This window comes from Vibrio sp. RW, assembly GCF_027587105.1.
In the GTDB taxonomy this organism is placed as follows: domain Bacteria; phylum Pseudomonadota; class Gammaproteobacteria; order Enterobacterales; family Vibrionaceae; genus Vibrio; species Vibrio toranzoniae.
The window spans coordinates 1-45,965 of the sequence record NZ_JAPPTM010000028.1 but is presented as its reverse complement, the minus strand read 5'-3'; the positions used below and the strand labels follow the sequence as shown (position 1 = coordinate 45,965).

Sequence of the window (45,965 nt, the reverse complement as noted above, 5' to 3'; positions counted from 1 at the left end):
GAAAGCCCGCTGAGAAATCAGCGGGCTTTTTTCGTTTTGAATTTGGTAAAAGAAAGCTCAAATACTATTAGATACGTCGTTAACTTATTCTGTTTCTGTAGAGTTTAGGTATTAAAAAGCAGAGCGCTCAGGCTCTGCTTTAATATTTTTAGCTGTATGTCTTTGCGACTAGTAAGGCCTATTTGGCTACGTTACCTGCCACGTTCAGCGCATCCCATGTGCGGGAGAATGGTGGTGCGTAGCAGAAGTCCATGTAACCAAGTTGCTGTGTGGTCATCTTTGCAGTGATGGCAACAGCTAGCGCGTTAATACGACCTACTGCTCCTTTCTTACCTACGATTTCACCACCTAAAAGAACGTTAGTCTCTGGGTTATAAACCAGTTTAACCTTGATGTCTTCTTGGCCTGGGTAGTAATCGGTTTGGTTCTTATCTGAAATGGTTGATACTTTTACATCTAAGCTGTGTTCTTTAGCAAGCCGTTCAGATACGCCAGTACACGCCAGTTCGTAGTCGAGCACTTTCAAACAAGACGAACCTAAGAAGCCTGACATATAGGTATCTTTACCTGCTAACTTGTCTGCCATCATGCGCGCTTGTTTGTTGGCTGTGGTTGCTAGAGGGACATAAATTGGTTTGCCTAATGCCATATGATGGACAACGGCACAGTCACCGACGGCATGGATATAAGCGTCTTCAGTAGCGCCATATTCATTTACCAATAACGCACCGTTTGCAGCTTTTGGCAGTTCGAATGCTTCAGTATTTGGTTTGAAACCGAGTGACAGGATCACGACATCGGCTTCTACGTTGCCGTTATCGGTTTCTACTATGTAACCACCTTGCTCCGCATCGCGAATTGCAGACACGCTACAACCTGTTTTAAGGTCAGCACCGGATTCTCGAATTGCTCCTTCGACCACTTCAATTATCTCTGGGCTGAACTGACGGCTCATGATGTGCTGTTCACGTTCGATGATCGTCACGTGTTTGTTTAAGCCGTGTGCAGCGTCGAATACTTCCAGACCGATAAAGCCTGCCCCAATAACACACACACGCTGCTTGTTACTATCCTTTAGCGCCTCTTTAACCGCCAAGCCGTCTTCCATGCTTGTTAGTGTGTATATGTGTTCTGGATTGAATTCACCGAATGATGGAACGATTGGTCGCGCACCTGTCGCAATGACCAACATATCGTAATCGATGACGCTTTCTTCATTTTGGTGACGTACCGTAATTTGCTTTTCAATGCGGTCGAACGACACCATTTCTGTTTCTACACGCACATCTAAGCCTGACTTAATGGCTTGTTCTGGCGTGCGAGAAATCATTCGCTCGGTGTCATCAAACATGCCGCCTGCAAAGTAGGGTAGACCACATGCTCCAAAAGAGATGTAACTACGCTTATCTAGAACGATGACTTCGTCTGATGGCTGATTACGTTTGTATTTTGCTGCGAAACTCATACCAGCGGCACTACCGCCTATAACAACAACTTTCATATTTACTACCTAAATAACCTGAACTCAGGAAAAACAGAAGAGCACTCACGTGGAGTGCTCTTAATTAAGTTTGAGAATTATACTGCTGCTTCTTTTGATACTGTCGCTGTAACGTCAGCGTCGTATTGTTCTGTGTTTAGCGAACCGTTTTTCTTAGCGGTTAGAACACCAGACAACATAGAGCCTGAAATGTTTAGCGCTGTACGAGCCATGTCAATCAGAGCTTCGATAGACACCAGAATTGCTACTACTGTGATGTCTAGGCCCATGATGGTTAGTACTGCTACTGCTGCGAACGTTGCACCGCCACCCACACCAGCGATACCGAATGAAGCAATCGCGATAACTACAATCAGCTGTAAGATGAAGCTTAAGTCTACAGGCATACCCATTACTTGTGCTGCCATGATTGCTAGCATTGCAGGGTAGATGCCCGCACAGCCGTTCTGACCGATACTGGTACCGAACGTCGCTGACATGTTTGCTGTTTCTTCGTCTACACCTAGGCGTTGAGTTTGTGTTTCAACGTTTAGAGGGATAGCCGCCATGCTCGAGCGAGAACCAAAACCAAACACTAATACTGGCCAGATTTTCTTCATGAACTTAGTAGGAGACAGGCCAAACATTGACACCATCACGAAGTGGATGCCGAACATAACGCCAATTGCAACGTAGCTTGCTAGAAGGAAATGGCCCATTTCAGCTAGTGCGAATAGGTCATTCGTCATCATGAACGTGGTCATCAGAGCGAATACACCGTAAGGCGTTAGCTTCAGGATTTCACGTACCATTGAAAGCACCACTTCTTTTGCAGAGTTGATGAAATCAACGAAGTTTTGCACTTTCTCAGGCTTACGATTCTTCACTTGAAGGATACAGTAACCAAGGAACATACCGAACAATACTGTCGATAGCGTAGAAGTACGTTGAGAGCCCGTTAGCATGTCGAAGATGTTGGTTGGAATGATAGACAGAGCCATACCAGACAGACCACTGCTCGCCATTGCATCTTGTGTTGCTACCAGTGAATCACCGCGAGATTCAATAGCGCTGTTTGTGCCAATTGTGCTTACTAGTGCGTTCGCATCGATATCAAATAGGTAAATACTTGCGATACCAACGGCTGCTGAGATTGCACAAGTGAAAAGTAGAATACCGATGATTTTGGGTGCGATACGAGATAGCGCGCCGCCGCCTTCAACGTTCATGATCGAAGATATCATCGCCACGAATACGAGCGGGATAACGATCATTTGTAGAAGTTTGATATAGCCTTTACCGAACACGGAAATTAGTTCAGCAAAGCCAGATGTCGCAACGTTACCGACACCGAAAACAAGTTGAATCGCGCCACCGAACAGTAAGCCAGCAGCAAGCGCACTTAGTACGCGGAAGTTAAAACTTTTCTTTTGCTTTTTGAAGTTCGACAGCAGTGCGTAGAACCCAAAGAACAGTATGCTTAATCCAATAAATGAAACGCTCATGAGAATCTCCTATGATACCCATTAATAACTAAGTCGGTTATTTTTTGTATGCGATGGCTTCAACTTCAACCAATGCGTCTTTTGGTAATCTTGCTGCTTCAATACAAGAACGAGCAGGTGCGTTCTCTGTACCAAACACTTCTGTGTACACTTCGTTAAAGGCTACGAAGTTCTCCATGTCTGATAGGAAGCAGGTTGTCTTAAGCACTGTGTCCAGTCCAGCATTACTCGCTTCTAATACAGCTTTTAAGTTTTCTAGAGACTGACGAGCCTGTTCTTTGATGCCGCCCTCAACAAACTGCATGGTTTCTGGAACGAGAGGTAATTGACCTGATGTATAAACCATGTCGCCGTAAGACGTACCTTGTGAGTAAGGGCCGATAGCTGCAGGTGCTTGTTCAGTGGCAATGATCTGTTTCACGATGTAACTCCTAAATTATTGGTTTTATTCTGATTTAAATTCACGAATAAACTTGTAAACCGCCTGACGGCTGATCCCAAGTTGCTCTGATACTTGTGTCGTCGTCTCTTTTAGCTCAAATACTCCGTTATCAAATAAGCAACGGATGATCGCTTTATTGCGACCTTTGGAAGAAATCGTCTCGTCTTGGTTAACTTCTTTGATGGCTGAACTCAATGCTTGCTGAATGACGTCATTCGCATTGTTGCTAAATGTCTCGCTGACAATGGTTTGAGGTACATTGCACTGCGGCATCAGCGTCTTGACGATTTCTGGAAATGGGAAAGATAAGTTCATGTTGATACACAGCATGCCGATCGGTTTTTGCTGTGGGCCAGCCAACACACAGGTGGTCGATTTCAGTAGGGAACCGTCTGCTGCGTTGGTGAAATAGCTCTTTGGAGAAACTTCGCCAGTCTTCTCGAATGCACTCCACATGCGTAAACCTAAATCGGTGATCGGCGAGCCGATTTCGCGACCTGTGTGATGACCATTGACGATCTTCACGACAGAATTTTCTAAGCTTTCAAATGAGTGAATAACTACCTCACAGTAGGGACCAATCAAGTCAGCAATTGTGTCCGCCAAGCGGAAGTAATTGCTTAAACATTCTCTGTCTTCATCGGTGAATCGAACTTGTTTTACATTCATGATTTCGGTTTACATTTTTGAACTCAATGACTGAAATCTACTCCTTTGGTGGTATTTGAACAAGATGCAGTTAACTTCTGTAAACCATAAAAGACGTTCAAAACATCAACAAATAACGAAAATTTAACTTAAATTAAGAGCGTAATTTGAACACGATCACCAAACCATCTTCGATATGGTTTAATTTCTTAAACTTCATCAAAGTTTACATATTTAAAACCAAAGGTTGCGTTTTTGAATACTTTAATGATCTAGGACAAGTTCTAAGGGGGGGGATAAAAATTGGCTCGACGGATGTTTCTTATTTGCGGAAATCTAGCTAGTAATTGTTAGACTGAAATGATTGTCGGTCGGCATTCTTTTTGGGTGGGGATTAAGGTTCACTTAAGAGGCTCTATTTACAAAAGATAGTCATTTGAAGGGAGGGATATCAGAACTTAGATAACAAAAAGCAGCCTGAGTGGCTGCTTTTTGCTCCTTCCTATTTACTAGCTGACTAGCTTAGCCTCGACTTGTCCAAGCGCGCGTTGGTACATAAACCATGCACAGGTTCCTGCAAGTACATTACCTACCATGGCGCCCCAGAATAGGCCTTCAATTCCAGCAACTTGGGAGCCAATCCATAAACAAGGCAAGAAGAAAGCAAACAGACGCAGTGCTGAAATCGTTAATGCGGTATAAGACTTGCCCAACGCGTTAGAGATCGACACCATCAGCATACAGATACCCAAAGGCCCTAAGCTGATAGGAACGATCAGTAGGTGATAGTTCAGAATCGTTGATACATCGTTGTCACTGGTCATGAGGTTCGCTAACCCGCCAGAGAATAACCAAGTCACTAGTGCGATGACCAATTGGAAACCTAACACGAAGGTAACGGCAATCTTCACAAGACTACGTATGTTGCCAAGGTTCTTTTCACCCAACATGCGACCAATCATAGGGGGCATTGACATGGTCAGTGCTAACACTGCCACAATTGAGAAAAACTCAAAACGAGATCCTAACGCCCAAGCTGCAACCGCTGCGGTGCCATAACCCGCAAGTAGTTTAGTCGCCAGCATAGAAGAGACTGGCGGTAGCAGTTGGCTGATCATCGCAGGGCCCATGATATTGCCGATGGAGCGAACACTCTTACCAATATCAAGATCGTGCCAGTCGAACGTCATCCAATGCTTCTTGGTCACTTTTGGGGCCACGATAAAGATGCCTGCGCCGAACGCCAAAATGGTTGCAATGGCTGCACCGTTGATACCCATGTCGAGCGTAAAGATGAAAATCGGGTCCAATACCAAGTTGATGATACTGGTCGCGATCATCATTGAGCCTGGCAGCATAGTGTTGCCATTAGCACGACAGACACTGTAAAAGAAGTAGAGTAGTGCACCCGTCCAAGAACTGACTAGCCAATAGATCCAGTAAGAATCAATGATCGGCAACACCGTTGGCGGCGCATCGAGAAGCTGTAAAATGGGTCCACGAAGCAGATAGATGATGACCGAGAAAAGCGCGACACTCACGCTTCCCATTACAATGACTAATCCACCAAGTTGTTTGGCATAGCGTGTTTCGTTGGCACCAATGGCTCTCGCAATGACTGCCGTTGTAGCGATACCCAGCCCGACCTGAATACCAATGATGATCATCTGTATTGGAAGCGTGAAACCTTGAACTGCGAGCGGCAGAACACCCAATTGACCAATGAAAGCACTGTCTACAAGCTGGAAGCTCATTAGTGAGAGTACCCCAAACAGCATTGGCCATGTCATTGTATAGAGTTGTCGGCCAAGAGAAGGCGAAGGGGTTGTAATTATCGAATTCATAACACTCTTATTAGTCTTGAAGCAAGGCTTATCACTGTGACAAACCCCTCAATGTAGATTTTCCTCAAGGATAACGTAAGGTCAGTTCGATACCAATAAATGTTACCAGATCTATACATATTCAGCTTCGACAGAGAATAGTGGTCGGTGTGACTAGCGTTGAGGAAAATAAAAAGCCAGTCACGATGACTGGCTTTGTTGACTCTGCTTATTAGGCTAAGTGTTACTTATCCGTAACGTTACCTAACTTCAACCACGTGTCGATAACCGTATCTGGGTTGAGTGAAACAGAGCTGATGCCTTGTTCCATTAACCATTCTGCTAGGTCGTCATGGTCAGATGGACCTTGGCCACAAATGCCCACGTATTTACCGGCTTTGGTTGCTGCGTCGATAGCCATTTTAAGCATCGCTTTCACAGCTGGGTTACGCTCGTCGAACAGGTGTGCAACGTCACCTGAATCTCGGTCTAGGCCAAGCGTCAGCTGTGTCATGTCGTTTGAACCGATAGAGAAGCCATCGAAGTACTTCAAGAACTCTTCTGCCAAGATCGCATTGGATGGCAGCTCGCACATCATGATGACTTTCAGACCTTGGTCACCACGGCGAAGATCGAATTTAGCCAGAATGTCGATAACCGAGGCCGCTTCGCTTGGAGTGCGAACGAATGGAATCATGATTTCAACGTTCTTAAGACCCATCTCGTCGCGAACACGTTTGATCGCTTGAGTCTCTAGCTCGAAACAATCTTCGAATACTGGTGAGATGTAACGAGATGCACCACGGAAGCCCAGCATTGGGTTCTCTTCATGTGGTTCGAACTCTTTGCCGCCTACTAGGTTACTGTACTCGTTCGACTTAAAGTCAGACATACGTACGATCACGCGCTTAGGCCAGAATGCAGACGCGATAGTCGCGATGCCTTCTGTTAGTTTGCTTACGTAGAAGTCGATTGGATCTTTGTAGCCGCGAATACGTTCACTGATTTCCGCTTTTAGCTCGTCAGTTTGAGCATCGAAGTTTAATAGGGCTTTCGGGTGAATACCGATCATCTTGTTGATGATGAACTCTAAACGAGCAAGGCCAACACCTTCGTTTGGAATCTGTGCGAAGTCGAAGGCGCGATCTGGGTTACCCACGTTCATCATTACTTTGGTTGGCAGCATTGGTAGCTCATCAACTTCAGAACGTTTGATCTCGAAGTCGAGCTCACCTTGGTAAACGTAGCCAGTTTCACCTTCAGAACATGACACTGTCACGGTATCGCCGTCGTTTAGGTTACTTGTCGCTGTACCACAACCAACGATTGCTGGAATACCGAGTTCACGAGCGATGATCGCGGCGTGGCAAGTACGGCCACCACGGTTAGTAACAATCGCAGAGGCTTTCTTCATCACAGGTTCCCAATCAGGGTCTGTCATGTCTGTTACCAATACGTCGCCTTCTTGAACCAGTGACATTTGGTCAAGAGAATCAACCAAACGAACAGGGCCTGAACCGATACGTTGACCGATAGCACGGCCTTCAACCAAGACATCCGCCTTGTTATTTAGCTCGTAACGCTCGATAACGTTTAGGTCGCTCTGAGAACATACGGTTTCAGGACGAGCTTGAACGATGTAAAGCTTGCCGTCGATGCCATCTTTTGCCCACTCAATGTCCATTGGACGTTGGTAGTGCTTCTCGATGATCATCGCTTGTTTCGCTAGCTCTTGGATCTCTTCATCGTTCAGTGAGAACTCGTTACGCTCTTGCGTATCCGTGTCGATGATATCAACTTGCTTGCCGATCTCTTGGTTGGTCGAGTAGATCATCTTGATCAACTTAGAACCAAAGGTCTTTTTAACAACTGGGTAGTGACCCGCTTCTAGCATTGGCTTGTGAACGTAGAATTCATCTGGGTTCACAGCGCCCTGTACAACCATTTCGCCTAGACCCCAAGAAGAGGTGATGAATACCACTTGGTCGAATCCTGATTCAGTATCAAGGGTGAACATGACACCTGAAGAGGCCTTGTCTGAGCGAACCATACGTTGGATACCCGCAGACAATGAAATGCCACGATGATCAAAACCTTGGTGTACACGATATGAGATAGCGCGGTCATTAAATAGTGAAGCGTAAACGTGCTTGGTTGCTTCTAGTACAGCGTCGATACCTTTCACATTAAGGAAAGTTTCTTGCTGGCCTGCGAAAGAAGCATCTGGAAGGTCTTCTGCGGTTGCAGATGAACGAACCGCTACAGACAATTCTTCGTTGCCTTCAATTAGTTCACGGTAGTTATCACGGATGTCTTGCTCTAGTGATTCTGGGAAGGGGGCCTCTAGAACCCATTGTCGAATCGTTGCACCTGTCTTACGCAAGGCGTCAACGTCTTCAACATCAAGTTCATCAAGTAGTTGGTGAATGCGTTCATCAAGACCTTTGTAATCAAGAAAGTCGTTAAACGCATACGAAGTGGTAGCAAAACCATTAGGTACAGAAACACCAGCATTGGACAGGTTAGAAACCATCTCGCCCAGTGAGGCGTTCTTACCGCCGACTTTGTCGACATCTTCCATGGATAGGCCATTGAACCATAGGGTATTATTTTGCATTTATTTCTCCAGAAACATAGCAAGCATTGTAGGGATTTAAAAGCAAACGATTACGCAAAGGCTAAAAAAAATGTTAAGTATTTTTCAAAGCTGTGGGGGACGTAATAGTCAGCAGGGTTTCGTTATATATATTATGGTGTCTATCCTACTCAAAATAATTTTAAACATTAAATAAAAAATGCAAATTGATATCCAAAGTCGTGATGTATTCTATGTTTCTGATGGAACGGCCATAACATGTGAGACTTTAGGGCATGTTGTTCTAGGTCAATTCCCATTCGAAGCTAACGAAAAAACCTTCCCGTTTGTTGAAAGTGAAGACAAACTTTCTGATTTATTAAAAGAGATTGAAATTTCGTATCGTGAGACTGGTAACCAGCCTCTGGTCTTTTTTTCGATTGTGATTCCGCAGATTAAGCAGCAGCTTTTGGAGGCACCAGCGCACTGCTATGACGTGCTAGAGAGTATTGTGCAGAAAGTGCAAGACGATACCCAGATGGCCCCGGTGCCTAAGTTGCAGCGTTCACGTAGTGTTAATAAAGATTCAGTGAAGTACTTCGACCGTATTGCTGCGATTGAATACACGCTGGCTCATGATGATGGCATTACGCTTAAAGGGCTCGAAGAGGCGGATATCATCCTATTGGGTGTGTCTCGAAGCGGTAAGACACCGACAAGCTTGTATATGGCAATGCAGTTTGGTTTGCGTGTCGCAAACTACCCATTCATCCACGACGATTTAGCGCGCTTGAAGCTGTTGCCTGAATTTGAGATCTACCGACACAAGCTATTTGGCTTAACCATCGATGCAGAAAGGCTGACGGAGATTCGTGAGAACCGTTTAGCGGGCAGTGAATACGCGAGTGACTCGCAATGCCTGTATGAATTGCAAACGGTAGAGTCGATGTTTCGCCGAGAAGCGATACCTTACATCAATACGTCTTCGCTATCGGTTGAAGAGATTTCGACACGAATTTTGGAGCGTACTGGTTTGAGAAGACGCTTGTTGTAGCAAAAGAGAGTTGAGGAACAAAAGAAAGTTGAGGAGTAGCATAAAATCGAAGCTCACGATGATAGGTCGAGGCGCTTCGATTTTCCGTTTAGGTTAGCTGTTGATGATTTATCGAACGAACAAATTATCGAAGAAGCTTAATGCTGAGCGTTTTGCTCTGTTTTTCGAGCCAATGCTCAAGTGCTGGTGGCCATGTGATGCTTGACTCAACACAGAAGCCACGTAGCATCGAGAAATAGAGTGCTTGATCAATGATAGGCAGTGATGACTCGCCATTTTCTAAGTCCAGTAAAAGCTCAGCATCTTTTAGCAATGGGTTGATTTGTTGGACGTATTGCGGTGTGTTTTCTAAGAGTTCTTCAAAGTTAAAACCTTCTGTCTCTTTACTTGCACGCCAAGCTTCTTTGCTTCCCACAGAGCGATATTCAGCCAAATCGAGATTCCACCAACGTGGGCGTCCAATCTGTTGAGTGAGAGGGAACGAACGGTTTTGGAAAAGTGTAGCCTGCTCTGACGGTTCACGTTGTTCGTTGCTTGATTTCAAATCCATGAAGTAAGCGATGATGTCTAAGCTTTCAGCCATGATAGAGCCATCGTCTTTCTGTAAGACTGGCACCATCTTTTTACCAATAAGGTCGATAAGGGTTTGGGCGTCATCATAATCGACAGAAATAAGTTCGATGTTCAAGCTTAGAGATTGGGCAATGTAGGCAACTCTTGCGCAGAAAGGGCAGTGGTCGTAGATGTAAAGCTTCATAGCTTCCCTCAGTTCATGGTTATTATCAGTATAAGATGTTGCTAATATACCAGAAGATGTTGTTAAAAATAAGCTTTCTCTAATAACCAATATCAACTGAAAATAGGCAAATTGTAAGTTAAGTGATTTATTTTAAAGGGTTTTTGTTGGTGGTATTAGCCACTGGTAAGGGCATTTATTGTGATGGGGAAGCCAATGGAGAGCACTGGGGGAGAATTGCTGATATAAAAAAGGCTCTGGCTGATCGTCCTAACAAAGAGGAGTAGCCAAAGCCTTAATTCTGTTATCTTTAGCAGAGTGGCTGCTAAATGAGCGGAGTAATCAAACTATGCTTTTTTAAGGTCTTGCATTGGGTAAGTTAGCGGCATTGCGCCTTCTACCGTTGTAACGTGAACGTAGAAACCGCCAGCACTTAGGCCCGTTACTACCATTTCACCAAGATCAACCCCTTTTGTTGCCATAACGCGATCATCAACTGAAAACATTTTACACACCTTCAACAAACTAAATAAATACGATGGATATCGAACGCGAATTTAAACAGATCGAACTTAAATCAACTAATCCGGTTCTTTGTCGTAAAGATTAAATTTGGTTATGCATAAATTAGTATGTCTTCAAAATCAGTATTTTAACGTGCTGGGTAGCTCTATTTGTCAGCAGGGTAAACGACACCAACTTGCTGACGCATCTCTGTAATTAACTGAGCAACGGTTAAAGCGCGTTGTTCTGCTTGAGATTCAGTAGTTTGATCGCCACCAATGCAGTCTGCAAAGGCTTGTGCTTCATAACTCATTGAGTTTTCGCTCTGTAATTGAGTGAGGTTCTCAATACTGCCATCACGGTAGTGGATCTTAACATCGGTACATTCGGCGATATGATCAATGATGATAGCTCCAAACTCTCCTTGGATCTCACTTGGCGCATAGGAGTCGCTCACTTTGGAGTGCGCAAGGGTTACGTCAAATTCTGGGTATTGGAAGATTGCACAACCATGAGCATCAACGCCTGAATCCAGTAGCTTTGCAGAAGCCTGCGCATTTTCAGGTTTGCCAAATAGTGCGACTGTCGCAGCTACACAATAAAAACCGATGTCGACCAACGAGCCGTTAGAGAAAGCGGGGTTGAAAGTATTTGGCTTCTCTCCATTTAGATATTTTTGATAGCGCGAGGAATATTGGCAGTAATTGATGTGTGCTTTATGCACTTTGCCGATTTTTTCTAACCCCAATTGAACTTGTTTAAAATTCGGAAGAAATTGAGATTTGTACGCCTCAAATAACACCACATCATTTTGTTTGGCTATTTTAAACATTCGAGTCGCTTCATCAATATTCGATGCAACAGGCTTTTCACAGATAACATGCTTGCCATGCTCCATCATCAATATTGATTGCTCGCAATGTAATGAGTTAGGTGAAGCGATGTACACGGCTTCGATAGTGCTATCATTCGCTAGCGCTTCGAGTGAATCGTAGTTTGTTTTAACGTTAAACTCTTGCGCAAATTGCGCGGCGCTGTCTAGGTTACGTGAATATACCGCACCAAGTTGCATTGATTGTGTGTCATGGGCAGCTTGAACAAACTTTTGTGTAATCCAATTGGTGCCAATTACAGCGAACTTTATCATATAGGTATCCATAGTTAGCGTATTAATTCTGTAACGATAGTAGCACTCAACGACTATAAATGTTCCCCTGATTTGCGGAACAATTCCCCTGAAATTACAGCCTAGTATCTGTCAATGATAGTGATAGGGCCCCTGAGGCAGCCTGTATAACAGTGCACAACTAAGCCTTTTTTGCTAAGGTTTCATTGAAAGAAAATAAGGTAATGATATGCAAATTCGTACTGCCAAAGTCGCTGATATACGCTCAATCTTAGAACTCTCTGATCAGATAAACCGTCAACATCATCTTGGTGCTCCTATGGTATTTGCGCCACCTTCACAGGGTTTCGCCGACAGTGAGGAGTACTGGTTAGGCATGATGATCGACCCTTTAGGGACTTTCTTGGTTGCGGTTCATGAGCAACAGGTGGTTGGCTTTTTAGCAGGTAAAGTGACGCAGAACAAAGGGGTAAGTTTTATTCAGCCGCATAAAGTGGCGAGAGTGAGCACTATTGTGGTTAATGAACAGGTCCAGAATCAAGGTGTTGGTCGATCTTTGATGAGGTCATTTAATCACTGGGCTCAATCTAGGGGCGCGATTGAGCTTCGACTGGAAGTGATGGAGTTCAACCAGCAAGCTCAAAGGTTCTATGAGTCGCTAGGGATGGAAACTCAGTCACGAACCATGTCTATGCGTTTTGAGGAGATTTAAGGGTGCGCTTGCTTTGGTTTTTATTTGTTTACTTAATGTTGTCGACTCACGCTCTATATGCTGCATCGGAATCAATGTTGGAAGAGTCTGTTTACGGCAAAAAACTGGTCGTAGAAAAGATAGCTTCAGATGCGATAGCGATTGAAACTATGGTGTTTGAGTCTGCTCCATCTAATCGTGCGACTACTTCATCAGTAACCACAAATCCAAAGCATGTCACTGTTCTTACTGGTGGTACTCTTAAAAATAATTCTGCTGAAGGGGACTCTAGCCAACAAATTGCCCAACTCTCTCAACGATCATCTCGGCGGGTTTACCTTAAGCCAGATACCATTTCTGAATTAGAACCGAAGTTACCGGCAGTAACTCTGGTTAAGGTCGATAAATCGAAGCGTCGAATGTATTTATTAAAAGGGGAAGAAGTCATACAGGAATTTCGGATTGCATTAGGCAAGCAGCCCAAAGGGCATAAACGCTTTGAAGGTGATCACCGCACGCCAGAAGGTCAGTATCAACTTGATTATATTATGGAAGATTCTGACTTCTATCGTTCAGTACACATCAATTACCCTCGCTCTTCCGATAGGCAATGGGCAGAGAAACATAATGTAACTCCTGGAGGTAATATCAAAGTCCATGGTATTAAAAATGGTGAACTGCGTTCACCTAGCTTTATTCAAAGCTTTGATTGGACTGATGGTTGTATTGCACTAACTAACCAAGACATGGATGAGTTTATTCAACTCGTAAAAATGGGCACCCCTATCCATATCGAATGGTAGTTGATAGCTGCCCATACTCGCTTTTGTTTGTTATCGAATTTTGAGATTTCTAACGGTTAATTTTTAACTCTCCGTTCTATTTCTCAGTGCTCGGACTATCAATTTATAGAACTGAATTTGTTAGGAAAATCAGTAAATATCGCGTCCACGTTTGAGAGAAATTTGAAGCGAGACGGATCGTTTACGGTGTAGCACCAGGTTTGAATGTTTGCTTCGTTGAGTGTATCGAGATCGCTCTGATTAACGTGCTTATAATTCATGTGACAGCTGAACGCTTTGACTTCATTAATCAGCATCAAATCAGCTTGAGTCAGTTGCTCTGTGATCACTCCAACTCGGTATCTCGGTAAGTGACGAGCTATCTCCGTTATAACCTGGTGGCTGAAGCTAGATAGCAAGACCTTATCGGTGTCTAGGTTTGAGCGAATTAACTCATCGTGCAATAGATCAACCACATGAGGCGCCTGATGTCGGCTATCGACTTTAATTTCTAGGTTGACGCTAAGACTATGTTGCTCAACAAGCGCGAGCAACTCTTCCAATGTCAGTATTTTTTCTCCAGCGAACTGTTCAGACTTCCAACTGCCAAAATCGAGCTGACGCAGTTCTGCAAGGGTGTGTTCATCAACACGCCCTTTGCCATCGCTACAGCGCTCCAGAGTGTGATCATGGCAAACCACAAGTTGATCATCCTGGGTTGGTTGAATATCTACTTCAATCCATTTCAAACCGAGCTTAGCAGCTTGCTCAATGCTTGCTTTGGTATTTTCTGGGTGAGTACCTGCTACCCCACGATGACCTACGATGATAGACGACATAATTAATCCCTCTTAAAGACACACCGCAAAAATGCATTAAATATCAGTGTACTCGATTACGCTAGAGCCGTCGTTAAGCTTATCGCATCTTCGTGTGGCTCCTGTGATGTGACGTTATTCGGGTGAATGCGTTTGCCATGACTGTCAAAAATGTGCAGGTTGGATTTATCAATACTCAACCCGAGCGGTACCGCTTGGCATAGGGTCGTCTCGGGTGTTACTGCGATAAATGGTTGTTCGTTGACAAGGCCATGAACTAATTGGTTTGGTCCTAAAGGCTCAACGACGTTGATACGTAATTCAAGCGGCAGCGTGTTCATGACCAAGTCTGCGCAAACATCAGAGTGTTCTGGGCGAATACCAAGCGTGATAGCTGTATTTTTTACGTGGGCGTACTCGGGTAAATACATCTGTTGATCGCCAATTTCAAGATAACCGTCGTCGATTGTGGCTGATAAAAAGTTCATCGCAGGGCTGCCAATGAAGCTTGCAACAAAGGTACTAGCAGGCTGGTGGTAGACTTCTTTTGGCGTACCAACTTGTTCAATCTGGCCTTTGTTGAGAACCACTATTCTATCTGCCAAAGTCATGGCTTCAACTTGATCATGAGTCACGTAAACACTGGTGACACCGAGTTCGCGCTGTAGCTTTTTAATTTCTAACCTCATGTGTGCACGCAGCGATGCATCTAGGTTGGACAGAGGCTCATCAAATAAGAACAGTTGTGGGTCGCGGACGATCGCTCGTCCCATTGCAACACGTTGGCGTTGACCTCCGGATAGCTTGGCGGGTTTACGGTCTAGGTATTCTTCGATTTTCAGCGTTTTGGCGACTCTCTCAATTTTTTCTTCGATAATATGCTGGCTGACGCCGCGATTTTTCAAACCATAAGCCAGATTCTTATACACAGTCATGTGTGGGTAGAGCGCATAGTTCTGAAAGACCATTGCGATATCACGTTGAGCTGGCTTTTCGTTATCAACACGGCGACCACCCAAGTGAATTTCACCACCAGAGATGCTTTCCAGGCCAGCAATAGAACGTAGGATAGAAGATTTTCCACAACCAGAAGGGCCAACCAATACAAGGAACTCACCCTTATCGATATCAAGCGAGACATCTTTGACAGCGCGGTGACCATTTTCGTAGGTCTTTACCAAATTCTTAAGACTTAACATGATTGGTTGATTGTGCTTATGTCCTTTGCCCGCTTGATTATGAATTGACATCGAAGTGCCCTCCGTTTTTTGGTGAGAAGTTTGGTGACTTGTTTGGTGAGATGTCTTGTACTCATCGAGTGATTGAATGCGATTGTCTTTGATCAGAATCTTTTTGTTATTATTTTTCACTTTCTACTAGCCCTTTTACAAACCAACGTTGAAATACAATCACCACTAAAACAGGTGGCAACATGGCTAAAATTACCATGGCGAAAACATAGTCGTAGCGCGGTAAACTGGTTTCATTGATGTTGTTGAGTACTTGTTTAATACCCATCACGATCGTGTTGTAACCTTCATCTGTTGTCATCATGATCGGCCACAAGTACTGGTTCCAACCCACCACAAACATGATGATGAAGATCGCGGCGATCATGGTTTTAGACAGCGGCAGTAAGATATCGACAAAGAATCGAAATGGGCCTGCGTTATCTAACTGAGCGGCTTCGAGCAGTTCGTCGGGAATCGTTTTGAAGAACTGCCTGAAAAAGAATGTTGCAGTGGCAGAGGCAATCAAAGGCAGAATCAAGCCGGTATAGCTATTGAGCAGCCCAAGCCCAGCGACAACCTCATAAGACGGGATAATACGAACCTCTAGTGGCAGTAGCAGGGTTACGAAGATCAACCAAAACCAAGCTGTCGCGTAGGGAAGCCGGAAGTATACCAAAGCAAATGCCGCCATCATTGAAATGATGATCTTACCAATCGCAAAACCTAGCCCCATGATCATCGAGTTGGCGATCATCTTGCTGGCGGTGACTTCACCACTAAAGCCCATACTCTTGTTCCAGGCTTCGCTATAGATAGCTGTAAAGTTATCGCCTGGTAGCCACTGTAAGCCATCGCTGACAATGGTGTTTGGGTTATGGGTTGAACTGGCGAATATCAGCCAGATTGGGACCAACATAAACAGCATTCCAGCAATTAAAATTAGGTGGTCAGTGATCTTATTACTTTTCATTATTTACTCCTGTCGTGTTCAAACCTAGCTGTGATGGGCTAGTAATGAACACGCTTTTCTACAACGCGAAACTGGATAAAAGTGAGCGTCAGTACTAACAGCAACAACACAACCGATTGTGCCGAGCTGCCGCCCAAATCAGCGCCAACAAAGCCATCGCGATACACCTTGTACACTAGTGACGTTGTGGTACCGCCTGGGCCGCCATTGGTCATGGTGTCTATCACGCCAAAGGTTTCAAAGAACGAGTAGGTGAGGTTGATGACCAACAGGAAAAATCCAGTAGGTGCGAGTAATGGAAAGGTAATTGTCCAGAAGCGTTTCGAGTCGCTGACACAGTCTAGCATTGCAGCTTCTTTTACCGCGTAAGAGATAGACTGAAGACCTGCTAGAAAATAGATGAAATTTACTGAGACTTGTTTCCATACTGAAACCAAAACCAGAGCAAACGTGGCATCCACAGGATCGGTCTGGAAGCTGAAGTCCCAACCCACCACGGCAAATATTTCAGTGAACACGCCAATGTGTGGGTTAAACAAGAAAGCACCAATTACGCCTGCGATTGCAGGAGCAACCGCATAAACCCAAGTGAGCGTGACTTTGTAAGCGCCTTGTCCGTGAATGATGTTGTCGGCTTTTACGGCGAGCAGCAGCGCTAAGGCAAGCGATAAGAAAGAGACCACAATCGCGAACATTAAGGTGAAACCAATTGAGCTCAGATACTCACTCGATTCGAATAGCATTTGGTAGTTTTCGAACCACACGAAGATGGAGGAAGTGCCCCAAGGATCTTCTAACATAAATGAAAGGTAAACCGCCTTTGCCGCTGGGTAGATAAAGAAAATCGCAATGATGAGTATCTGAGGCGCTAAAAATAAGTAAGGCAACGGAGAGTGAAAGAATTGTTGACGTTGTTCCACAGGGTAGTCCAAAAAAGTTAGTGACAGTGACCACTCGCGCGATATCAAGACATGCATCCAGTTGAGTTATAGTTTTTGGAGCAAGAAATGGCGCTAGTGAAGAATCTCCTCACACCTTGCCATTACGTTTTTAATAACGCAGTGACAAGTGGTGAGGAGCAATGAACAGCTTTGGTTCGCTAAGCTTTTGGCTCAGTTATCTGCTTTGGTTAAAAAGCAGAATTAGTTCATCGTACGAGCGAAGCGTTTCAGTAACTTGCTGCTTTCATCTTCGACTTTATCTAAGCTGTTTTTGACGCTAGAGCGGTCAGCGAAGATGTTGTCGAACTCACGGTGCATCACTTCACGAATCTGTGGGTAATAACCTAAGCGGTAACCCTTAGTCCATTCGCCAGATTTTAGGCTTAGCTGCTTAACACCCACTTCGGCGTCAGGTTGCTCGTTGTAGTAACCAGACTCTTTCGCTAAGTCATAAGCGGCTGTTGTGACAGGTACATAGCCAGTTGTTTTGTGCCAGTAAACTTGAGTTTCAGGTTTGGTCAGGTAATCAAAAAACGCCGCGACACCTTTGTCTTGTTGCGGTTTGTGACCATTGAGAGCAAACAGAGCAGCACCACCAATGAAGGTTAAGCCAGCATCCGGGTTGACCGATTTCCAGTATGGGAGGTAAGTGGTGCCTAACTCGAAAGATACGCGGCTACGTAAACCACCGAACGAGCCTGAAGAGCCCATCCACATTGCCACTTCTTGACGTTCGAAAGGAGTTTGGTTCGCATCCCAATCGCTACCGTAATATTTGTAGTAGCCTAGATCTGACCACTCTTTCATCTTGCTAACGTGCATCATCATGTCTTTGGTGTTGAACATGATTTTAGTCGATAAGCCGTCATAGCCGTTGTTCTGGTCTGATACTGGTAGGTTATGGCGTGACTTAAAGTTTTCGAACATGATCCATGGTGTTAGAGATTGAGAGAATGCAATATGACCTTCTGCTTTCAGTTTCTTAGCCACCACTTCTAATTCTTCATATGTTTTGGGTGCATCGACACCGACTTCGGAAAGAAGATCTTTGTTGTAGTACAGAACCGGGGTAGAACTGTTGAAAGGCATCCCGACCATTTTGCCTTCGTTATCAGCGTAGAAATTACGAACCCCCGCTAGGTAATCGTTCGAATCAAAGCTGTAGCCAGACTCAACCAGAATATCTTGTACTGGTTTCGCGACGCCTTTAGCGTTCATGATGGTTGCTGCACCCGCATCGAAAACTTGTAGAATATTTGGTGCTTCACCTGCTCGATATGCTGCAATGCCCGCTGTTAAGGTCTCAGTGTATGACCCCTTGTAGATTGGCGTGATCTCGTAATCGTCTTGTGATGCGTTAAAGTCTGTCGCAATTTTATTGACGGTTTCTCCAAGTTGGCCGCCCATTGCGTGCCACCAAGTGACTTGAGTCGTTGCGAAAGCTGGCATTGCTGCTGTTGCCGAAAGAACGCCTGCTAAAATTAGCTTATTCATCTTAGTTTCCTTTTGGATGAAATTCGTATGAGATTTTGATCAAGAGTGTTAACGAGACGGTAGGGGTATCGTTTGAAGTTATCTTGAACAGGGCATATTTCACTTACGTGGCTAAATCGTTTCAGTGGTATGAAAGATTCATTTCGATTTTATTTAAGGGGGAAGGTTAATGATGGTTTGGATAGTGACTTTGTTCGTTCCTCTATAAAGGTTCGCTCATTACTGAAAGCCTCTTGATGAACAGGCTTTCAGTAAGATAGAGAGGCAAAATTTTAGTGCGCGATGTCGAGCTGGTTGTCTTTAACGCCGTTAATACGAAACCAACCTGCGATACTGAATCGCTCGGTATTTGTTGTTAAAACCTCGTGTGGAAACTGTTCAGATAAGAACACTAACAAACGACCGGATTTTGGTGGAATGGTTGCGATGTGATTATTGTCTAGGTCGTAAATGATTAACTCACCTGCGTCTTCTTCCGTCCACTCATCATTCATGTAAAAAACCGTGGTTAGGCGGCGGTTTTCATTGCCTTTGAAGCAGTCTAAGTGCTTCTGATAGAAGTCACCTTTTTCGTATTTGGCAAAGTGCGCTTCGTACTCGAATAGGCCTAAATAGAATGCTTGGTTTGCAGCTAAACGAATTTGCTCCATTTTGTCTAAGAACAGAGAAGCTGGCTCTCCTGTATCGCGATTTACCCACTGAATTTTGTCACTACGAATAGTCGATTCTTGCGTTACGTCATCGTTACGGCCAATCTTAGCCTTTTTCCAGGCTTCTGGAATGCAATCCTTCAATGCCATCACTTCTTCGTGAGTTAAGAAGTCATCCCAAACAAAATAGCCATGGGTAGAAAGAGCATCGATTAGTTGATTCATGTATAGCACTCTGACAATAAATTAGAGGCGCATATATAGTCCTAATAACTCAGGTCAACAAATCACGTATTTTGTCGTCACGATTTATATCTTTATTTTACCAGCGGGGATTGAAAGGAAAAAATTGGAGAAGTGAGTAGTGAGCCTATTGATCGGCTCACTACTGCTTGATTATCGCCCCGTTGATCCTGTGGCGAGGGCTTTGATTTTTACGACTTCGAATGGTCGGGTCCCTGTATCTGTACCGTTATTTAAAGCCGCGGTTCGATCAAGTTGATTGACCGTTATATAAATATAACCATCAGGACCAAATGACATGCCATCAGGCCAAGTTTGGTTGTCTGATAGCGTGGCAATAATTCGGTACCCTTGTGGGGTGGACACTCCGATTGCATTGTTTTCTATATCAGTAACATAAACGTTCTGAGCGCTGTCTACCGTAATGCCATCTGAATAAGATTTATCAGCGTATTTTTCTATATTGCTTGCGACTGTCTGTCCGTTGTTGTCAAAGTGGCTCGCTTTTACTCGATAAACGGTGCGACCATTGACGGCCCCGAAATAAACCCATTCGTAAGATGGATCAATGGTGATTGGGTTTAAAGCAAAACCGGTTTTACTGTCGGCTTTCATCGACGGGTGATTTTCTGCTACACGCACCGCTTCCCCTGTCTTGAGATCTACGGTTACAAAGGCTGGAATTGCTTCACTTTTCAGGTCATTTTGAGTCATATCGGCGATTATTATACGCTGTCTTTTTTGGTCTAGCGCAAAGTCTTGGAGGAAGCTTGTCGGTTTCAAAACGGAAGCCGGTATTTTTATCGTTTTGACCAGCGTCTCTTTATGAGTATCCCAACCAGTTATGGTATGGGTTGCTAGATCTAGGATCCACGCGACTCCGTTATCATCCGTACGAATAGCAATGACGGCTTTAAATAGAGAATCATCACCTTGTGCATATTTCATCGTCGGATATGGCGTTTGATTTCCAGCTACACTTAACTCGATGACTTTGGTTGTTGGGTTGTCAAGCGGATGAACACTTAATAATAAACGTCCATCCGGTGTGACGGAAGGGTTGCCCGGACGTTCAGTCATTGTAGCAACAACGGTAGCTTGTTCTGGCTCTGGAGTCAGTTCAGTTTCTGCATACGCATAAGTGGATAGAATAGCGCTCGCAAGAACGGTATTGATTACTGTTTTCTTCATTGTTTTCCCCTTAGTAATTGATGTAAATGTTACTGGAAGGTTGTCAATTTTCAACAGTGCTATATTTGTTATACTTTCAAATTTTATTTGATAATAGATTGAAAAGTATTGTTATAGATAGCTAATAACGGCGATGTTACTAAAATATAAATGCTCTTAAGTGTTAAAAATCAACTGCATGTAACGGACGTTATTACACATACTTATTGATGAGGTATTCGGCTAAGGTTTTTATTATCGGTAGGCAATGATTCAAAAAATTACATTTCAGTCATATTTACTATATTCTGATGAGCATAATTGTTTCAAAATTGTTAAGTTTTACCCATCAGCAGGGACAGCGAATAGGAATACAATTTGCAGATTCATACAATCAAAGGTTATATCCAAGACATGTATCTCGTAGAGTACCCAGACAGGCTGCTGTTACTTGATGGCGCATGCCGAGCGGATATTCCCCATCTTAAAGCTTTCATTGAAGATGAGCTTGGTCGTGAATTTAATGACCTGCATACAGTGGTCGTGACACACATGCATCCAGATCACGCGGGTGCAGCACATAAGCTTAGAAAGCTGACTAACTGTAATTTGGTGGCAGCGAACCGAGATAAGGACTGGTATCAAGGAGTCGATGGTATATTGATGCACCTAACCGATCTTGCCCTTGCTAGGTGGATGGCAAATAGGCTTGGTAAGCCTAAAGCAAACCTATGGTATTCAAGAAAGCTAAAGCCGGATTATAAGCTGTCGGATGGTGACAGCATTCCGGGTTTTGATGACTGGTTGGTTCTAGAAACGCCGGGTCATACCGACAGAGACCTGTCCGTTTATTGTCCTTCGCATAGCGTCGCTTATGTGGCTGATTTAATGGTGGAGGTTAAAAAGAAACTGATTCCGCCGTTTCCCATCTTTCATCCGAATCAATATCGAGAGTCGGTATCTCGTATTTATGACATGCAGGTTGATACTTTGCTGGTGGCGCATGGAGGACAGGTGGATTTTAGTCAGACAGCCTTTGAACACTTGCTAACAAGTGCCCCAAGAAGACCGGTGACTCATTGGCGTGTAACGAAAATTAAAATGAAGAATTTACTGTTATCTATTTGGCGATTTGGTTTTCAGTATCATGGTAAGTCTTAGAAAGTAAGTGGAAAACCGCAACACCAAAAGTACTGACTGTAGAAAGGTAGGACATAAATAGGTAAACAAAAATGCCCGTTACGAGACGGGCCTTATTTTGTTATAACCTGTGGTTCGGTTACGATGATTTGGATTAGCGAGTCAGTAGGAATTCACCTGCTGGATCAACAATCACTTTGTCGCTCATTCCTTGACGACCAAGAAGCATCATGTAGGTCATGTCTTGACGGTTGCTCAGCGTGATATCGATAAGCCACTGTTGATCACCTATTTTAAGCATAGTTTCAATGACACAGCGAGTTTCTACTTCACCGTTTGATGACTTGATTCGTTTACTTGCTTTTAATTTGGTTTTGCAGCGAACTATTTCTTCAAGGTGGTAGATGTCTGGGTGTAAATCAAATTCAACGTAGCTTTCACCGTCAGTTTCACTGCAGAGCAGGTTATCCACATGTAGCGAAGAGGTTTTAGCCCCTGTATCTACACGCGTATGTAATCCAGTTATCCCTAACTCCGGTAAGCAAATTGCTTCAGTGTTCCCTATGATCATTTTCTGATTCATGTTTTTTCCAATCATTGGTTTACGGCTCATTTAGTTATTATCGCGGTTAAAGCGATTTTTTAATAGTTAACCTTTCAATTAGCCTTTGCCGCGAGTGCGGTTTGCATTGGGCTTAGCATTTTTTTCGACAAAGTCAAAAATCATGTCAGCAACATCTTTTCCAGTCGCTTTCTCAATACCTTCTAAACCTGGGGAGGAGTTAACTTCCATTACTACAGGGCCATTTTTAGATTGTAGAATATCGACACCACATAGGTTTAATCCCATGATTTTAGCTGCATTAATTGCTGTTGCACGCTCTTCTTTGGTGAGTTTTACCAGTTGAGCCGTGCCACCACGGTGCAGGTTAGAGCGGAATTCCCCCTTACCAGCTTGACGTTTCATTGCTGCAATTACTTTGTTACCAACAACAAAACAACGGATGTCTGCGCCGTTTGCTTCTTCTATGAACTCTTGAACCAAGATGTTCGCTTTTAAGCCCATGAATGCTTCGATGACGCTTTCAGCTGCTTTGTTTGTTTCGGCTAGAACAACGCCGATACCTTGAGTTCCTTCAAGAAGCTTGATAACCAGTGGCGCGCCACCTACGTTTTTGATCAAGTCTTGAATCTTGTCTGGGCGACTCGCGAACCCTGTTTTTGGTAAGCCAATGCCTTTACGAGACAGCAGTTGCAGTGAGCGTAGTTTGTCGCGAGAACGGCTAATAGCGACTGACTCATTGATACAAAAAGTGCCCATCATTTCGAATTGGCGCACAACAGCAGTGCCGTAAAAGGTAATGGAAGCGCCAATACGTGGAATAACAGCATCGTATTGAGGTAGCTCTTCACCCATGTAGCGAATCTTCGGATTGTTACTCGCAATATCTATATCACAGTGCAGCGTGTCGATAACATCAACATGGTGACCACGAGCTTCTCCTGCCGCTTTTAAGCGAGAAGTAGAGTATAGGTTTTCATTGCGAGAAAGAATGGCGATACGCATGGCGTTTCCTTAGTTAATACCTGATTGGTAACTGCAAATAAATGAGTTGTTCTCTGAGCTTTCAGTTTTTCTGAGGCTCCTTGCTTACTTTGGAGCGAACCTTAAGGCTTTTCGTTTAACTAAGAAAATGAATTAAATTTGTCGAGTCGACAACGTAAGTTTATCGAACGAATGAGTTACTGGTACGGCGGGGTTGAAAAGGTATTTGGAAGGAAAAAGCGAGTTGAGACCTAACTCATGTTGGGGGTGGAGCATATTAAGTGGTACTCAACTCGCGTAAACTCGGTGCTAAATGTGTACTAATAACGCCAGTTACATAGCTCTATAAGTGTTCTCAGTGCTTCTCTCTCGAGCTTGCTAGACGTATTTTTTAGCTTATTAAGATAGTATTTTCTCATGGTGATTACTTCTCTTGTATTAGGCTTTGGCGGGAATACGGAGTTCCTTGCTGACTTATTAATTATGGTTATTTAATAGGAACTAATAAACAGACATGTTTTTTAATATCTGTTCCTATTTTAGTCTTTTATCACTACTTTTGGGCTAATGTGTTTTATAATGGGCTTAATCAGGAAGGGTTGTTTATAAAAAGGTTCATTATTTGTCTGATCTAAACATGATGCGTTACTACACAAGGCTGAATTCGTTTGAGCCTAACCGCTCACACTCGGTGACTTTAACTGAGGTTGCAGACAAATTATTTACTAGTTTGCGCCATGCTCGAACCTTGTTAGGTAAAATGCATCACGCTGAATGGGTGGTGTGGGAGCCAAAAGTCGGCAGGAATCAACGATCTAACCTGACCTTGTGTTTTAGCAATCAAGAGCTGACTCAACATGTTGCCAGTAAACTGATAGAGCAAGGTAAATACGAAAAAGCACTTTCTATTTTGGAAAATGACCGTGCAATATTTGGGTCTCTACTCCAAAAAACATCTGGTGCAACGATTCGTGAAGGGCTACTGCATGTTCAATTGACTTACAAACGTAAGTTTGAGGATTTGTTCCCACATCATATTCATCGCAGTAGTGAACGATTTTTGATCAGGCAAGTATTTAGCTGCCTCGTCACTTGTAATGGCAAAGGCGAGTTAAAGCCTGAGTTGGCTCATCATTGGGTGTACGATTCTGAAAAATTAACTTGGACCTTTTATTTACGCCCTGGCCTTAGCTTTCACGATGGACACCCAGTCGATGCGAAGCAACTTGTGTCTTTGTTTTCTGCCCTACAAACCTTACCTTTTTATCAGACAGAGTTAGCTCATGTGGCTTCTGTATACAGCGATCAACCATTGAGAATCAGCTTTCAGTTAACTAAAGCAGACACTGGGTTTGCAGGTTTGCTTGCTGGCGTTAAGTATTCGATTCAACCAGCAGCTCAAGTCGCCCGTAAACCGACGCCATTAGGATCTATGTCTCATGCCGTGATTGGAACTGGCCCTTTCAAAGTGGTGGAAAGTAATAACGAGCGCCTCAAACTAGCTGCATTCGAACATTACTATGGCTGCCGATCGTTAACCGATGAGGTCACCATTTGGCAATTTGAAGAATCGATGACGGGGAGCGCTCGCTTTGATGATAGCCAAATGCAGGTTTCGCCTTATCAAGACTCGTCTTGTTTTCATCAATTGGGGAAAAGTGATACGGAACTGGTGTCTGCAGAGAGTGACGGCCTTCGTAGCCGAGTCGAGGACGGGTGTTTATTTATCCTATTTAATCAGAATTCAGCAGTTAAGCCACTCAATAATGAGCAGCGTAAGTACCTCTCAGGGATCGCCAACCCGCAAGCTATTTTGTCTCAATTAGAACAGAATCAAGGGTTGTTTAGTGTATCTTTGGCTCAAAATATACTGCCAAGTTGGCAAAGGTTATATCGAACGCCTTCAAAGGAAGCTCAACTTCCTCAAAAGATGACTATCGCGGTTTACGACTACTATGCCTTATACCGATGTGCTATTTGCGTATCAGATATACTAAAAAGATACGGCGTTGATGTTGAGGTGAATACCTACAGTTTTAGAGAATTGGCTCAGCTGTCCCAGAGTGGCGAGCTAAAGGAGGATTTGGTGTTGTGTAATTTGAACTTAGATGACAACACACCTTCTTCATTGTTCTCGTGGTTGATGAATGATCCCGTGTTGCATTCCGCACTAGGGGGGACGAACAGCAACTGGCTGAAACAGCGTTTGGATCATCACAAAGCCTCCGTTGAACTGCCTGACTACTTAGCAGAGTTGGAACCTATCGCGTCCACGTTGATTTCTGATTATTGGTTGGTGCCAATGTTTCATCACTTGCAAACTGTGCGTTTCCAAGGGATTTTGAAAAATGTCGCTATCACTAACTGGGGATGGCCAGAATTCAAAAACGTATGGTCAGCCGATTAGTGACAGGTACTGATGGCAACATTTGATACTGGCGGATACTAATGATGCTTAAGCGTCAGCGTTAAAGTTCACTGCATGATCTGTATTTTGAGGCTGTTTACGGGTCAGTCACCGCTTTTTTATTATGTGATGTTCAATAATGTGCTTATTACTTTACATTAAATTAGACATTTAGACGTCTAGACGTTGACAAGCTCTAAGTGTGACATTAGTCTGCTCCTCTTCTTGTTTTATTGCGTTGATGTTCCATGTCCAATTCAAAAAATTCTAATGCTGTTATTGCCCCTTCTGCAGTTGCGCTTATCCCTCTGATTGTGTTCCTAGCGCTGTTTATTGGCGTAGGTACGTACTTGTCACTGCAAGGTGTCGATTTTGCTTTCTATCAGCTTCCAGCTCCGATTGCGGCTTTGCCTGCTGTGATGCTGGCGTTGTTGCTAAGCAAAGATAAATTGAACCGTGCTATCGAACAATTCTTAGGTGGAGTAGGTCACAAAGACATTATCGCAATGTGCATGATCTACCTATTGGCGGGGGCTTTTGCGGCCGTGGCTAAAGCTTCTGGTGGCGTCGATGCGACGGTAAACCTTGGTCTATCGGCTATTCCTACGAGCATGATTCTGCCAGGTATCTTCCTGATTTCAGCTTTCATCGCGACAGCAATGGGTACGTCGATGGGGACCATTGCTGCCGTTGCACCGGTGGCGTTAGGCATTGCAGATTCAGCAGGCATGAGCATTCCACTGACTGCCGGCGTTGTTTTGAGTGGTGCGATGTTTGGTGACAACCTGTCTATCATCTCTGATACCACAATTGCCGCGACACGTTCGCAAGGTTGTGAGATGAGAGATAAGTTTAAAGAGAATATCCGTATTGCACTGCCTGCTGCTCTTATCGCGATTGTTATCTTTGCTTTCAATAGCACGGCAACTCAGGTTCCTGAAACAGGTCCAATTGAGTGGCTGAAAGTGTTGCCTTACATCACTATCTTAATTCTTGCGGTATCGGGCATGAATGTTTTTGTCGTGCTAACGATTGGTATCTTACTGGCGGGTGGCGTGAGCCTAGGTTCTGTTGAGAACTACGGTATGACGGATTACGCTCAAGATATCTATGCAGGCTTCGGCAATATGCAGGAGATCTTCTTACTGTCGATGCTGATTGGTGGTTTGAGTGAGCTAATGCGTCGCCAAGGTGGGTTGGCGTTCCTGACTAACTTAGTCAGTGGTGTGATTCGTGCGTTTGGTTCTTCACACTCTAAGCAAGCGAATGGCCGTGCGAGTGAGTTAGGCATTGCTGGTTTAGTATCTATGGTGAACCTATGTACTGCAAACAACACGGTAGCGATCATTGTTTCTGGTAGTGTGGCTCGCCAACTGGCGGAAGAGAACAATGTGTCTCCGCGTCGCTCTGCAAGCTTGTTGGATATCTTCTCCTGTGTGATTCAAGGTGTGTTGCCTTATGGTGCACAAGTGCTATTGCTCGGTTCGGTGTTTAACTTATCGCCTTTAGATATTATCACGCACTCATACTACTGTTTTGCACTTGCAATCGTGGCTGTGGTTACTGTGTTTATTAAACACTCGGCTCGCCAAGTTGCTCAAGCATAATCATTATTGATTTCGTTAAAAGGCTCCCTCGGGAGTCTTTTTGTCGATATATTATGTTTGTTGTCTGTCCGTATTCAAATCTTAATGAGAACTAATTGCAATAATGCTTTACTTTATTTATGGTAGCGGGCTGATGTAGTTACGGATAGCCGGATAAAATGAACGACCCTATTTTCTTTGAACACCTTTTTGAACACGCCAAACAGGTGACTCCCTATTTAGATGGTCAAATCACTCCTCTACCTGAAGCTGAAGCTAACCTCGCTCATAAGCTTATTCATAAAGAGATACCTAGCTCAGATACTCTGCGCGAGCTTTATGAAAACCTTAAGAATGAACACCCAGAAGCAGGGGCTGCATACTGGTTGACTCGAACCTGGACACTGCTTTGCTGGCAGCCTATTTACGTTGCATTTATCTCTATTTACTCTTGCCGCGGTTTACCTGAATTATCCTCAATGGCTCAGCAGGTACACCCTAATTTTATTGGCGGCTATCAATTCCCTTCAACCGCTTATGTCACGGGTTCAGAGGATGAGTTGGTTACACGTGCAGGCCAAGAGCTAGTGTCACTATTTGATTATTTTCGGGAGGAAATGAGTAAGTGGACGCGGATTCGCCCTGGATTCACCAATCATCTGTTTGCCGATGGGATTCTTGGGTGTTTGGTGAAACTGAGTCAATACGCTCCTGAATTACCTGAAGCGTACTTACTTGAACAGGCTCGTTTGTGGCTAAATGCCTGTGCTTTGCCAGAAAAACTTATCCATTCGATTCATTATCATGAACATGAGAAAAAGCTTGTTTTGGTTCGAACCAGCTGCTGCTTAGTTTATAAATGCCAAGGGCGTAAATTGTGTCGCGATTGTCCAAGGCATCCGGACAATAAACGCTAAGGTGATTCTACCGCCTCAGTGTTACGGTACCTCGATACAGAGTAAGCGATAATGAGTATCGTGGCCGAAAACAATATGCACAAATAGATCGGATAAGTGGGTGAAAGGGTTGCCATGAAGGCAAGTAATGATGCCACTCCATAGCCTATCGTGTGTGCCATTGAGAGGTAACCTGCAACCGCACCGGGAGCATCATTTTGTTGTTCTGTTGCGGCAGAGGTATAAGCTGGAACCAATAAAGCGGCCCCGCTCGCGACTACTGCCATTGCAATGCAAAGTACCCAAATATTCGTCACGAGAAATAGAGCAAACCCCATCACCATAGCAAACGCACCAAGTTGATACATGATACGTGGTGTGAGTTTTTTCTTTTTGATTACCAATAGTTGAGTACCGAACGTGCACGCAGCACTGATGGTCAGCAATGCTCCTATGCCGTCACTGATCTGGCTGGTGGACCAATCAGTTATTGAAGAAAGTAAAGGCGAGAAGCTATATTGAAGTAAAGCAATGGCAGCACACAAGAATAATCCACTCATTAGGTATGGATATAGCGTTGGATTGGGTAACCAGGGCTGTGGGCTTTTGTTGTTGGTTTCCTGTTGAGGTTGGTTTGGAATCGGAAGATTTATAGCTCCCATCAGAGCGATACAAGGAAGCGTAACCATGATCATCAATGGCGCAAAAGGGGATAACTTTAATGCCAATATTGAGATAAGTGGTCCGACTAAGCGGCCTGCGCTTAACCCTATGCTGACCGATGTGATGGCTTGAAGTCGGTTTTCCTTACCGCATAAGATAATAGCCCAATGTTGGCTTGCTGGCACCATTCCTGAAACAGTGCAGCCGTAGATAATGCGAGCCAATAGTAGCCCAGTGAAATAGAACGGTATGTAAGAATCCTCACCTTTACTCAAAATCGCAAATAAAGCCAAAAATGAGAAGCTAATCGCCATGCCAATCAGAGCCTGAATAACTACTTTTTTAGGCCCGTGTTTATCACTGTACCTCCCCCAGAAAGGAGCGGATGGCAAAAATAGAAAGCTACCAGTGGCTATCAAAATAGACCATGTTGACAGCCCAAATGCGGATTGTTCTACCAAGAATGGTAGCGAGACCAACAATCCATTTTGCCCAATGCCCATGAGAGCTGCGGCCAAACTTATAGTGGCTAATTGAACGCGTTTGCTATTTGTTCCTGACATATCTTGAGGTACTTGTGGCGATGGTGAGGACGACAATGAATAGCATTGTTAATGATAAAACTGTTCATTGTGATAATAATTATCATTGTTATTTTGTTGTGATAAGATTAACGGCTTGTAGCTAATAACACAACTGCGTATTTAATTATGTACCGACTTGTCGATGCGTCGTTTGAAATCGACGGCAACCCTATTCTTTCCGCCACGAGCTTGACTTTTGAACCTGGTCAAATCACTACGCTGCTAGGGCACAATGGCTGTGGTAAGTCGACGCTGATGAAATTGTTGAGCCGCCAAAATGTTCCTACTCAAGGACAAGTTCTCTTGAGAGGTACACCAGTCTCTCGGTTCAATCATCTTGAATTTGCTCATCAAGTGGCTTACTTGCCTCAACATCCACCAATTACTGACGGCGTCACTGTTCGAGAATTAGTGTGTTTTGGCCGTTATCCGTGGAAAGGCGCCTTTGGTCGCTACAGCAAAAAAGACTATGCGATTGTGGATGATGCTATTGATAGAGTTGGATTAAATGCCTTCCGAGATCGATTTGTGGCGACCTTATCTGGTGGTGAAAGACAACGCGCTTGGATAGCGATGCTATTGGCTCAACAAAGCCAATGTATTTTGCTCGACGAGCCGACGTCTGCACTAGATATTGCCCACCAACATGAGTTGCTATCTCTTATCCGCGATCTCAACCGTACTATTGGCCTGACGGTTATCATGGTTTTACACGACGTCAATATGGCGGCTAAATTCAGTGACCACCTGATTGCGCTTTCTTCCGGTAAGGTTATAGCCTCAGGGGTTCCTCAAGAATTTATGACCCGCGAGACGTTAATGCAGATCTATGGAATTGATCTCGCCTTATTCCAGCACCCAGAAACGGGTCAACAAATCAGTTATATCCCTTAATTAAAATAAATAGGATTCGGTTGTGAAACAGTTTGTGATGATGTTTTCTATGTTTCTAGCGTTTGCTACTAATGCTATGGACCTTAAACATGAAATGGGTGTTGCCTCTTTTGATTCTATCCCTGAAAAAGTGGTCGCTTTAGATTGGGCATTAACAGAGGCCGTCTTGAGTTTGGGGGTTGAGCTTGAAGGCGTGGCGGATATTGATGGTTATAAGCAGTGGGTCGTGGAGCCAGTTCTGAACTCAAATGCCACCAACGTAGGTTCTCGGCGTGAGCCTAATTTAGAGCTGCTTACTACGTTAAAGCCCGATGTCATCTTGATCAGTAAACACATGGCGGCAGCTTACGAGCGGCTCAATCAAATTGCTCCTGTCGTGGTTTTTAGCGTTTATAGCGAAGATAAACAACCTCTTGAGTCGGCAGAATCCGTGACGGTGTCTTTAGGTAAGTTGTTCGGCAAAGAGCGACAAGCAAAGAAAGTGATTCAACAGACTAAACGTGTATTGGCAGAGAACGGAGCGAAAGTACGAGCCGCGAACAAGGGAAGTAAGCCTTTTATTTTTGCTCGATTTATTAACGACAAAACCCTGCGGGTTCATGGACAGGGTTCGCTTGCACAATCAACGCTTGATGCGATGGGGTTGCGTAATGACTGGCAAGCGCAAACGAATCTTTGGGGATTCTCTACGGTAGGAACTGAGAAGTTAGCAGAGCACCAGCATACCAATGTCATGTTGCTTGGACCTCTTAAGGAACAAGAATTAATACAGCTCTCTCGCTCACCTCTTTGGCAAGTCATGGAGTTCACGCGCACCGATTCTGTTCATGAACTCCCTGCGATTTGGACGTTCGGCGGGCTTATTGCTGCGCAACGTTTTAGTTTCCATATTAGCGATAGCATGAATAAACAATGACAAATACCGCCATTAAGCTTCCTAATCGGTCTGTGGAGCGCGTTAATTGGAAAGTGACGATGTTGCTCCTTTCGGTAATCATAGTGATCGGTATGTTACTGCAAGTGACTGCACCATACTCTAAAGGTGTTGAACTGATTTGGGATACGTTATTCCACTTTGATGCGTCGAATTATCAGCACTTGATTACCCGGCTAACTTACCTTCCTAGACTAGTGGTCGCATTAGCATGTGGTTTTGGTCTTGCTGTTGCGGGCTCTGTGATGCAGTTTGCGCTACGAAACCCTATCGCATCACCCACTACATTAGGGGTTGCGGCGGGAGCAGAATTAGGCATGGTTCTCGGAATACTGTTTCTGCCTGTTGGCTTAGCCATACCAGCATTCATTCCTGCCTTTATTGGTGGCTGTTTAGCGACGGCGCTGGTTTTTTCGCTTAGTGCTGCCAGAGGTTTCTCACCTCTACACTTAGTGTTGGCAGGCATGGTGGTGAGCTTGTTCTTGGGATCAGTGAATACCATGTTACTGATGCTAAATGAACAAAGACTTACCAGTATTTTTGTGTGGGGATCCGGTGTACTTAATCAAAATGATTGGTCGAGTGTTCAGACACTGATTCCTTTGATTTCCTTTCCAACCTTCTTGTTATTACTTCTTCATCGACCACTGTCTGCGCTGCAGTTTGGCGATAATGTTGCGACCTCGCTTGGTATTAACATTAAACACGTCAAGCTGTTGTGTTTGTCTTTGGCTATTTTTATCACCGCTGCGGTAGTCAGTGAAGTAGGACTCATTGGGTTTGTTGGCATCGTTGCTCCCGCCATAGCGAGGATGTTTGGTGCGAGATCGTTAAGGCATCAGATTGTGGTGAGTGGGTGGATCGGTAGCCTAATGCTATTGATTGTTGATTTAGTTATTCAGCCTTTTTCAGGCGTTGGGGGAGAGCTGCTTCCTACCGGTGCCATGACAGCATTGATTGGGGCGCCATTTTTGCTTTGGTTACTACAAAGGGCCAAGTTACCTTCGGAATTGAAAGCGCGTAGTGAGCAGGCGGAACGCTATAAGCACGTAAATACGAAAAAGATCATTGTGATCATGTTTGGCGTGTTGTTAGTCGCTGCTTTACTCGCTGTTGTTGTCGGGCGAGATCAGTTTGGTTGGACATTGAGTTTCAATCAATCCTTATTGCGACTGCGTGCGCCACGGGTATTGGTTGCGTTAATTGCAGGGATAGGACTCGCTGTTGCTGGCACTATTATTCAACGAATCTCAAACAATCCAATGGCAAGTCCCGAAGTATTGGGGATCAGCTCTGGTGCGGCTCTTGCGCTAGTACTCGGGACTTTAACGGGGATAGCGATTGAACGAGAGCAACAAATGGCTCTTGGGACTCTAGGTGCTGTATCGGTGACAGTATTAGTGTGGTTGGTGGGACGAAAACACAACTTTGCTCCCGCACAAACTTTACTCACTGGCATTGCATTGAGCGCAGGGCTTGATGCCTTGCTACGTATTGCAATGAGTTCCGGGAATGAAAATGCAACGGCACTCCTTACGTGGCTATCGGGTTCAACTTATCTGGTGGCTACTCAAGATATCGTCTTACTATTGACTGGCGTTGGTTTAGTCGGAGCTTTTGCATTAGCACTCAATCGTTGGATAGAGATCATCAGTTTAGGGGAGGTAACGGCTAATAGCATCGGTGTGAGCGCCACCACGGTACGTTTAGTCTTACTTCTTTTGGTCGCGGCGTTAACGACGTTGTGTACCATCGTAATAGGGCCATTGAGTTTTATTGGCCTGCTTGCACCGCATATGGCCCGCTCTCTGCACCAATATCGGGCCGTGCCACAAATGTTGACCGCTGCATTATTGGGGGGAATTGTTATGGTCATTGCCGATTGGTTAGGTCGAACTTTGTGGTTCCCTTGGCAATTCCCTGCTGGTCTATTGGCTTCATTAATAGGTGGGGGTTACTTCCTGTATTTAATGAGGCGTTAATAAGATAACCCTTCAGTTTTAGCAGGAATTAATGCGATATTTGCAGTCGATCTGTACGTGATTATAGAGGCCAGAGTACCGAAAATTCGAGTGCTCTGGCCTTTTTATTTGTCGGTATGTTATTGATAAAATTAATATTTGTAGATTTGTTATTTATTTTTGTCAATTATTAAAAAATTGGTTGATTATGCAAATGATAATAATTAGCATTCTCTGTATTGGTTTGGTAATAATAGTTCGAGAAATAATATGAATCGTAAAAACGATCGGCTCAATCTCGAGAATTCAAACAAACAGGTCCGAGGTAATGACCCGTCCATTGCTTGTTTTCTCAACTCTCTCGCCCGCGAAAGTCAGTTCATTCAAATTCAACGTTCTGAAGGCCGGTACATTTTCCAGTTGTCCTTATCAGAAAATAGAGTGATTCAAATCCCTCTAAGTTATCACTCTGAACTTGGCAGTCATGAGTATGACCTACCTGCATTGCTCCTTACAGAAGACGCGTATCACGCTTTATCTATTGAAGACCTGATCGACCGTGAACTGAGCACTATTAAATAGTGCATTTGATACGTAATGGCTTTGCTGTTTTGGACAATTGGTATTGTCTTGTCTGCTTAAGCCATTGAGTTAAGAATTTAAGCCATGTATGAACCACCTGATGGGGGATGATGACATTGGTTTATTTAGCAAAGTAATAATGAAGGACATCACATAAGCCTTGATGGTTTTTGGATCCTTCTCTCCATAAAAATAGAGAATAAAATGAACGTTAAAAAAGGAAGTTTTCCACTATCGACTGTTGCTTTAGCGGTTGCCGCTGCAAGCACAATATTCCCAGCCCAAGCTCAACAAACAACAACTGAAGAAAAAATGGTCGTTGTTTCAAGTCGAACTCCTAAAGCGATCAGTGATATCCCCGGCACTGTTTGGTATATCGATTCGGCGCAAATTGAGCAGGAGTTTCGTGGTGGTAAGTCACTTGGCGAGATTCTCTCGGCAACTATCCCGTCGTTAGACGTTAGCAGTGGTGCTCGTACTAACTATGGTCAGAACTTACGTGGACGTAAGATGCTCGTGATGATTGATGGTGTATCTTTACAATCTTCACGTCCAATCAGTCGTCACTTAGATTCGATCGACCCGTTTAACATTGATCGTATTGAAGTGTTGTCGGGTGCCACTTCGATCTATGGTGCGGGTGCGTCTGGTGGTGTAATCAACATCATCACCAAAAAAGCGGATGGTAAAGCGCTAGAGTTTGAATCGTATGTGGGAGGTTCATCAGGCTTTAATTCAGGTGAAGACTTTGATTACAAAGTGGGTCAATCAATTTCTGGTGGTAACGATAAGGTTACTGCTCGTGCATCTGTGGTTTATACCGAAACCCAGGGTTTCTTTGATGCTGACGGCGACATCGTAACGCCTGATATTTCTCAGGGTTCGTTACAGTTTAACCAAACGGTTGATTTTTTGACGACAGTTGGTGTGAATATCTCTGAGACGAAGAAGCTGAACTTGTTAGCTCAATACTACGACAGCCAACAAGATTCACCTTACGGACTTTACATCGTTAACAATAAATTTGTGGATGTGAGAAAAGGTTTTTATTCTGACCGTGAACATGGCACTGAGCGTATGATGTTAAGTGCGTCTTACGTTGATGACCAGTTCTTAGGGCATCAACTTATTGCTGAAGCGTCTTACCGTAAAGAAGATCAGACCTACACGCCTTATTATCAATCTTCAGGTCAACAAATAACGGATGTTTTCTCTTTAAAAACAGCCTTAGCGAAGAGTTTTAACAAGTTTAACATCGTTTATGGTATTGATGCTTATCAAGATACCTTAGAGAGCAACCAAGCACTTTATGATCCAACGATTGCCAATAATTCTGGTAATCTAGTTAACCAAACTTACGCTGAAATAGGTCGTTACCCTGGCGTTGAGGTTGGTTCTGTAGCGGGCTTTGTGCAAGCCGGGTATTCGATCACTGATGCTTGGAGTGTCGAAGGTGGTTTCCGTTATCAATATATGGTCAATAAGATTGACGATTTTGTTGGATATAAGCAACAGGGTCAGATAGCTAAAGGCAATGGAACATCAGCCGACTCAGTACCGGGTGGTGAAACGAACTACAGTGTTGGGTTGTTTAACTTGGGTACGATCTATCATCTCAATGATGAGTCTCAAATCTGGACTAACTTCTCTCAAGGTTTTGACCTTGCGGATCCTGCGAAATACTACGGCCAAGGTGACTACACGTTGGTTGGTGATAACTGGCAATTAAACGACAGTATTAATGTTAACAACTCAAAAATGTCGGGCATTAAAACCAATAGTGTTGAACTTGGTTATCGCTTAGATAACGGTGATTTGAATCTTCAAACTGCAGCGTATTACTCTCACTCGGATAAAGCGGTTAAGTACAACAAGCAGACACTGCTTATTGAAGAGTTGGATGATAAAAAGCGTGTTTACGGTTTAGAAGCGATGGCGTCTTACTGGGTACATGACAACGTTCAACTTGGGGCTTCAGGTCACTACGTTGTTTCAGAAGTGAAAGGCGACGATGGTTGGAAAGATATGACCGCTGGAGAAGCGAGCACGTCAAAAGCAACAGCATGGGCTGGTTGGTATGATTCAGAGCTCGCGCTTAAACTTCAAAGCCAAACTATGTTTGATTACGAAGATGACTCTCAAAACAAACTGGATGGTTACACTGTGTTTGATCTTGTGGGCTCTTACCAATTACCTGTCGGTAGCTTAGGTTTTGGTATCCAAAACTTACTTAACGAAGACTACACAACGATCTGGGGTCAGCGCGCACAAATTGTATACTCGTCTCACTACGATGCTGCAGCTTACGATTACAAAGGCCGTGGTCGTACTTATACTTTGAATTACCAAGTTAAGTACTGATCTCTTTTAGGTAACTGATGTAGAGCTAAATATAGCTTAGCAAAGGCAAAGCCATTCATAGCGATATGAGTGGCTTTTTGTATGACTCTCAATATAGCCGTGCTGGATTACCTCCAACGAGAACGGTGTTACTTACCTCTCGGACGCTTTTCTACCAAGCCATTGCGTTCTAAGCCGCGCCTTACGCTGCTGCATAGTTTACCAAAACGACGCAGTTCTTCGAAGTTTGGCCCTTGTCCGATTGAAATACTGTGTTCCCAGTACATCAACTCACTGTCGACCATCTCCAATAATTTCTTAGAGCAACCGGAGCAATTTCCTTTTGGCCCACAAATGAACGTCTCTGACTCGTAAAGAGGGAGTTCGTTTTTCACTTCTTCGATGAGATTCAACATCGCCGAGTTTAAGTCTGGCTTCTTGTTGGTGAGTGGTTTCAAGCTTAGTGCTTGAGGAGCGATCACTGAAGGGGCTTGTGTGTTGGATTGTACATTCAAAGCAGCTGATGACATATCAAAGGCCTCAAGGAAAGAAGAAGAGGGGCATCCTACTCCTCACAACAAAGTGAATCTTGATGTAGTGCAATAAGCGTGGAGATATATCCGAAAGAGGTAAGAGAAATAAGGGCGTGAGAATGGTGGAGAGCGTGAGAAGGGGAGCCACAAACGGCGTGGCTCCCTCAATTAAAGCTTAGTATTAACAAGAACCCTTAGAATTCAGCGTCGAACTGGAACTCCATCCACTCTTTGGTGACCGGGTGATACAGCGCTAACCTTTCAGCATGTAGGTGTAATCGGTCAGCTTTATTGCCATACAAGCCGTCACCAACGATAGGCATGTTAAGCCCTTCTTCGTGTGAACAGTGAACGCGTAATTGGTGTGTACGGCCAGTTTTCGGGTGCAGATAAACCTTGGTTGTGTCTTGGTTTCGCTCAATCACTTCCCATTTGGTTTCAGCTGGCTTGCCGTGCTCGAAGCAGACAATCTGACGAGGACGATCGTACAAATCGCCGCGCAATGGCAAGCGAACATAACCTTCATCTTCTGCCAGAACGCCTTCAATCATTGCTACATATCGCTTCTCGACTTCACGAGTAATGAACTGCTTCTGCAAGCTTTTGTTCGCACGTCGTGTGAGGGCAAATATCAGAATACCAGAGGTCGCCATGTCTAAACGGTGAATAACAAATGGCCCTTCAACATCGGGGTGCATTTCTTGAACACGAGTGTAGGCCGAATCTTTGATCGTTTTGCCAGGTACAGACAGAAAACCGGCTGGCTTGTGTACCACAACGATGTGCTCGTCTTGGAACAAGATATCGAGGTCTTTGCCTTCAGCAGGGTTTTCTAGCAATGGGTTGGGATCGACTTCTAGACCTTTCATCATGTGGCCTAAAATTGGAACACATTTGCTTTGGCAAGAGGCGTAGTATTTTTTGTGTTTGCGGATTTCTGATTTTGGTGAGCGACCCCACCAGAATTCAGCCAGTGCCAGTGGCGTATAGCCATTCAGATATGCATATTGCAGAAGTTTTGGCGCAGCGCATTCACCAGAGCCTGCAGGTGGAATCTTGTTCGGCGTGTTTTCAAAGATTTGGTTTAGATCTTCGACATTGCCTTCCGCATTTTGGAAAGCGTATTGTGAAAACAACTTGTGTTGAAGCTGATGAGAAAGGTGTGCTCTTTGCTCTTTGAGCTCAGCTAATTGAGTCGTAAACACGTCAACTTTGCCTTGAAGCTCATTCAGAGTTTGTTCCCAGTTGAGCTTAAGATACTTCTGCTGATTCTTGTCGGCAACACTGGCTTTGTTTAGCTCGTTATTTAGCTCTTCGAAAGCTTGCTCATCAAGGCTTTCTTTGCCTTGTTCACGTTGCTCTTTACGTGTTTTTCGGCCTTCAATAATCAGCAAGCGTTGCGCTTCGATCTCTTGTTCTGCCTGTGCTTTCTGTTGTGCTAACTGCTCACACAATTCGAGATATTCAGTATTGACTTGCAGCGCTTTAAATTTCGCATTCACAGCCATCATGTCGGCCGTGTCTTGATGGAAAAAGCTGTCGCTGCTCAACATGTCGAATACGGGCGGTACAAAATGGGGCAGTAGGTTTTGGTCGGCGACTTTACCAGAAAATGCAGAGAAATAACCAAGCTCACCTTCTGGGCTTTTCACCAACAAAACACCAAACATTTTACCGCGACCCACGTCAGAATCTAGCCCGAAATCATGTTGCCAATCGGTTTGTGTTTCTAAATATTGTTGAAGTTGGTGAGAGGCGATTTCACACAGTGGGTGTGGTTCGTAATAGAATGGGAACGTGAAACGCTCAGGCAACGAATATGACTCGATCGGCTGTTGAAAGCGAGTGAAGCAATGCTCAGGGTTGTGGCTTTTTTCTGAGGCGTGCGTGGGTTTTGGTGAGTGCATATTGTCGTCTTAATACTTATATCGTCGTGTAATGGGTAGTGAGTCTACCGTGTATTACTAGAAAGCCTTCAACACGGTACAAGGCGGCGATTCTACTCTTTATCGAAAAGCGCCACAAATAAGAAATGGTTCAATTATTGGATACCACTGTTGTGATGCGTCACTCCAAGTTTTCGAGTGACGGTTTGAGCTTCATAAATGGATGAGTGACTTCTCGTTTTTTATTATAGAAGACAACTTAATAAACGAAGGGTGGTAGCCTTACCGATGTCTTGTGTAACTAAGGTAACGTTATGATCCCACTAAATACTTCCATCGTGGCAGGTGTCGCTCTTTCTGAAATCAACGGCCAAACGAAAATGCTATTAATGAAGCGTGTGAAGGGCGGTTTTTGGTGCCATGTTGCTGGTTCAATCGAAGTGGGTGAGACTGGCTGTCAGGCCATTGTTCGTGAGTTTGAAGAAGAAACCAAAATCGCAGTGGAAGCTCTGTATAATGCGCAGTTCCTAGAACAGTTCTACGAGGCGGACGTCAATGTGATTCAACTAATCCCAGTGTTTGCCGTGTTATGCCCGCCCAATCAGGCGGTTGAACTGAACCATGAGCATACCGAGTACCGCTGGTGTAGTTTAGAGGAAGCTAAAGTGCTAGCGCCGTTTCCTAATCAGCATGCAGTTTATGATCATATCTGGTCGTATTTTGTTGATAAGTCCGTAAATCCGCTTTACCGAGTGAAAGTGAAGTAGCGCGGTGTCCCTTGATTAGAAGCTTAAAGTTTAGATATACGACTAACCAAGGTTGATAGATGTGTGGGTGTGGATTCATAAAAATCAGTTCACTAGACTAGCCATAAATAAGCTGACTGGCTCTGACAGTAAGTCTCGTGGGTGGTCACCGCCAAAAGTAGCTAGCCCGCTTCTTCCTTCGATTATGCCAGACTTAATAATTGCTTTTGTTTTAACATCAACGACTGTAATTTTGACCCTTACTTTGTCTGGCTTTGCAGATCACTCCGTCGCGCGATCTTCCCAATGTAATTGGTGGCTTGATTGCGAACTTGCCAATTCAGTTCTGGTAGCTATTGCTTAAGTTGATTCTCGTATCGAAGGTTCAACTCGTAAGAAGTATCGATGTGACCAAAAAAGATCACATCAATATCGTTGAGTGAGGTAGGGGAGGCATAACCATCTAGGTGCTCCCAAGCTAGGTTTCTCACAAAGCCCGCTGCAACATAGAACTGAGGCAAACCCAGCAGAGAGACACATTTTAAAACCTGCGTTCGTTAGGGAGCTTATTTAATCAGTGTGATGATGCAGTTGACTAGCGGATACGTCATTAGGTGTCGGAACATCGGTGACTTGATAATGACGTGTCACGCTCTTAGAGATTTCACCCCATTCCGAGCTTTTAACTCGACGTTGGTGTGTGTCGAATGCCTCTCGGTTAGTGAACTCTTCATACACTTCAAAGCGATTCGGTTGAAGCGTACTTTGACTGATTCGAAACACTATACAGCCAGGTTCCGCAAGTGTGAGTTCTTTATGCGCAGCCAAGGCTTGGGTGACTGCTTCTAGGGCGTTGTCTGGCACTAGAATATGACCTTGTAGAATTACTTTACTCATTATTACATCCATTTAACTTTATCTATTACGAGCATTATCTATTAGATAGAGGCTTTATCCATTGCCAATATAATCACATTTTGATGTTGTGACGTACAGACCATTGTGGGGTATAAAACGGTCATCTTCAATATACCGATTGTTACGTGGTAACTTTGGTAGATAAAATAAAGTAAATATTTGGAACTAAATCCGTGCTGGTCCGGTCTATTAATACGTATCATTGAACTGTATTGATACTGAAATGAATATGTCATTTGAGAGAGTTAACCTTAAATTCGAATAACAACTCATGGTATTAAACTGAACCATAGTTGATATCTAGGTCATACTTTGATGCAAATGGTACTAAGAATTCCATATATTTCGTGACCTGTATCATTGATCTAGCCATCAAACACCGTTAGATTCGAATAGTTGGCAATAAAAATAGCTCAAGAAGAGCAGTTAAATGAAAAGGAAATATCCCATATGAAAAAAATGAGAAGAGCACAACTTCATCGCGTTCGTATCCAATATTGGAAAGACACGTCAAAAGAAGCTGCAAAGAAATAAGCTTTAAATTGTAAAGCTATCAAGTCAAAAAGCTGAAAAGCTTAAGTATAATGAAAAATGCAACAAACCGGTTTCATTAGTTCTCCCAAAGACCTTTATCTGGTAGGTGACTAAAGAAATCATTCTCCAAAGAGCTGACAGGCATTAAGTACAATGCATCCAGTGTCAGCTCATTAATACCCCTCTTAGCTCATCTTTACTTCACTTTAGTTCTCCTTAGTAAAACGACCCTCTACCTCTTTTTTATGATCTAACCTGTAAGGCTAATAAACTGGAAGTATTGCTAATATCCATCGTCGTAGGTACTTGGTCACCCTCGCTTGTTGAAAGGCTTGATAACTTCGTTAGAAATTGTGGTTGTAGGATAGTGACTTACCGAAAATGTCTGCCTGGCCTTAAAGCCTTTGCCTGCGCTAATTATGATCACTTATTTGCTGTGATTGGGAAAACAAAAAAGCTCCTGATTTCTCAGAAGCTTTGATTGTGATTTGGATATCGGACGTGGTGATTTACTCAGGAGTGATATCATTAACGTCAGGATAGCTCTCTCTAACGTTGGAACAGACCCTTCAAACTTACATCATCCGTTCTGTTTAGCTTTAGGCTCAGTAGATAACCGCTAACACCAATCAATACGTAAATACCTAAAGATAAAACTGGAGCTTCTGCAATCGCGCTGAACGGATTACTCGCCATCAGCACGTTGATTGGTAGCGAAGCGATGAGAGATAGGAAGTCATTGATGCCATAAAACCCAAACACGGCAACAGAGAGAAACTTAATCGCATAGCTTGAGATAAAAATCACAAGCAATGGTGAATTAACCAACTGTGAAATAGCCAGAGTAACCGTTGCCAATGGTAGTAGAACCAGTGCAACTAACATCATTCTTCCAAAGAACACGAGCCAGTTGCTTAGCACATAAAACAGAGACTGCTGCTCGACGAGCAGCGCTAATTGTTGTTGGCTTGAAATGTTCAGTATCCAAAGTAGGAAATCGGCGAATAGCACTAATAGCGCACAGAGAGCTGGAATAACCACTAAACCGAAGCCTAGCTTCACTCCGTGAGTCATTGCATTGGATACTGGCATACTTCTCCAAAACATTGAGCTGCCTTCTTGACGCTCTTTACGCAGTGTTTTAGGGATGTATAGCGTCGAAAGCAGCAGTGAAACTAGGCCTGCGCCAAAGTAGATCACTGAGTTTAGATCTTGTGCGAACTCTCTGTGGATGTCACTAACGTCGCCATTGACTTCCATTTGAAAGAAAAAATCGTGTTGCGCCTGACCGCTAAAGAACAGGCTAACGAACAGCAACAAACCACATAATGCGACAAACAGAGGTAATCGAGTGTTAATCTTGTGCTCGATAAGCTCTTTTTCTAGCATGTAAAAACTTGGATGCATTATGCCTTCTCCGTTTGTGTTGCAAGGAATAGGTCAGCGAGACCCACGTTGTAGATGTTTCCCAATGACTCAACCAGTTCTTTGTATTGACCTTCCAATAACCACTTAGTGGTCCCTAGGCCCGGTTGTGAGGTCAATGGATTGAGCTTCTGGATCTCGTTTGAATGGCTGTTTTCCACGTCGATAATGAAATAGTCGTTTTCGATGTCTTCCAGGCTCTTTTGCAACACGCAGTGACCTTGTTTCAGAATCAACACATCCGTTAATAGGTGTTCAATCTCTGAAACCTCATGGCTAGCGATGATCATCGCGCGTTCACCGTCATGGAACCACTCTAAAAGGTGACGGTAAAAAGTATCACGGTAGAGCAGGTCTAGACCCAGTGTCGGCTCATCTAAGATCAAAACTTGAGTATCAGTTGCGATGATGATGGCAAGGTGAAGTTGTACCTTCATTCCTTTAGAAAGCTGCTTTATTTTAGATGAAAGTTTAATGCTAGTGCTGCTTAAGGTTTGTTCTGCTTTATGTTTTTTGAAACTTGGGTGCACACCTTCTGTGTATCGAAGCAACTGCTTAACCGTCATCCACTCAGGCAACACGTTCACATCTGAAATGTACGATAAGTGCTGCATTAGCTCTGCGTGCTGGTGGATGGGGTGGTAACCATTCACTTCAATCTCACCTTGATAATTGTGACCACCAAGCAGTGATTTGATCAGTGTCGATTTACCCGCACCATTGTGACCGAGTAGTCCAAGCACTTGTCCCGGCTTTAATTCGAAGCTGATGTCCTCGACACCTACTTGGTTTGAATAGGTTTTGGTTACGTTTTTTACCGAAAGCAGTCTCTTTGTAGAAGACGTGTTCGTAGGGTATTCGTTTTCTGAGGGAAGTGATCTACTCATGACTTATCCTTTATGTGTTGTGCTAGCTGTTTCACGAGTTCTTCGATACTCATATCAATGATGCCTAGCGTCTCAGCGATGGCTGGGATCTGTGTGTTGATAAATGACTGATGTGCAGACTCTTTCAATTTTTGAACTGCCCCCTCGGCTACATACATGCCTTGGCCTCGTTTTTTCTCTACTAACCCTTCATCCACCAGTAACTGGTAGCTTTTCATGACGGTGAGGTGGTTGATCTTTAGATCGGCGGCAACCGTACGCACAGAGGGCAATGCTTGTTGCTCTAACCAAACACCTTGAAGTATTTGGTCACTGATCTTTGTCGCAAGCTGCCTAAAGATCGGTTGGTCGTCTTTCCATTTGGTCATAATTAACACTGCATGGTGGTATACATATGTATAACACTAAACTATTTGTTCAAATTGGCAATGATTTTATGAAAATGGACAGAGTATTTTCATGGATGGATAAAACGTTTTGCGGAAGGGGGGGACTTGAAGCCTACATCCTTGTGGGCTCTAAATCGGTCTTATGAGCGATGACTATTTTAATAGAAAAGGGGCGGCATCAATACTCAAATAGGGTCAGAGGTTATCTCCTTTGAATTATTGGGTCTGCTATACAGGTAGCCTTGATGTAAGTTGTAGCCGAGTTGACATAAGATGTATTGTTGTCTGCGGGTTTCTACACCTTCATAAATCATCGTGATGTTTGATAAGCGACCTATTTCCGAGATGTTTAGCAATACACCTTGATGATGTTCACCTGATTCGATGTCTTTAACAAAACAACGATCCAGTTTTAGGTAACGAGGAGAGATAATACTAATGATTTCGATATTGTTATTGCCAGTGCCAAAGTCGTCCAACGCAATGGTTATACCAAGTTCTTTAACTTCTTTGATGTTGTCGATGACCTCACAGCCATAACCAATGTTCGAGTACTCAGTAATTTCTACGACAAACTCATTTGCTTCTAATGCTAATAAATGTTTTCTGAGTTTTTCAAAATTAGATCCTACCAAAGCACTCGGACATACATTGACACCATAGATCTCATGGTTGTTGTTTAACTTAGCGTTTTTGACCGTTTCAATGATTAAAATAGTGTGAAAAGTCAATAAATTGGTACGTCTCATCGTGTTGATGAAGCTTAGGACGCCAACGTTATGAACTCTCGACAACAACTCGTAGTATAAAACGGTGTTGTCTTTTGTGTTGATTATTGGCTCTTCCTCAAAGGATATATGTCTCCAACGATACATGTAAGTAATAAAGCCCAAAATGTAAGAGCGATAAAGTAGTGTAGCGAGCAGCAGAGCAAGTACAGCCCACAATTCAACAACATTGTCACTGTAGAACGTGATGGATGCGCCAGTTGAAAGTGAGGTTTGATAAATAGGCTGATTGCTTTCGCCAAGGTTCAAGATATCGTTATCATTTTTTTGGATAGAGACTGAATCGACTAGCAGCGGTAACAATGAATTTTTGTACCGAGCTTCAATAGGACGTTTAGAAATCCGCACTGTAAGGTCAATATTATGTTCGTGATCGGCGAAATGTGAGTACGAGAAATCTGCACTGTTGTAAAAAACATCAATTTGATCGAGCTTTACCATTTCCGAGCGTGTTTTAGAGATATAACAGGAACGATAAGGTGTTGTCAGGAGCACCGAATCAATGTTGAGTGAGTGCCTTAACGCGTGCACCGACACTTGGCTACCACAGCCGTAGTTCATGACTTCTTCCGCTATCAGCTTTGTGTTCTCGCTATATTCGCTTGCAATCTTCGTCGTATAAAGGATCTGGAAAAAGTAGATAGCAAATAGAAAAAATGAAGAAATAGTGACGACGGTTATCAACGCTTTGATCAAATCCTTCTGATAGGTGTTGATCATCAGCTTTAATAGTTCGATATGGTTGGGTTTGAATGGGGTGATGCTGTGCTTTGGTGCTATGCAGTTTTCTGAGCTTTTATCTAAATCTATAAAGTAGCCTACCTTGTATAAATTTGAGATAAGTTCGCTATTACTATTAATTTTTGATTTCTTACACAGGTTTCGATATTTCTTTCTAATCGAAGCAATAATATTTTTTAAGGCGTATAAGCTGAACTCTTCATCAAAGTGTAATTTAAAGGATTCTTCAACATCTCGTGCAGACTGAGGGTTTGATATTGATGAATTTTCGATAAGGTACTTAAAGACAAAACTCTCTTTACTATTAAGCCTTTCCTCTGATATCTTATTACTGTTTATTTTTATATAGATTTTCTCTTCGTTATAAATTAGTTGCAAGCTCTCATCGTTTTTATTTATGTTGAAAGAACAGTGCATAACTCAACTCCTAAGTGATATTTACTATTTATATGATTGATATTTAATAACTAGGACTTTTATTCACCCCAAGACTTTTTAAATAACACAACTAAAATGTCACTATTTTTCTTAAGATGTTGATACTAATCGCAGAATTTTTACCTTAACGAAAGTCTGTGAAGGTGCCCACTCAAAGCTTAAATTTATAAATGAAAGTCTATGATTTACAAGAGGTAAAGAGGATTTATCCGTCTATTTTGGTATTTATCCATTTCTAAGGCTGTATTTTATGGCTTCCATAT

39 protein-coding genes and 2 pseudogenes are annotated in these 45,965 nt (G+C 43.6%); 13 read left to right on the top strand and 28 right to left on the bottom strand.

Features of this window, described 5'->3' with window-relative positions; translation table 11 throughout:
- Positions 1-178: 178 nt before the first annotated feature.
- The 6 genes from OCT63_RS18195 to ppsA form a co-directional block, all read right to left on the bottom strand.
- Positions 179-1,501, bottom strand: a complete 1,323-nt coding sequence (locus OCT63_RS18195) for a CoA-disulfide reductase (RefSeq protein WP_269984233.1) — start codon at positions 1,499-1,501, stop codon at positions 179-181.
- A 77-nt stretch (positions 1,502-1,578) separates the two neighbouring features.
- Positions 1,579-2,985, bottom strand: coding sequence for a cation:dicarboxylate symporter family transporter (locus OCT63_RS18190; RefSeq protein WP_269984232.1), 1,407 nt, complete (start codon positions 2,983-2,985; stop codon positions 1,579-1,581).
- A gap of 37 nt (positions 2,986-3,022) precedes the next feature.
- Positions 3,023-3,406: a RidA family protein gene (locus tag OCT63_RS18185; protein WP_269984231.1), complete on the bottom strand. Its 384-nt coding sequence runs from the start codon at positions 3,404-3,406 to the stop codon at positions 3,023-3,025.
- A 24-nt stretch (positions 3,407-3,430) separates the two neighbouring features.
- Positions 3,431-4,096, bottom strand: coding sequence for a helix-turn-helix transcriptional regulator (locus OCT63_RS18180; protein WP_269984230.1), 666 nt, complete (start codon positions 4,094-4,096; stop codon positions 3,431-3,433).
- Between the two features lie 488 nt (positions 4,097-4,584).
- Complete coding sequence (locus OCT63_RS18175) at positions 4,585-5,919, bottom strand: MATE family efflux transporter (RefSeq protein WP_269984229.1); 1,335 nt, start codon at positions 5,917-5,919, stop codon at positions 4,585-4,587.
- A 223-nt stretch (positions 5,920-6,142) separates the two neighbouring features.
- Positions 6,143-8,515 (bottom strand): phosphoenolpyruvate synthase, encoded by a 2,373-nt coding sequence (ppsA, locus tag OCT63_RS18170; protein ID WP_269984228.1) that lies wholly within the window; start codon positions 8,513-8,515, stop codon positions 6,143-6,145.
- A 178-nt stretch (positions 8,516-8,693) separates the two neighbouring features.
- On the opposite strand from ppsA, the gene ppsR reads away from it, so the two are divergent.
- The gene (ppsR, locus tag OCT63_RS18165; protein ID WP_060469426.1) at positions 8,694-9,527 is read left to right on the top strand and encodes a posphoenolpyruvate synthetase regulatory kinase/phosphorylase PpsR; all 834 of its coding nucleotides are present in this window, start codon (positions 8,694-8,696) and stop codon (positions 9,525-9,527) included.
- A 124-nt stretch (positions 9,528-9,651) separates the two neighbouring features.
- On the opposite strand, the gene grxB is transcribed toward ppsR, so the two are convergent.
- The 3 genes from grxB to OCT63_RS18150 all read right to left on the bottom strand — a co-directional run bounded on the left by grxB (position 9,652) and on the right by OCT63_RS18150 (position 11,914).
- A complete protein-coding gene (grxB, locus tag OCT63_RS18160; protein ID WP_060469427.1) occupies positions 9,652-10,284 on the bottom strand; it encodes a glutaredoxin 2 in 633 nt (210 codons plus the stop codon).
- Between the two features lie 326 nt (positions 10,285-10,610).
- On the bottom strand, positions 10,611-10,769 hold the full coding sequence (locus OCT63_RS18155) for a hypothetical protein (RefSeq protein WP_017058755.1): 159 nt from the start codon (positions 10,767-10,769) through the stop codon (positions 10,611-10,613).
- A gap of 164 nt (positions 10,770-10,933) precedes the next feature.
- Positions 10,934-11,914 (bottom strand): Gfo/Idh/MocA family protein, encoded by a 981-nt coding sequence (locus OCT63_RS18150; protein ID WP_269984227.1) that lies wholly within the window; start codon positions 11,912-11,914, stop codon positions 10,934-10,936.
- 208 nt (positions 11,915-12,122) lie between these two features.
- Here OCT63_RS18150 and OCT63_RS18145 point away from each other — a divergent pair, with 208 nt between their 5' ends.
- Positions 12,123-12,605, top strand: coding sequence for a GNAT family N-acetyltransferase (locus tag OCT63_RS18145; protein WP_161679800.1), 483 nt, complete (start codon positions 12,123-12,125; stop codon positions 12,603-12,605).
- A gap of 2 nt (positions 12,606-12,607) precedes the next feature.
- Entirely contained in the window at positions 12,608-13,387 is a 780-nt protein-coding gene (locus OCT63_RS18140; RefSeq protein ID WP_269984226.1) for a L,D-transpeptidase family protein, read from the top strand.
- Between the two features lie 98 nt (positions 13,388-13,485).
- Here the strand turns inward: OCT63_RS18140 and OCT63_RS18135 are convergent, their stop codons facing one another.
- The 7 genes from OCT63_RS18135 to OCT63_RS18105 all read right to left on the bottom strand — a co-directional run bounded on the left by OCT63_RS18135 (position 13,486) and on the right by OCT63_RS18105 (position 20,905).
- Positions 13,486-14,205, bottom strand: coding sequence for a glycerophosphodiester phosphodiesterase family protein (locus OCT63_RS18135; protein WP_161750684.1), 720 nt, complete (start codon positions 14,203-14,205; stop codon positions 13,486-13,488).
- A 56-nt stretch (positions 14,206-14,261) separates the two neighbouring features.
- Positions 14,262-15,554 (bottom strand): sn-glycerol-3-phosphate import ATP-binding protein UgpC, encoded by a 1,293-nt coding sequence (locus OCT63_RS18130; RefSeq protein ID WP_269984225.1) that lies wholly within the window; start codon positions 15,552-15,554, stop codon positions 14,262-14,264.
- Positions 15,544-16,386, bottom strand: coding sequence for a sn-glycerol-3-phosphate ABC transporter permease UgpE (ugpE, locus tag OCT63_RS18125; RefSeq protein WP_161755261.1), 843 nt, complete (start codon positions 16,384-16,386; stop codon positions 15,544-15,546). Before ugpE ends, OCT63_RS18130 begins: the two co-directional genes overlap by 11 nt.
- Before the next feature lie 38 nt (positions 16,387-16,424).
- Positions 16,425-17,306 carry an ABC transporter permease subunit gene (locus OCT63_RS18120; protein ID WP_161755259.1) on the bottom strand — a complete coding sequence of 294 codons (882 nt, stop codon included), beginning with the start codon at positions 17,304-17,306 and terminating at the stop codon, positions 16,425-16,427.
- A gap of 222 nt (positions 17,307-17,528) precedes the next feature.
- Positions 17,529-18,821 (bottom strand): extracellular solute-binding protein, encoded by a 1,293-nt coding sequence (locus OCT63_RS18115; protein ID WP_146442533.1) that lies wholly within the window; start codon positions 18,819-18,821, stop codon positions 17,529-17,531.
- 272 nt (positions 18,822-19,093) lie between these two features.
- On the bottom strand, positions 19,094-19,696 hold the full coding sequence (locus OCT63_RS18110) for a 2OG-Fe(II) oxygenase (RefSeq protein ID WP_269984224.1): 603 nt from the start codon (positions 19,694-19,696) through the stop codon (positions 19,094-19,096).
- Between the two features lie 171 nt (positions 19,697-19,867).
- On the bottom strand, positions 19,868-20,905 hold the full coding sequence (locus tag OCT63_RS18105) for an L-dopachrome tautomerase-related protein (protein ID WP_060469436.1): 1,038 nt from the start codon (positions 20,903-20,905) through the stop codon (positions 19,868-19,870).
- A gap of 357 nt (positions 20,906-21,262) precedes the next feature.
- On the opposite strand from OCT63_RS18105, the gene OCT63_RS18100 reads away from it, so the two are divergent.
- A complete protein-coding gene (locus tag OCT63_RS18100; protein WP_269984223.1) occupies positions 21,263-22,045 on the top strand; it encodes an MBL fold metallo-hydrolase in 783 nt (260 codons plus the stop codon).
- A gap of 133 nt (positions 22,046-22,178) precedes the next feature.
- Here OCT63_RS18100 and OCT63_RS18095 read toward each other — a convergent pair whose 3' ends face one another.
- Positions 22,179-22,607 (bottom strand): ATP-dependent zinc protease family protein, encoded by a 429-nt coding sequence (locus OCT63_RS18095; protein ID WP_046225032.1) that lies wholly within the window; start codon positions 22,605-22,607, stop codon positions 22,179-22,181.
- 78 nt (positions 22,608-22,685) lie between these two features.
- Positions 22,686-23,591 (bottom strand): 30S ribosomal protein S6--L-glutamate ligase, encoded by a 906-nt coding sequence (gene rimK / locus OCT63_RS18090; RefSeq protein ID WP_017058742.1) that lies wholly within the window; start codon positions 23,589-23,591, stop codon positions 22,686-22,688.
- 601 nt (positions 23,592-24,192) lie between these two features.
- Between rimK and OCT63_RS18085 the strand changes: the two genes are divergently transcribed.
- From OCT63_RS18085 to OCT63_RS18075, 3 genes are all read left to right on the top strand, one after another.
- A complete protein-coding gene (locus OCT63_RS18085) occupies positions 24,193-25,977 on the top strand; it encodes an SgrR family transcriptional regulator (RefSeq protein ID WP_269984222.1) in 1,785 nt (594 codons plus the stop codon).
- 248 nt (positions 25,978-26,225) lie between these two features.
- The gene (locus OCT63_RS18080) at positions 26,226-27,584 is read left to right on the top strand and encodes a Na+/H+ antiporter NhaC family protein (protein WP_046225034.1); all 1,359 of its coding nucleotides are present in this window, start codon (positions 26,226-26,228) and stop codon (positions 27,582-27,584) included.
- 158 nt (positions 27,585-27,742) lie between these two features.
- Complete coding sequence (locus tag OCT63_RS18075; protein ID WP_060469439.1) at positions 27,743-28,480, top strand: siderophore ferric iron reductase; 738 nt, start codon at positions 27,743-27,745, stop codon at positions 28,478-28,480.
- Here the strand turns inward: OCT63_RS18075 and OCT63_RS18070 are convergent.
- Positions 28,477-29,685, bottom strand: coding sequence for an MFS transporter (locus OCT63_RS18070; RefSeq protein ID WP_060469440.1), 1,209 nt, complete (start codon positions 29,683-29,685; stop codon positions 28,477-28,479). The genes OCT63_RS18075 and OCT63_RS18070 overlap by 4 nt on opposite strands.
- 147 nt (positions 29,686-29,832) lie before the next feature.
- On the opposite strand from OCT63_RS18070, the gene OCT63_RS18065 reads away from it, so the two are divergent.
- The 5 genes from OCT63_RS18065 (at position 29,833) to OCT63_RS18045 (ending at position 36,438) form a co-directional block, all read left to right on the top strand.
- Positions 29,833-30,600 carry an ABC transporter ATP-binding protein gene (locus OCT63_RS18065; RefSeq protein WP_017058737.1) on the top strand — a complete coding sequence of 256 codons (768 nt, stop codon included), beginning with the start codon at positions 29,833-29,835 and terminating at the stop codon, positions 30,598-30,600.
- 22 nt (positions 30,601-30,622) lie between these two features.
- Positions 30,623-31,516 carry an iron-siderophore ABC transporter substrate-binding protein gene (locus OCT63_RS18060; RefSeq protein WP_269984221.1) on the top strand — a complete coding sequence of 298 codons (894 nt, stop codon included), beginning with the start codon at positions 30,623-30,625 and terminating at the stop codon, positions 31,514-31,516.
- A gap of 59 nt (positions 31,517-31,575) precedes the next feature.
- Entirely contained in the window at positions 31,576-33,516 is a 1,941-nt protein-coding gene (gene fhuB, locus OCT63_RS18055; RefSeq protein WP_443088554.1) for a Fe(3+)-hydroxamate ABC transporter permease FhuB, read from the top strand.
- Positions 33,517-33,765: 249 nt separating this feature from the next.
- Positions 33,766-34,077, top strand: coding sequence for a hypothetical protein (locus tag OCT63_RS18050; RefSeq protein ID WP_269984219.1), 312 nt, complete (start codon positions 33,766-33,768; stop codon positions 34,075-34,077).
- A 204-nt stretch (positions 34,078-34,281) separates the two neighbouring features.
- Positions 34,282-36,438: a TonB-dependent receptor gene (locus OCT63_RS18045; RefSeq protein WP_269984218.1), complete on the top strand. Its 2,157-nt coding sequence runs from the start codon at positions 34,282-34,284 to the stop codon at positions 36,436-36,438.
- A 128-nt stretch (positions 36,439-36,566) separates the two neighbouring features.
- On the opposite strand, the gene OCT63_RS18040 is transcribed toward OCT63_RS18045, so the two are convergent.
- Both OCT63_RS18040 and OCT63_RS18035 read right to left on the bottom strand, forming a co-directional pair.
- Entirely contained in the window at positions 36,567-36,947 is a 381-nt protein-coding gene (locus OCT63_RS18040; RefSeq protein ID WP_017058733.1) for a hypothetical protein, read from the bottom strand.
- 197 nt (positions 36,948-37,144) lie between these two features.
- The gene (locus OCT63_RS18035; RefSeq protein WP_269984217.1) at positions 37,145-38,857 is read right to left on the bottom strand and encodes an RluA family pseudouridine synthase; all 1,713 of its coding nucleotides are present in this window, start codon (positions 38,855-38,857) and stop codon (positions 37,145-37,147) included.
- 293 nt (positions 38,858-39,150) lie between these two features.
- Here OCT63_RS18035 and OCT63_RS18030 point away from each other — a divergent pair, with 293 nt between their 5' ends.
- Positions 39,151-39,603 carry an NUDIX hydrolase gene (locus tag OCT63_RS18030; RefSeq protein WP_102508410.1) on the top strand — a complete coding sequence of 151 codons (453 nt, stop codon included), beginning with the start codon at positions 39,151-39,153 and terminating at the stop codon, positions 39,601-39,603.
- An 84-nt stretch (positions 39,604-39,687) separates the two neighbouring features.
- Here OCT63_RS18030 and OCT63_RS18025 read toward each other — a convergent pair.
- From OCT63_RS18025 to OCT63_RS17995, 7 genes and pseudogenes are all read right to left on the bottom strand, one after another.
- Positions 39,688-39,852: pseudogene (locus tag OCT63_RS18025) on the bottom strand (DUF4823 domain-containing protein); the annotation flags it as partial.
- A gap of 86 nt (positions 39,853-39,938) precedes the next feature.
- Positions 39,939-40,112: pseudogene (locus OCT63_RS18020) on the bottom strand (nucleotidyltransferase family protein); the annotation flags it as partial.
- 40 nt (positions 40,113-40,152) lie between these two features.
- Positions 40,153-40,479 carry a putative quinol monooxygenase gene (locus OCT63_RS18015; RefSeq protein WP_161674909.1) on the bottom strand — a complete coding sequence of 109 codons (327 nt, stop codon included), beginning with the start codon at positions 40,477-40,479 and terminating at the stop codon, positions 40,153-40,155.
- A 1,104-nt stretch (positions 40,480-41,583) separates the two neighbouring features.
- Positions 41,584-42,441, bottom strand: coding sequence for a hypothetical protein (locus tag OCT63_RS18010; protein WP_060469454.1), 858 nt, complete (start codon positions 42,439-42,441; stop codon positions 41,584-41,586).
- Positions 42,441-43,346, bottom strand: a complete 906-nt coding sequence (locus tag OCT63_RS18005; RefSeq protein ID WP_060469455.1) for an ABC transporter ATP-binding protein — start codon at positions 43,344-43,346, stop codon at positions 42,441-42,443. Before OCT63_RS18005 ends, OCT63_RS18010 begins: the two co-directional genes overlap by 1 nt.
- Positions 43,343-43,714, bottom strand: a complete 372-nt coding sequence (locus tag OCT63_RS18000; protein WP_269984216.1) for a GntR family transcriptional regulator — start codon at positions 43,712-43,714, stop codon at positions 43,343-43,345. Before OCT63_RS18000 ends, OCT63_RS18005 begins: the two co-directional genes overlap by 4 nt.
- Before the next feature lie 206 nt (positions 43,715-43,920).
- A complete protein-coding gene (locus OCT63_RS17995; RefSeq protein WP_269984215.1) occupies positions 43,921-45,681 on the bottom strand; it encodes an EAL domain-containing protein in 1,761 nt (586 codons plus the stop codon).
- Between the last annotated feature and the right edge of the window lie 284 nt (positions 45,682-45,965).

What these genes read in the sequence shown, in the direction of transcription:
- OCT63_RS18195 (WP_269984233.1), bottom strand. Translation starts at nt 1,501, where the DNA reads ATGAAAGTTGTTGTTATAGGCGGTAGTGCCGCTGGTATGAGTTTCGCA.
- OCT63_RS18190 (WP_269984232.1), bottom strand. Translation starts at nt 2,985, where the DNA reads ATGAGCGTTTCATTTATTGGATTAAGCATACTGTTCTTTGGGTTCTAC.
- OCT63_RS18180 (WP_269984230.1), bottom strand. Translation starts at nt 4,096, where the DNA reads ATGAATGTAAAACAAGTTCGATTCACCGATGAAGACAGAGAATGTTTA.
- OCT63_RS18175 (WP_269984229.1), bottom strand. Translation starts at nt 5,919, where the DNA reads ATGAATTCGATAATTACAACCCCTTCGCCTTCTCTTGGCCGACAACTC.
- ppsA (WP_269984228.1), bottom strand. Translation starts at nt 8,515, where the DNA reads ATGCAAAATAATACCCTATGGTTCAATGGCCTATCCATGGAAGATGTC.
- ppsR (WP_060469426.1), top strand. Translation starts at nt 8,694, where the DNA reads ATGCAAATTGATATCCAAAGTCGTGATGTATTCTATGTTTCTGATGGA.
- grxB (WP_060469427.1), bottom strand. Translation starts at nt 10,284, where the DNA reads ATGAAGCTTTACATCTACGACCACTGCCCTTTCTGCGCAAGAGTTGCC.
- OCT63_RS18155 (WP_017058755.1), bottom strand. Translation starts at nt 10,769, where the DNA reads ATGTTTTCAGTTGATGATCGCGTTATGGCAACAAAAGGGGTTGATCTT.
- OCT63_RS18150 (WP_269984227.1), bottom strand. Translation starts at nt 11,914, where the DNA reads ATGATAAAGTTCGCTGTAATTGGCACCAATTGGATTACACAAAAGTTT.
- OCT63_RS18145 (WP_161679800.1), top strand. Translation starts at nt 12,123, where the DNA reads ATGCAAATTCGTACTGCCAAAGTCGCTGATATACGCTCAATCTTAGAA.
- OCT63_RS18135 (WP_161750684.1), bottom strand. Translation starts at nt 14,205, where the DNA reads ATGTCGTCTATCATCGTAGGTCATCGTGGGGTAGCAGGTACTCACCCA.
- ugpE (WP_161755261.1), bottom strand. Translation starts at nt 16,386, where the DNA reads ATGAAAAGTAATAAGATCACTGACCACCTAATTTTAATTGCTGGAATG.
- OCT63_RS18115 (WP_146442533.1), bottom strand. Translation starts at nt 18,821, where the DNA reads ATGAATAAGCTAATTTTAGCAGGCGTTCTTTCGGCAACAGCAGCAATG.
- OCT63_RS18110 (WP_269984224.1), bottom strand. Translation starts at nt 19,696, where the DNA reads ATGAATCAACTAATCGATGCTCTTTCTACCCATGGCTATTTTGTTTGG.
- OCT63_RS18105 (WP_060469436.1), bottom strand. Translation starts at nt 20,905, where the DNA reads ATGAAGAAAACAGTAATCAATACCGTTCTTGCGAGCGCTATTCTATCC.
- OCT63_RS18095 (WP_046225032.1), bottom strand. Translation starts at nt 22,607, where the DNA reads ATGAATCAGAAAATGATCATAGGGAACACTGAAGCAATTTGCTTACCG.
- rimK (WP_017058742.1), bottom strand. Translation starts at nt 23,591, where the DNA reads ATGCGTATCGCCATTCTTTCTCGCAATGAAAACCTATACTCTACTTCT.
- OCT63_RS18080 (WP_046225034.1), top strand. Translation starts at nt 26,226, where the DNA reads ATGTCCAATTCAAAAAATTCTAATGCTGTTATTGCCCCTTCTGCAGTT.
- OCT63_RS18075 (WP_060469439.1), top strand. Translation starts at nt 27,743, where the DNA reads ATGAACGACCCTATTTTCTTTGAACACCTTTTTGAACACGCCAAACAG.
- OCT63_RS18070 (WP_060469440.1), bottom strand. Translation starts at nt 29,685, where the DNA reads ATGTCAGGAACAAATAGCAAACGCGTTCAATTAGCCACTATAAGTTTG.
- OCT63_RS18065 (WP_017058737.1), top strand. Translation starts at nt 29,833, where the DNA reads ATGTACCGACTTGTCGATGCGTCGTTTGAAATCGACGGCAACCCTATT.
- fhuB (WP_443088554.1), top strand. Translation starts at nt 31,576, where the DNA reads ATGTTGCTCCTTTCGGTAATCATAGTGATCGGTATGTTACTGCAAGTG.
- OCT63_RS18050 (WP_269984219.1), top strand. Translation starts at nt 33,766, where the DNA reads ATGAATCGTAAAAACGATCGGCTCAATCTCGAGAATTCAAACAAACAG.
- OCT63_RS18045 (WP_269984218.1), top strand. Translation starts at nt 34,282, where the DNA reads ATGAACGTTAAAAAAGGAAGTTTTCCACTATCGACTGTTGCTTTAGCG.
- OCT63_RS18040 (WP_017058733.1), bottom strand. Translation starts at nt 36,947, where the DNA reads ATGTCATCAGCTGCTTTGAATGTACAATCCAACACACAAGCCCCTTCA.
- OCT63_RS18035 (WP_269984217.1), bottom strand. Translation starts at nt 38,857, where the DNA reads ATGCACTCACCAAAACCCACGCACGCCTCAGAAAAAAGCCACAACCCT.
- OCT63_RS18030 (WP_102508410.1), top strand. Translation starts at nt 39,151, where the DNA reads ATGATCCCACTAAATACTTCCATCGTGGCAGGTGTCGCTCTTTCTGAA.
- OCT63_RS18015 (WP_161674909.1), bottom strand. Translation starts at nt 40,479, where the DNA reads ATGAGTAAAGTAATTCTACAAGGTCATATTCTAGTGCCAGACAACGCC.
- OCT63_RS18010 (WP_060469454.1), bottom strand. Translation starts at nt 42,441, where the DNA reads ATGCATCCAAGTTTTTACATGCTAGAAAAAGAGCTTATCGAGCACAAG.
- OCT63_RS18005 (WP_060469455.1), bottom strand. Translation starts at nt 43,346, where the DNA reads ATGAGTAGATCACTTCCCTCAGAAAACGAATACCCTACGAACACGTCT.
- OCT63_RS18000 (WP_269984216.1), bottom strand. Translation starts at nt 43,714, where the DNA reads ATGACCAAATGGAAAGACGACCAACCGATCTTTAGGCAGCTTGCGACA.
- OCT63_RS17995 (WP_269984215.1), bottom strand. Translation starts at nt 45,681, where the DNA reads ATGCACTGTTCTTTCAACATAAATAAAAACGATGAGAGCTTGCAACTA.